Annotated in this window: 68 protein-coding genes, 8 tRNA genes and 2 other annotated features (1 of these 78 only partly in view); of the genes, 72 read left to right on the top strand and 4 right to left on the bottom strand. The window is 45.1% G+C overall.

Features of this window, described 5'->3' with window-relative positions:
- Nucleotides 1–4: 4 nt before the first annotated feature.
- The 72 genes from NOM01_RS11620 (at nt 5) to rpsI (ending at nt 51,546) form a co-directional block, all read left to right on the top strand.
- Nucleotides 5–77: transfer RNA gene (locus NOM01_RS11620), tRNA-Val, on the top strand.
- A gap of 7 nt (nt 78–84) precedes the next feature.
- Nucleotides 85–157, top strand: a tRNA-Thr gene (locus NOM01_RS11615).
- A gap of 9 nt (nt 158–166) precedes the next feature.
- A tRNA-Lys gene (locus tag NOM01_RS11610) sits at nt 167–241 on the top strand.
- A gap of 15 nt (nt 242–256) precedes the next feature.
- A tRNA-Gly gene (locus NOM01_RS11605) sits at nt 257–331 on the top strand.
- Nucleotides 332–341: 10 nt separating this feature from the next.
- A tRNA-Leu gene (locus tag NOM01_RS11600) sits at nt 342–430 on the top strand.
- A gap of 13 nt (nt 431–443) precedes the next feature.
- Nucleotides 444–520, top strand: a tRNA-Arg gene (locus NOM01_RS11595).
- A 4-nt stretch (nt 521–524) separates the two neighbouring features.
- A tRNA-Pro gene (locus NOM01_RS11590) sits at nt 525–598 on the top strand.
- An 85-nt stretch (nt 599–683) separates the two neighbouring features.
- Nucleotides 684–756, top strand: a tRNA-Ala gene (locus NOM01_RS11585).
- Nucleotides 757–1,254: 498 nt separating this feature from the next.
- Nucleotides 1,255–1,713, top strand: a complete 459-nt coding sequence (locus NOM01_RS11580) for a CtsR family transcriptional regulator (RefSeq protein WP_255748645.1) — start codon at nt 1,255–1,257, stop codon at nt 1,711–1,713.
- A gap of 362 nt (nt 1,714–2,075) precedes the next feature.
- The gene (gene clpC, locus NOM01_RS11575) at nt 2,076–4,526 is read left to right on the top strand and encodes an ATP-dependent protease ATP-binding subunit ClpC (RefSeq protein WP_255748644.1); all 2,451 of its coding nucleotides are present in this window, start codon (nt 2,076–2,078) and stop codon (nt 4,524–4,526) included.
- A gap of 117 nt (nt 4,527–4,643) precedes the next feature.
- Nucleotides 4,644–6,053, top strand: coding sequence for a DNA repair protein RadA (radA, locus tag NOM01_RS11570; protein WP_255748643.1), 1,410 nt, complete (start codon nt 4,644–4,646; stop codon nt 6,051–6,053).
- A 114-nt stretch (nt 6,054–6,167) separates the two neighbouring features.
- Entirely contained in the window at nt 6,168–7,268 is a 1,101-nt protein-coding gene (locus NOM01_RS11565; protein WP_255748642.1) for a PIN/TRAM domain-containing protein, read from the top strand.
- 42 nt (nt 7,269–7,310) lie between these two features.
- The gene (gene ispD, locus NOM01_RS11560; protein ID WP_255748641.1) at nt 7,311–8,000 is read left to right on the top strand and encodes a 2-C-methyl-D-erythritol 4-phosphate cytidylyltransferase; all 690 of its coding nucleotides are present in this window, start codon (nt 7,311–7,313) and stop codon (nt 7,998–8,000) included.
- A 3-nt stretch (nt 8,001–8,003) separates the two neighbouring features.
- On the top strand, nt 8,004–8,495 hold the full coding sequence (gene ispF, locus NOM01_RS11555) for a 2-C-methyl-D-erythritol 2,4-cyclodiphosphate synthase (RefSeq protein WP_255748640.1): 492 nt from the start codon (nt 8,004–8,006) through the stop codon (nt 8,493–8,495).
- 103 nt (nt 8,496–8,598) lie between these two features.
- Nucleotides 8,599–10,080: a glutamate--tRNA ligase gene (gene gltX, locus NOM01_RS11550; RefSeq protein WP_255748638.1), complete on the top strand. Its 1,482-nt coding sequence runs from the start codon at nt 8,599–8,601 to the stop codon at nt 10,078–10,080.
- 66 nt (nt 10,081–10,146) lie between these two features.
- Nucleotides 10,147–10,363, top strand: a binding site (T-box leader).
- A gap of 120 nt (nt 10,364–10,483) precedes the next feature.
- On the top strand, nt 10,484–11,140 hold the full coding sequence (epsC, locus tag NOM01_RS11545; RefSeq protein WP_255748637.1) for a serine O-acetyltransferase EpsC: 657 nt from the start codon (nt 10,484–10,486) through the stop codon (nt 11,138–11,140).
- Nucleotides 11,141–11,147: 7 nt separating this feature from the next.
- The gene (gene cysS / locus NOM01_RS11540; protein ID WP_255748636.1) at nt 11,148–12,548 is read left to right on the top strand and encodes a cysteine--tRNA ligase; all 1,401 of its coding nucleotides are present in this window, start codon (nt 11,148–11,150) and stop codon (nt 12,546–12,548) included.
- On the top strand, nt 12,545–12,967 hold the full coding sequence (locus NOM01_RS11535) for a Mini-ribonuclease 3 (RefSeq protein ID WP_255748635.1): 423 nt from the start codon (nt 12,545–12,547) through the stop codon (nt 12,965–12,967). Before cysS ends, NOM01_RS11535 begins: the two co-directional genes overlap by 4 nt.
- Nucleotides 12,967–13,704, top strand: coding sequence for a 23S rRNA (guanosine(2251)-2'-O)-methyltransferase RlmB (rlmB, locus tag NOM01_RS11530; protein WP_255748633.1), 738 nt, complete (start codon nt 12,967–12,969; stop codon nt 13,702–13,704). Before NOM01_RS11535 ends, rlmB begins: the two co-directional genes overlap by 1 nt.
- A gap of 6 nt (nt 13,705–13,710) precedes the next feature.
- Entirely contained in the window at nt 13,711–14,220 is a 510-nt protein-coding gene (locus NOM01_RS11525) for an NYN domain-containing protein (RefSeq protein ID WP_255748632.1), read from the top strand.
- 76 nt (nt 14,221–14,296) lie between these two features.
- Nucleotides 14,297–14,944, top strand: a complete 648-nt coding sequence (gene sigH / locus NOM01_RS11520) for an RNA polymerase sporulation sigma factor SigH (RefSeq protein ID WP_255748631.1) — start codon at nt 14,297–14,299, stop codon at nt 14,942–14,944.
- Nucleotides 14,945–15,269: 325 nt separating this feature from the next.
- Nucleotides 15,270–15,455 carry a preprotein translocase subunit SecE gene (gene secE, locus NOM01_RS11515; protein ID WP_370646078.1) on the top strand — a complete coding sequence of 62 codons (186 nt, stop codon included), beginning with the start codon at nt 15,270–15,272 and terminating at the stop codon, nt 15,453–15,455.
- A 62-nt stretch (nt 15,456–15,517) separates the two neighbouring features.
- Entirely contained in the window at nt 15,518–16,054 is a 537-nt protein-coding gene (gene nusG / locus NOM01_RS11510) for a transcription termination/antitermination protein NusG (protein ID WP_255748630.1), read from the top strand.
- 199 nt (nt 16,055–16,253) lie between these two features.
- The gene (rplK, locus tag NOM01_RS11505) at nt 16,254–16,679 is read left to right on the top strand and encodes a 50S ribosomal protein L11 (protein WP_253063948.1); all 426 of its coding nucleotides are present in this window, start codon (nt 16,254–16,256) and stop codon (nt 16,677–16,679) included.
- Between the two features lie 100 nt (nt 16,680–16,779).
- A complete protein-coding gene (gene rplA / locus NOM01_RS11500) occupies nt 16,780–17,472 on the top strand; it encodes a 50S ribosomal protein L1 (protein ID WP_255748629.1) in 693 nt (230 codons plus the stop codon).
- 63 nt (nt 17,473–17,535) lie between these two features.
- Nucleotides 17,536–17,681 (top strand) — a sequence feature (ribosomal protein L10 leader region).
- 55 nt (nt 17,682–17,736) lie between these two features.
- Nucleotides 17,737–18,240 (top strand): 50S ribosomal protein L10, encoded by a 504-nt coding sequence (gene rplJ / locus NOM01_RS11495; RefSeq protein WP_255748628.1) that lies wholly within the window; start codon nt 17,737–17,739, stop codon nt 18,238–18,240.
- 48 nt (nt 18,241–18,288) lie between these two features.
- Nucleotides 18,289–18,651 carry a 50S ribosomal protein L7/L12 gene (gene rplL, locus NOM01_RS11490; protein ID WP_255748627.1) on the top strand — a complete coding sequence of 121 codons (363 nt, stop codon included), beginning with the start codon at nt 18,289–18,291 and terminating at the stop codon, nt 18,649–18,651.
- A gap of 121 nt (nt 18,652–18,772) precedes the next feature.
- Nucleotides 18,773–19,369, top strand: coding sequence for a class I SAM-dependent methyltransferase (locus NOM01_RS11485; protein WP_255748626.1), 597 nt, complete (start codon nt 18,773–18,775; stop codon nt 19,367–19,369).
- Nucleotides 19,370–19,538: 169 nt separating this feature from the next.
- Nucleotides 19,539–23,060 carry a DNA-directed RNA polymerase subunit beta gene (gene rpoB, locus NOM01_RS11480; protein WP_255748625.1) on the top strand — a complete coding sequence of 1,174 codons (3,522 nt, stop codon included), beginning with the start codon at nt 19,539–19,541 and terminating at the stop codon, nt 23,058–23,060.
- A 163-nt stretch (nt 23,061–23,223) separates the two neighbouring features.
- Nucleotides 23,224–26,850, top strand: a complete 3,627-nt coding sequence (gene rpoC / locus NOM01_RS11475; RefSeq protein ID WP_255748624.1) for a DNA-directed RNA polymerase subunit beta' — start codon at nt 23,224–23,226, stop codon at nt 26,848–26,850.
- 84 nt (nt 26,851–26,934) lie between these two features.
- Nucleotides 26,935–27,186, top strand: a complete 252-nt coding sequence (locus NOM01_RS11470) for a 50S ribosomal protein L7ae-like protein (protein WP_255748650.1) — start codon at nt 26,935–26,937, stop codon at nt 27,184–27,186.
- Nucleotides 27,187–27,283: 97 nt separating this feature from the next.
- Nucleotides 27,284–27,697 carry a 30S ribosomal protein S12 gene (gene rpsL, locus NOM01_RS11465; RefSeq protein ID WP_253063936.1) on the top strand — a complete coding sequence of 138 codons (414 nt, stop codon included), beginning with the start codon at nt 27,284–27,286 and terminating at the stop codon, nt 27,695–27,697.
- Nucleotides 27,698–27,725: 28 nt separating this feature from the next.
- Nucleotides 27,726–28,196, top strand: coding sequence for a 30S ribosomal protein S7 (gene rpsG, locus NOM01_RS11460; RefSeq protein ID WP_023511460.1), 471 nt, complete (start codon nt 27,726–27,728; stop codon nt 28,194–28,196).
- Nucleotides 28,197–28,301: 105 nt separating this feature from the next.
- Entirely contained in the window at nt 28,302–30,380 is a 2,079-nt protein-coding gene (gene fusA / locus NOM01_RS11455) for an elongation factor G (RefSeq protein ID WP_255748623.1), read from the top strand.
- A gap of 146 nt (nt 30,381–30,526) precedes the next feature.
- Nucleotides 30,527–31,714, top strand: coding sequence for an elongation factor Tu (gene tuf / locus NOM01_RS11450; RefSeq protein ID WP_255748622.1), 1,188 nt, complete (start codon nt 30,527–30,529; stop codon nt 31,712–31,714).
- Between the two features lie 324 nt (nt 31,715–32,038).
- The gene (rpsJ, locus tag NOM01_RS11445; RefSeq protein WP_010024543.1) at nt 32,039–32,347 is read left to right on the top strand and encodes a 30S ribosomal protein S10; all 309 of its coding nucleotides are present in this window, start codon (nt 32,039–32,041) and stop codon (nt 32,345–32,347) included.
- A gap of 30 nt (nt 32,348–32,377) precedes the next feature.
- Complete coding sequence (rplC, locus tag NOM01_RS11440; protein WP_255748621.1) at nt 32,378–33,016, top strand: 50S ribosomal protein L3; 639 nt, start codon at nt 32,378–32,380, stop codon at nt 33,014–33,016.
- A gap of 17 nt (nt 33,017–33,033) precedes the next feature.
- Nucleotides 33,034–33,657 carry a 50S ribosomal protein L4 gene (gene rplD, locus NOM01_RS11435; protein ID WP_255748620.1) on the top strand — a complete coding sequence of 208 codons (624 nt, stop codon included), beginning with the start codon at nt 33,034–33,036 and terminating at the stop codon, nt 33,655–33,657.
- On the top strand, nt 33,657–33,947 hold the full coding sequence (gene rplW / locus NOM01_RS11430) for a 50S ribosomal protein L23 (RefSeq protein ID WP_255748619.1): 291 nt from the start codon (nt 33,657–33,659) through the stop codon (nt 33,945–33,947). The genes rplD and rplW overlap by 1 nt, the downstream gene beginning before the upstream one ends.
- Nucleotides 33,948–33,975: 28 nt before the next feature.
- Entirely contained in the window at nt 33,976–34,809 is an 834-nt protein-coding gene (gene rplB, locus NOM01_RS11425) for a 50S ribosomal protein L2 (protein WP_255748618.1), read from the top strand.
- A gap of 37 nt (nt 34,810–34,846) precedes the next feature.
- On the top strand, nt 34,847–35,128 hold the full coding sequence (rpsS, locus tag NOM01_RS11420; RefSeq protein WP_255748617.1) for a 30S ribosomal protein S19: 282 nt from the start codon (nt 34,847–34,849) through the stop codon (nt 35,126–35,128).
- Nucleotides 35,129–35,146: 18 nt separating this feature from the next.
- Nucleotides 35,147–35,488, top strand: a complete 342-nt coding sequence (gene rplV, locus NOM01_RS11415) for a 50S ribosomal protein L22 (protein WP_255748616.1) — start codon at nt 35,147–35,149, stop codon at nt 35,486–35,488.
- A gap of 3 nt (nt 35,489–35,491) precedes the next feature.
- Nucleotides 35,492–36,151, top strand: coding sequence for a 30S ribosomal protein S3 (rpsC, locus tag NOM01_RS11410; protein ID WP_255748615.1), 660 nt, complete (start codon nt 35,492–35,494; stop codon nt 36,149–36,151).
- A 2-nt stretch (nt 36,152–36,153) separates the two neighbouring features.
- A complete protein-coding gene (gene rplP / locus NOM01_RS11405) occupies nt 36,154–36,588 on the top strand; it encodes a 50S ribosomal protein L16 (protein ID WP_255748614.1) in 435 nt (144 codons plus the stop codon).
- Nucleotides 36,578–36,781: a 50S ribosomal protein L29 gene (gene rpmC / locus NOM01_RS11400; RefSeq protein WP_253063912.1), complete on the top strand. Its 204-nt coding sequence runs from the start codon at nt 36,578–36,580 to the stop codon at nt 36,779–36,781. The genes rplP and rpmC overlap by 11 nt, the downstream gene beginning before the upstream one ends.
- A 16-nt stretch (nt 36,782–36,797) precedes the next feature.
- Nucleotides 36,798–37,070 carry a 30S ribosomal protein S17 gene (rpsQ, locus tag NOM01_RS11395; RefSeq protein WP_255748613.1) on the top strand — a complete coding sequence of 91 codons (273 nt, stop codon included), beginning with the start codon at nt 36,798–36,800 and terminating at the stop codon, nt 37,068–37,070.
- Nucleotides 37,071–37,111: 41 nt separating this feature from the next.
- The gene (rplN, locus tag NOM01_RS11390) at nt 37,112–37,480 is read left to right on the top strand and encodes a 50S ribosomal protein L14 (RefSeq protein WP_253063908.1); all 369 of its coding nucleotides are present in this window, start codon (nt 37,112–37,114) and stop codon (nt 37,478–37,480) included.
- A 44-nt stretch (nt 37,481–37,524) separates the two neighbouring features.
- On the top strand, nt 37,525–37,833 hold the full coding sequence (gene rplX, locus NOM01_RS11385) for a 50S ribosomal protein L24 (protein WP_255748649.1): 309 nt from the start codon (nt 37,525–37,527) through the stop codon (nt 37,831–37,833).
- 29 nt (nt 37,834–37,862) lie between these two features.
- The gene (rplE, locus tag NOM01_RS11380) at nt 37,863–38,405 is read left to right on the top strand and encodes a 50S ribosomal protein L5 (RefSeq protein WP_255748612.1); all 543 of its coding nucleotides are present in this window, start codon (nt 37,863–37,865) and stop codon (nt 38,403–38,405) included.
- Between the two features lie 20 nt (nt 38,406–38,425).
- Nucleotides 38,426–38,611 carry a type Z 30S ribosomal protein S14 gene (locus NOM01_RS11375; protein WP_093674131.1) on the top strand — a complete coding sequence of 62 codons (186 nt, stop codon included), beginning with the start codon at nt 38,426–38,428 and terminating at the stop codon, nt 38,609–38,611.
- Between the two features lie 33 nt (nt 38,612–38,644).
- Nucleotides 38,645–39,043 carry a 30S ribosomal protein S8 gene (gene rpsH, locus NOM01_RS11370; protein ID WP_253063904.1) on the top strand — a complete coding sequence of 133 codons (399 nt, stop codon included), beginning with the start codon at nt 38,645–38,647 and terminating at the stop codon, nt 39,041–39,043.
- A gap of 27 nt (nt 39,044–39,070) precedes the next feature.
- Complete coding sequence (gene rplF, locus NOM01_RS11365) at nt 39,071–39,607, top strand: 50S ribosomal protein L6 (RefSeq protein WP_255748611.1); 537 nt, start codon at nt 39,071–39,073, stop codon at nt 39,605–39,607.
- Nucleotides 39,608–39,645: 38 nt separating this feature from the next.
- Nucleotides 39,646–40,008 carry a 50S ribosomal protein L18 gene (gene rplR, locus NOM01_RS11360; RefSeq protein ID WP_255748610.1) on the top strand — a complete coding sequence of 121 codons (363 nt, stop codon included), beginning with the start codon at nt 39,646–39,648 and terminating at the stop codon, nt 40,006–40,008.
- A gap of 18 nt (nt 40,009–40,026) precedes the next feature.
- Complete coding sequence (gene rpsE / locus NOM01_RS11355) at nt 40,027–40,527, top strand: 30S ribosomal protein S5 (protein ID WP_253063898.1); 501 nt, start codon at nt 40,027–40,029, stop codon at nt 40,525–40,527.
- A 13-nt stretch (nt 40,528–40,540) separates the two neighbouring features.
- Nucleotides 40,541–40,729 carry a 50S ribosomal protein L30 gene (gene rpmD, locus NOM01_RS11350; protein ID WP_255748609.1) on the top strand — a complete coding sequence of 63 codons (189 nt, stop codon included), beginning with the start codon at nt 40,541–40,543 and terminating at the stop codon, nt 40,727–40,729.
- Between the two features lie 35 nt (nt 40,730–40,764).
- A complete protein-coding gene (rplO, locus tag NOM01_RS11345) occupies nt 40,765–41,205 on the top strand; it encodes a 50S ribosomal protein L15 (RefSeq protein WP_253063894.1) in 441 nt (146 codons plus the stop codon).
- Entirely contained in the window at nt 41,205–42,494 is a 1,290-nt protein-coding gene (gene secY / locus NOM01_RS11340) for a preprotein translocase subunit SecY (RefSeq protein WP_255748608.1), read from the top strand. Before rplO ends, secY begins: the two co-directional genes overlap by 1 nt.
- Before the next feature lie 33 nt (nt 42,495–42,527).
- Complete coding sequence (locus NOM01_RS11335) at nt 42,528–43,181, top strand: adenylate kinase (protein WP_255748607.1); 654 nt, start codon at nt 42,528–42,530, stop codon at nt 43,179–43,181.
- Nucleotides 43,178–43,927, top strand: coding sequence for a type I methionyl aminopeptidase (gene map / locus NOM01_RS11330; RefSeq protein WP_255748606.1), 750 nt, complete (start codon nt 43,178–43,180; stop codon nt 43,925–43,927). The genes NOM01_RS11335 and map overlap by 4 nt, the downstream gene beginning before the upstream one ends.
- A gap of 16 nt (nt 43,928–43,943) precedes the next feature.
- Nucleotides 43,944–44,252: a KOW domain-containing RNA-binding protein gene (locus tag NOM01_RS11325; protein WP_255748605.1), complete on the top strand. Its 309-nt coding sequence runs from the start codon at nt 43,944–43,946 to the stop codon at nt 44,250–44,252.
- 8 nt (nt 44,253–44,260) lie between these two features.
- Nucleotides 44,261–44,479 carry a translation initiation factor IF-1 gene (infA, locus tag NOM01_RS11320; RefSeq protein ID WP_010024579.1) on the top strand — a complete coding sequence of 73 codons (219 nt, stop codon included), beginning with the start codon at nt 44,261–44,263 and terminating at the stop codon, nt 44,477–44,479.
- Nucleotides 44,480–44,510: 31 nt separating this feature from the next.
- A complete protein-coding gene (gene rpmJ / locus NOM01_RS11315; protein WP_010024581.1) occupies nt 44,511–44,624 on the top strand; it encodes a 50S ribosomal protein L36 in 114 nt (37 codons plus the stop codon).
- Between the two features lie 18 nt (nt 44,625–44,642).
- Nucleotides 44,643–45,008, top strand: a complete 366-nt coding sequence (gene rpsM / locus NOM01_RS11310; protein WP_255748604.1) for a 30S ribosomal protein S13 — start codon at nt 44,643–44,645, stop codon at nt 45,006–45,008.
- 21 nt (nt 45,009–45,029) lie between these two features.
- On the top strand, nt 45,030–45,422 hold the full coding sequence (gene rpsK / locus NOM01_RS11305; RefSeq protein WP_255748603.1) for a 30S ribosomal protein S11: 393 nt from the start codon (nt 45,030–45,032) through the stop codon (nt 45,420–45,422).
- Between the two features lie 157 nt (nt 45,423–45,579).
- Nucleotides 45,580–46,524, top strand: coding sequence for a DNA-directed RNA polymerase subunit alpha (locus NOM01_RS11300; RefSeq protein WP_255748602.1), 945 nt, complete (start codon nt 45,580–45,582; stop codon nt 46,522–46,524).
- An 82-nt stretch (nt 46,525–46,606) separates the two neighbouring features.
- Nucleotides 46,607–46,972, top strand: a complete 366-nt coding sequence (gene rplQ / locus NOM01_RS11295) for a 50S ribosomal protein L17 (protein ID WP_255748601.1) — start codon at nt 46,607–46,609, stop codon at nt 46,970–46,972.
- A 241-nt stretch (nt 46,973–47,213) separates the two neighbouring features.
- The gene (locus NOM01_RS11290; RefSeq protein WP_255748600.1) at nt 47,214–48,053 is read left to right on the top strand and encodes an energy-coupling factor ABC transporter ATP-binding protein; all 840 of its coding nucleotides are present in this window, start codon (nt 47,214–47,216) and stop codon (nt 48,051–48,053) included.
- Complete coding sequence (locus NOM01_RS11285) at nt 48,029–48,901, top strand: energy-coupling factor ABC transporter ATP-binding protein (protein ID WP_255748599.1); 873 nt, start codon at nt 48,029–48,031, stop codon at nt 48,899–48,901. Before NOM01_RS11290 ends, NOM01_RS11285 begins: the two co-directional genes overlap by 25 nt.
- A complete protein-coding gene (locus NOM01_RS11280; protein WP_255748648.1) occupies nt 48,891–49,688 on the top strand; it encodes an energy-coupling factor transporter transmembrane component T family protein in 798 nt (265 codons plus the stop codon). The genes NOM01_RS11285 and NOM01_RS11280 overlap by 11 nt, the downstream gene beginning before the upstream one ends.
- An 18-nt stretch (nt 49,689–49,706) precedes the next feature.
- Nucleotides 49,707–50,447, top strand: coding sequence for a tRNA pseudouridine(38-40) synthase TruA (truA, locus tag NOM01_RS11275; protein ID WP_255748598.1), 741 nt, complete (start codon nt 49,707–49,709; stop codon nt 50,445–50,447).
- 248 nt (nt 50,448–50,695) lie between these two features.
- Nucleotides 50,696–51,133, top strand: coding sequence for a 50S ribosomal protein L13 (gene rplM, locus NOM01_RS11270; protein ID WP_255748597.1), 438 nt, complete (start codon nt 50,696–50,698; stop codon nt 51,131–51,133).
- Between the two features lie 20 nt (nt 51,134–51,153).
- Nucleotides 51,154–51,546: a 30S ribosomal protein S9 gene (gene rpsI / locus NOM01_RS11265; RefSeq protein ID WP_255748596.1), complete on the top strand. Its 393-nt coding sequence runs from the start codon at nt 51,154–51,156 to the stop codon at nt 51,544–51,546.
- Between the two features lie 89 nt (nt 51,547–51,635).
- Here rpsI and NOM01_RS11260 read toward each other — a convergent pair whose 3' ends face one another.
- From NOM01_RS11260 to NOM01_RS11245, 4 genes are all read right to left on the bottom strand, one after another.
- Complete coding sequence (locus tag NOM01_RS11260) at nt 51,636–52,799, bottom strand: site-specific integrase (RefSeq protein WP_255748595.1); 1,164 nt, start codon at nt 52,797–52,799, stop codon at nt 51,636–51,638.
- Between the two features lie 70 nt (nt 52,800–52,869).
- Complete coding sequence (locus tag NOM01_RS11255; RefSeq protein WP_255748594.1) at nt 52,870–53,400, bottom strand: ImmA/IrrE family metallo-endopeptidase; 531 nt, start codon at nt 53,398–53,400, stop codon at nt 52,870–52,872.
- A 93-nt stretch (nt 53,401–53,493) separates the two neighbouring features.
- Complete coding sequence (locus NOM01_RS11250) at nt 53,494–53,805, bottom strand: YjgN family protein (RefSeq protein WP_255748593.1); 312 nt, start codon at nt 53,803–53,805, stop codon at nt 53,494–53,496.
- A gap of 18 nt (nt 53,806–53,823) precedes the next feature.
- On the bottom strand, nt 53,824–54,172 hold the end of the coding sequence (locus NOM01_RS11245) for a type I restriction endonuclease (RefSeq protein ID WP_255748592.1). It continues 722 nt past the right edge of the window; the window shows 349 of its 1,071 coding nt (coding positions 723–1,071); its start codon lies off the right edge, out of view — the gene reads right to left on this strand; the stop codon is at nt 53,824–53,826.

Raw genomic sequence — 54,172 nt, 5'->3', positions numbered from 1 at the left:
TTATGGAGGATTAGCTCAGCTGGGAGAGCGTCTGCCTTACAAGCAGAGGGTCATAGGTTCGAGCCCTATATCCTCCATTTTTATGCCGGTCTAGCTCAATTGGTAGAGCAACTGAATCGTAATCAGTAGGTTGGGGGTTCAAGTCCTCTGACCGGCACTGTAACATGAGCCACTAGCTCAGGGGTAGAGCATCTGACTTTTAATCAGAGGGTCGAAGGTTCAAATCCTTCGTGGCTCACCATTTGTTTATTATTATGCGGAAGTAGTTCAGTGATAGAACATCACCTTGCCATGGTGGGGGTCGCGGGTTTGAATCCCGTCTTCCGCTCCATTTTATGTATGCCGGGATGGCGAAATTGGCAGACGCACAGGACTTAAAATCCTGCGGTAGGTGACTACCGTGCCGGTTCGAGTCCGGCTCTCGGCACCATTTTAGTTTATTTGCGCCCTTAGCTCAATTGGATAGAGCGTCTGACTACGGATCAGAAGGTTGGGGATTCGACTTCTCTAGGGCGCACCATTATCGGGAAGTGGCTCAGCTTGGTAGAGCACCACGTTCGGGACGTGGGGGTCGCAGGTTCAAATCCTGTCTTCCCGATTGTTTCTTACAAAAAGAACGAGATTGTCTCGTGGTTTTTGTATGACTTGGCAACGACTTTCGATAGCGTTGCGCGCATTTAAATGGGGCCTTAGCTCAGCTGGGAGAGCGCCTGCTTTGCACGCAGGAGGTCAGGGGTTCGATCCCCCTAGGCTCCACTTAATCGATATTTTTGAATCGACTGCTAGAGAGTCGGTTGTAATGTAAACAGGATTTTTGATCAGAGATCATTAATCCTGTTTTTTTTGCAAGTAAAGAAAGTATAAGATTTTGCCCCGTATTTAAACGAATAAACCAGTGTCTTGGCCGAAAATCAAAGCAGAGGTGCGACACGCCTGCGGGATCAGGTGCCAGCGAGACCCCGCTAATTTCTGCCTGTCTGAGGAGGCTCGCGGTGCGCCCACGGTAGCGCTCAGTTGATGCGAGCAACCGGAGCGATGATTCAGCACCGTAAAGACACAAACCAATGACACATGACTCACATGACTGGAGATTCAGGACCGGGCGGTTTTTGCCCGGTTTTTCTTACGCAAAGAAAGATTGATAAAGCAAAATGGAAAAGGTTAGCTAACTAATTAAGTTGATTATTTATGTAAAATCGTGCATAATAAATTTATAGTCAAAGTTAGTCAAAGTCAGGGAGAGAGGGTGCCCCGATGAGAAATATCTCTGATATCATTGAGAAATATATAAAAGAAATACTTGATTCGAACGATATCATTAAATTGAAGCGGAGCGAACTGGCGGAAAAATTTCAATGTGTTCCGTCGCAGATTAATTATGTTTTAAAAACGCGTTTTTCTATTGAGCGCGGTTATGTTGTAGAGAGCAAGCGTGGCGGTGGCGGATACATTCGTGTCGTCAAAGTCCGCCCGGTTACAGATGCCGAACTCATTGATGAAATGATCGGATTAATCGGTTATAGATTGACGCAGAGTATGGCAGAGTCGATTATCGTTCATTTGCTTGAGGAAGATGTGATCAGCGACCGAGAGGCACGATTGATGCTTATGGCTGTGAGTCATACGGTTCTTGATATTGATATCCCACTAAGAGATGAACTGCGTGCGAATCTTTTAAGAGCTATGTTGCAATCACTCACATATAGCAGATAGAATTTGTTATGTGGGCGCAGTAAGTTGATTGTTAAGCCTTCGTCTTGGTAAATATCTGATTGATTGGATATAATAAGATATTACATCAAGACACTGAAAGAGATCAGTATTTTGAGTGGGATGTTGCTTACAGAACATCTTAATACTGATTTTTAAAGAGGGTTTCAGTACTTCGGTGCCGAATATAGTTAATTAACGGCTCAGCCCGATTTCTCGTATTGAGAAATTTGGGCAATGAATATGGGTGGTGAACGATCAAAAAAACCGCTGTTTGAATAGTGTACAGGTAAAGGTTTTTTTGATGCCGCATAGATTGTTTTAAGGCCAGTGAAAAGAGATAGCAATTAAAGGAGGCCACCATTATGATGTTTGGACGATTTACAGAACGTGCTCAAAAGGTGCTCGCACTTTCACAAGAAGAAGCGATGCGTCTCGGGCATAATAATATTGGAACAGAACATATTTTGCTCGGCCTCGTGCGTGAAGGTGACGGTATTGCCGCTAAGGCACTGCTTGCTTTGAATCTGGATCCTGAAAAAATTCAGAAAGAGGTAGAGGCCTTGATTGGCCGCGGTACTGAGGAAGTACAGACGCCACATTACACACCGCGTGCGAAGCGTGTTATCGAGCTTTCAATGGATGAAGCAAGAAAAATTGGTCATTCTTACGTTGGAACAGAGCATATTCTTCTTGGATTGATTCGCGAGGGTGAAGGGGTTGCTGCTCGCGTACTTAATAATCTGGGAGTAAGTCTTAATAAAGCACGTCAGCAGGTCCTTCAGCTGCTTGGAAGCCACGAGGCAACCTCCGGGAACGCTCAGAGTCGGAATGCCGCACACGCGAGCACACCGACGCTTGACAGCCTGGCGCGTGATCTGACTGCGATGGCAAGCGAAGGTTCGCTTGACCCTGTCATCGGGCGCAGCAAAGAAATTGAACGTGTGATTGAGGTACTCAGCCGCCGCACAAAGAACAACCCTGTGCTGATCGGTGAACCGGGTGTTGGTAAAACAGCGGTAGCGGAAGGCTTGGCGCAGGAGATTGTAAATAATGAAGTTCCGGAAATTCTCAGAGAGAAACGCGTCATGACCTTGGATATGGGTACGGTCGTAGCCGGGACAAAATATCGTGGCGAGTTTGAAGACCGGTTGAAAAAAGTTATGGATGAAATTCGCCAAGCGGGCAATGTTATTCTTTTTATAGATGAATTACACACGTTGATTGGAGCAGGAGGAGCTGAAGGCGCTATTGATGCGTCGAATATCCTGAAGCCTTCTCTGTCACGCGGAGAATTGCAATGTATTGGTGCGACGACGCTCGATGAGTACCGCAAGTACATTGAAAAGGATGCGGCCTTAGAAAGACGATTCCAGCCGATCAAAGTAAAAGAACCAACTTCAGAACAATCTGTGCAAATATTAAAGGGATTACGTGACCGTTATGAGGCCCATCATCGGGTGAAAATCACGGATGAAGCAATTACTGAAGCAGTGCGGCTGTCGGATCGTTACATTTCGGATCGTTTTCTTCCCGATAAAGCGATTGACTTAATTGATGAAGCAGCTTCTAAAGTTCGGCTCCGTTCGTACACAGCTCCGCCAAATCTCAAAGAGCTTGAGCAGCGTCTGGAAACCATCAAGAAGGAAAAAGATGCGGCTGTACAAAGCCAGGAATTTGAAAAAGCTGCATCACTTCGTGATCATGAGCAAAAATTGAAAGAACAAGTCGATATTTGCAAGAAGGAATGGAAAGAAAAACAAGGCAAGGAAAATACAGAAGTCCTTCCGGACGATGTCGCGCTCGTAGTCGCAAATTGGACCGGCGTTCCGGTTGTCAAGCTCGAGCAAAAAGAGAGCGAACGGCTGCTGAACATGGAGTCTATCCTTCATGAACGCGTCATTGGACAGAATGAAGCAATTGATGCCATTTCACATGCCATTCGACGGGCACGTGCAGGATTAAAGGATCCGAAACGTCCAATTGGTTCATTCATTTTCCTTGGACCGACTGGTGTCGGAAAAACGGAACTCGCTCGTGCCGTTGCAGAGACCTTGTTTGGCGATGAGGAAGCCATTATTCGCATCGACATGTCGGAATACATGGAAAAACATACGACTTCCCGCCTGGTCGGTTCGCCTCCAGGTTATGTGGGCCATGAAGAAGGCGGCCAGCTGACTGAAAAGGTTCGTCAAAAACCGTATTCTGTCATCCTTTTCGATGAAATTGAAAAAGCACATCCTGATGTATTTAATATCTTGCTTCAAGTACTTGATGACGGAAGATTAACTGATTCCAAGGGAAGAACGGTTGATTTCCGCAATGCGGCAATAATTATGACTTCTAATGTCGGCGCCAGCCAATTGAAGAAGAACAAATATGTGGGCTTTTCAGTCGGTGAGGAAGGCCATGAATATAAGGCAATGAAAGAAAAGGTGATGGGTGAGCTGAAACGGGCATTCCGTCCGGAATTCCTGAACCGAATTGATGAAATCATTGTCTTCCATGAATTAAAGAAGGAACAATTGCTGGAAATTGTGACCCTGCTTGCGAACCAGCTGAAGAATCGCTTGTCAAATCAAGGAATTGTTATTGAATTGACCGATGCAGCGAAGGCACAGATCGTTGAGGAAGGCTATGATCCTGAGTACGGTGCCAGACCGCTTCGTCGCGCACTGCAGCGACGGGTAGAAGATAAGTTGTCAGAGGAACTGCTCAAGGGCAACATCAAGAAAGGTACGAATGTTGTCATCGATTACAGTGACGGCGAGTACTTAGTAAACCAGAAAAAAGAAGAAGCCGTTGTGAAGTCTTGATCTTCACACAGTAGAGCAATTGTATTGATGTTTGAAGAAGCCAAAGTTTTAAAGCCTTGGCTTTTTTTCTTATTCAGAAAGGGCTGTACCCGAATTTACAATGGGTAAGGTGATCAAATGGCAAAAGTGAAAACAGTATTTATCTGCCAAGAATGCGGCTATGAAAGTCCGAAATGGATGGGACGCTGTCCAGGGTGTCAAAATTGGAACACATTGGTAGAAGAAACCATCCGCCCTGCGTCGCCCGTTCTCGGTCAAACGGCCGGACCGGCGAGCAAACCTTCTCGGCTTACGGATGTCATTCTGGAAGAGGAACCGCGAATAAAGACGGGAATGGTCGAGCTGAATCGAGTGCTTGGGGGAGGGGTTGTACCCGCTTCGCTTACCCTTGTCGGAGGGGATCCGGGAATTGGTAAATCAACTCTGCTGCTCCAGACCTCTGATCAATTAGCACGTACGGGGCACCGAGTACTTTATATTTCCGGAGAAGAATCCGTTCGACAGACGAAAATGAGGGCGACACGACTAGGCGTGTCATCTGCGGAGCTGTATGTGCTTGCTGAGACAGACATTCGTCAGATTGAAAGCCACATTGAACAAGTGAACCCCGAAATAATGGTCATTGACTCAATTCAAACCATTTACAATTCAGATCTTTCTTCAGCTCCGGGAAGCATCTCTCAAGTTAAGGAATGTACGGCCTACTTGTTGCGTCTAGCGAAACAGCAAGGCATTGCAATTTTTATCGTTGGGCATGTTACAAAAAATGGTGCCTTGGCAGGACCAAGGACACTTGAGCACATGGTAGATACTGTATTATATTTTGAGGGAGAGCGCCATCATACATTTCGTATCCTTAGGGCGGTTAAAAACCGCTTCGGTTCAACGAATGAAATGGGTGTGTTTGAAATGAAGGAAGGGGGACTTGTCGAGGTCGCCAATCCATCGGAAATCTTTCTTCAGGAACGTGCCAAAGGGGCTGCGGGGTCAGCAGTGACCGCATCCATTGAGGGCACTCGGCCGCTTTTGGTCGAGGTGCAGGCACTTGTAACACCGACAAGCTTCGGAAATCCGCGCCGGATGGCAGCAGGGTTGGATAATCACCGTGTATCGCTTCTCATGGCGGTTTTGGAAAAAAGGGTAGGACTGCTGTTGCAGAATCAGGATGCCTATGTCAATGTTGCCGGAGGCGTGAAACTGGATGAACCTGCAGTTGATCTCGCTGCTGCAATCAGCATTGCCTCAAGCTTCAACAATCAACCCACCAAAGTGGGTGACGCGTTTATTGGCGAAATCGGTTTGACCGGAGAAGTGCGGCGTGTGTCCCGAATTGAGCAACGGGTGAACGAGGCTTCTAAGCTTGGCTTTACACGGATCTTCATCCCGGCGAAGAATGTAGAAGGATGGTCGTCTCCGGAAGGCGTATCGTTAGTTGGTGTCGAGTCTCTGACTCAAGCAATTAAAATGGCACTGGGGTCAGGAAAAGAAAAAATGAATGAGCCGGATTTTTTCCCTTCTGATTTTTGAAAACCCCAATATTACTAAGAAAAAACAAGTTCTATAGAAAAAAGGAACATAATGGCAGAAAGGAAGTTTCGATTTTGTCATTTTGTCTATAATGTTTTGAGGAGGTGATTGGAAATGATAAAACGTGTCATTCAGCTATTCTTTATTTTAATCGGCGGTACGCTCGGTTTTGTCTATATACCAAAAATAATGTTTCTCTTAAATTTAGGAAATGGAGTTCCGGGATGGATTAGTTCGCCGTTTGTCGGTATGGTGATCGGTGCTGTAATCATGGCATTTTTATCCTTTTGGTTTGTGGACTCATTGGTAAACGTAATGAAAAGTTTTGAAGATCGAATTATAAAGGCACCGGTGACCGATGTGTTGTTTGGTACGCTTGGCCTAGGACTGGGATTGATGATCGCATTTCTGATTCAGCTGCCGCTTCAAAGACTGCCCTTCACTGGGGTCAGCACTGTATTGGGGATCTTTATTTACATCTTATTAGGCTATTTCTTTTTTCAAATTGGATTTAGAAAGCGGGATGAACTGATTAGTCTGTTTCGTCTTTCATCCAGATCGAAGGATCGGAAAAAAGAAGTGCAAATTTCCCAGGCAACAGATTATATCCCATACAAAATTTTCGATACGAGCGTAATTATAGACGGACGGATTGCTGATATTTGCCAGACTCGATTTCTTGAAGGAACCATGGTCATTCCGCATTTCGTGCTTGAAGAATTGCAGCATATCGCTGATTCATCGGATGTTCTTAAACGTAACCGAGGACGTCGCGGTTTGGATATTTTGAATAAAATTCAGAAAGACCACTCCATTCACGTGGATCTTTATGAAGGCGATTATGACGATATTACCGAGGTGGACAGCAAATTGGTGCGCCTTGCTAAGGAAATCGGTGGTATTGTTGTGACTAATGACTTTAATTTGAATAAAGTTTGCGAGTTTCAAAAGGTGCCTGTTTTAAACATTAATGATTTGGCGAATGCCGTAAAACCCGTGGTTCTTCCGGGTGAAGAACTGCGTGTTCAGGTCATTAAAGATGGTAAAGAGCAAAATCAAGGCGTTGGCTATCTTGACGATGGGACGATGATTGTGGTAGAAGAAGGACATAGGTATATAGGCAAAACGATTGACGTCGTCATAACCAGTGTGTTGCAGACCTCTGCCGGCCGAATGATTTTTGCCAAGCCTAAATTGCTTGAAAAGGCGCTCTGAATTAAAAACCAGGCTGCCTTCTGAGTTCGGAGGCTCTATCAGATGGATTATCAAGTGGTTGTCCTTGCCGCGGGTCAAGGCCGGCGGATGGGCGCCGGAGAAAATAAAGTACTGCTCAAACTGGACGGCTGTCCGGTTATCATCCATACACTGCGTGTTTTTGAAACGGATCCGTCGTGCATTGGCATTGTCCTGGTCACTCGAGAGGATGAGCAGAAAAAATTTAGAATGTTGGTTGAAGATTACCATATTACTAAAGTGCGTGCCTTCGCGGGCGGCGGTAAAGAACGTCAGGAAAGCGTTTATTTGGGGCTGAATATGCTCACTATGGAACCGGATGCGATTGTACTGATTCATGATGGTGCCAGACCGTTTGTTACGCGCAAGTACATTGCAGAAGTAGCGGAAGCCGCTGCGGAGCATGGCGCTTCACTGCTTGCTGTTCCGGTTAAAGATACAATCAAACAAGCAGCAGATTTTCAAGTAGAAAAAACATTAGAGAGAAAAAGCTTGTGGGCAGCCCAAACCCCGCAAGCTTTTCGATTGTCCGTGATCCGTAAAGCACACCAGGAAAGCATGAAGGCACACTTCATGGGTACGGATGATGTATCACTCGTTGAACGGATGGGCTTACCGGTCCGGATTGTTGAAGGCAGCTATCACAACATTAAACTGACAACGCCTGAAGATCTGGATATCGCCCAGCTGTTCATGGAGAGAGAGGAGGAATGACTAATGAGAATCGGTCACGGATTTGACGTCCATCAATTCGCTGAGAATCGCGACTTGATTATCGGTGGTGTGACGATTCCCTATGAGCTCGGGCTCGTCGGACATTCGGATGCAGACGTACTGCTTCATGCGATCAGCGACTCGCTGCTCGGCGCTGTTGCCGAAGGGGATATAGGAAAGCATTTTCCTGATACGGATGAAGCTTATAAAGGAGCGGATTCCAAGAAACTGCTCGAAGAAGTAGCCGCCATCGTCCGCTCAAAAGGTTTTGAAATCAGCAATGTTGACAGTGTTGTTATTGCCCAAAAACCTAAGCTTGCACCGTATATTGGGGAAATGTGCCGTGTGATTGCTGATGTGCTGAACGTAGAGACGGGACAAGTAAACGTGAAAGCAACGACAACGGAAAAGCTTGGGTTTACAGGACGAGGGGAAGGTATTGCTGCAGAAGCTATTTGTCTTGTTGAAAAAGTAGAAGCCGACCAGAGCAATTGATGCAAAAGAAACGATCAATTCTTCATTTTTTCGCGCAATTTGTGACCCTCCCAGGAGGAGAACGTGCTAAAATAAATAAGAATAACAGAAAGTGGTGAATGCGTTGACAGAAGAAGTCAGGGTACGCTATGCGCCGAGTCCGACAGGTTTTCTGCACATCGGGAACGCGCGTACCGCAATTTTTAATTACCTGTTTGCACGCCATGCCGGCGGCAAATTTATTATTCGTATTGAGGACACCGACCAGAAACGTAATGTAGAAGGCGGAGAAGAGAGCCAGTTGAAATACTTGAAATGGCTCGGCCTTGAATGGGACGAGAGTGTCGATGTCGGCGGTGAATACGGTCCATATCGCCAGATGGAGCGTTTGGATATCTACAAGAAGTATTGGCAGGAGTTGCTTGACAAAGGTCTTGCTTATAAATGCTACTGCACGCCTGAAGAATTGAAGGCAGAGCGTGAGGAACAGATGGCAAACGGTCAGACACCTGGATACTCAGGCAAGTGCCGTCATCTGACGTCGGAACAAATTGCGCAATTTGAAGCAGAAGGACGAAAACCAACGATTCGGTTCCGTATCCCTGATGATCAGAAAATTGAATTTGACGACATTGTTAAAGGTCACGTAACCTTTGAATCCAATGACGTCAGTGATTTTGTGATCGTCAAGCAGAATGGGGTTCCGACGTATAACTTTGCCGTTGTCGTCGACGATCATCTGATGAAAATGACTCATGTTCTTCGCGGTGAAGAGCATATTTCAAATACGCCGAAGCAAATTCTTCTGTTCCGTGCATTTGGCTGGCAGCCGCCAACATTCGGTCACATGACCTTGATTGTTAACGAAAACCATAAAAAGCTGAGCAAGCGCGATAACAGTATTGTTCAATTTATTGAGCAATATAAGAATATGGGCTTTTTGCCGGAAGCATTGTTTAACTTTATTACATTGCTTGGCTGGTCGCCAAAAGGAGAAGAGGAGATCTTCTCTCGCGATGAATTTATTAAGCTGTTTGATGCCAGCCGATTAAGCAAATCGCCTGCGATGTTTGATAAATCGAAGCTTGAATGGATGAATGGTCAGTATATTAAGAAGATGCCAAAAGAAGAGTATGTGCAAATGGTATTGCCTTATATGGTTGACGCTGGTCTTATTCCGTCTGAAATGACTGAGGAGCAGCGTGACTGGGCAACACGTGTTGTACTTTTATATCAAGAACAGCTTCATTTTGGTGCAGATATTGTCAATTTGTGCGACATGTTCTTTAATAAAGACATTGCGAAAACGGAATTGACGAAAGATGAAGAGAAAATTCTTGACGGTGAACAAGTAACCGATGTACTTACGGTGTTCGATCGCGAACTGAGGGGACTTACCGAATGGACAGCGGAAGCAATTGCCCCTAAAATAAAGGTAACGCAGAAAGAAACGAAGCAGCGCGGTTGGAAATTGTATATGCCGATCCGCGTGATTGCGACGGGTTCGGCCCACGGCCCTGAACTTCCGGAAGCTTTGGAATTGTTGGGAAGAGATCTTGTGTTGAAAAGATTAGAGCATTACTTGTCGACCGAGCAGAAAGTCTGAACGATTCCTTTAACAATTCTGAATTAGTCAAAGTAGACATTTTAAAAAAACACGCATAATGTGTGATAGAAGACGATGAAGAGGTTGAGTAGGTATTCGCAACTCCCCCCGCAGAGAAAACGGCCTTAGGCTGCAAGCCGTTTGGGAAGCGAATTGCTGAATTGCCCCTCTGAGTTGATCGCTGAACGGAGATTAGTAGGCGAAAACGGAAGCCGCCGTTATCGGCATATGAGTGGAGAATGATCTCAAACAAAGTGGAACCGCGTCTAAAGGCGTCTTTGTGTCAACCGGCACAAAGATGCTTTTTTTCGTACATGGGAATCTAATCTATTTGTTGACCGGATATAGCGAAGAGCGTTTAACTTATGCGATGTAATGATGAAGATGGAGGAGGAAAGTGCACGTGAGCGGCATTATTGCAGAAGATCTGAACAATGTGTTTGACCAGGATCCTGCGGCGAGAAGCAAATGGGAAGTGATTATGACATACTCCGGCTTGCACGCGATCTGGTCGCATCGAATGGCGCACTGGCTGTGGAAGAAGAAACGCTACTTTCTCGCGCGTGCTTTGTCACAGTTTTCACGTTTTTTTACAGGCATTGAAATCCATCCGGGAGCAAGGATCGGCAGGCGTTTCTTTATGGATCACGGTATGGGCATTGTTATTGGAGAAACCTGTGAGATCGGCGATGATGTGACCCTTTTTCAAGGGGTTACCCTTGGCGGTACCGGTAAAGAAAAGGGAAAGAGGCACCCAACGGTAGGAAATGATGTGCTTATATCAGCAGGCGCAAAGGTGCTTGGATCAATTACGATCGGCGATCATTCCAAAATCGGTGCGGGATCAGTTGTTCTGCATGATGTTCCATCCAATTCGACAGTGGTCGGTATTCCGGGACGCGTCGTCAGACAGAATGGATTAAAGGTGCATCATCATGACTTGAACCATGCGGACCTTCCTGATCCGGTGGCCGAAAAAATGCATCAGTTAGAAATGGAAGTCGACAAGCTGAAAGTAGAGCTGCAAGCGTTGAAGCGTGTACAAAAAGAAAAGGAGTGAGATCAAAATGGCTTTAAAAGTTTATAATACGCTGACGAGAAAAAAGGAACTGTTCCATCCAATAGAAAAAAATAAAGTTCGAATGTATGTGTGCGGCCCGACCGTTTATAACTACATTCATATTGGCAATGCGCGTCCGGCGGTCGTTTTCGACACGGTTCGCAGGTATTTTGAGTATCGCGGGTATATAGTGAGGTATGTGTCAAACTTTACCGATGTTGATGATCGGTTGATCAATGCGTCAAAGGAACGTCATCAATCAGTACCTGAAATCGCAGAACAGTTCATTAAGGCATACAAGGAAGATACCGGTGCGTTGAACGTGAAGACAGCAACCGTGCATCCTCGGGCGACAGAAACGATGCCGGAGATCATTGCATTCATCAGCAAGCTGGTGGACGCCGGATATGCGTACGAATCGGAAGGCGATGTGTACTTCAGAACACGAAAATTTAAAGATTACGGCAAGCTCTCCCATCAGTCCATTGATGATCTGAAGTCGGGTGCCCGAATTGAAATTGGCGAGAACAAAGAGGACCCTTTGGATTTTGCATTGTGGAAAGCGGCAAAGCCTGGCGAAATCAAATGGGCGAGTCCGTGGGGCGAAGGTCGACCGGGCTGGCACATCGAGTGCTCGGCTATGGTTGAAAAATATTTGGGTGATACCATCGATATTCATGCGGGCGGCACGGACCTTGCATTCCCGCACCATGAAAATGAAATTGCTCAGTCCGAATCGCTGCATCATGAAACCATGGCTCATTATTGGCTGCACAACGGACATATTCAAATTAATCATGAAAAAATGTCGAAATCGATTGGCAATGTGATTCTTGTTCACGATCTGATAAAAAAATTTGATCCGCAAGTGATCCGCTTTTTCATCTTATCCGTTCAGTATCGCCACCCGATTAATTTTAGTGATGCATTGTTGAATGATGCGGTTCAGGCGTTCGGTCGTTTAAAGACAACGCACTATAATTTGAACCACCGGTTGGGCGGTACGGGTCACTCAGAAAAAATTAATGAAGTACTTGTCGAAAATTATCGAAAACCATTTATTGAAGCCATGGATGACGACTTCAATACAGCCAATGCAATTGCTGTTCTTTTTGATATTGCGCGGGATGCCAATATTGCCCTTCAAAATGAGAGTGCTTCGAAAAATGATCTGGGTGCGTATCTACAAGCGTTGACCGAATTATCTGCGGTGCTGGGTTTGAAACTTGAAGACGAGTCGGGAAGTATATTAGACAATGAAGTTGAAGCCTTGATTCAAAAACGTGAAGATGCCAGAAAACAACGCGATTTTGCCGTTGCCGACAGTATCCGCGACCAACTAAAGGAAGCGGGAATCATCCTGGAAGACACTCCTCAAGGCGTACGCTGGAAAAGAGGACTTGAATGAGACTGAACGGAACAAAAACCGACCCGAATCTGCTCAACAGCCTGGCATTGGCTTATATGGGCGATGCTGTGATTGAAGTCTATGTACGTCAAGAAATTATTGCTAAATCCGGTGTATCTAAACCTCATGCACTTCATGTTTTAGCCGTAGACTATGTCTCCGCAAAATCACAATCCAGATTTCTTCATGAACTGATGGATGAAGGTTTTCTCACGGAGGAAGAATGGGCTGTGGTCAGGCGGGGACGCAATGCAAAATCCCATTCGGTTCCAAGGAACACAGACGTTCAGACGTATAATTTCAGCACTGGTTTTGAGGCATTAATCGGAACGTTGTTTTTCCTTGGAAAAGAAGCACGAATTGATGAAATCATGGAGAAAATGTTTGTGAATCAACCGGTCGAAGGGAGCGGTCAATAATGAATGATGAATGGATCATCGGACGGCATCCTGTTTCAGAAGCCATTCGATCGGGAAGAGAAATAAATAAAGTATGGCTGAACAAAGAGGGAAAGGGTCTGAGCGAGCTGCTTGATTTAATTAAGTCTAACGGCATCGCCTTTCAGTTTGTGCCTAAACAGAAATTAGATCAACTGTCTAAATCAGCCCAGCACCAAGGCGTAGTCGCTTCTATAGCGGCATACCGCTATGCAGAATTGGACGACCTTTTCGCCCTTGCCGAAAGTCGCGGCGAGCAGCCGTTTTTTATGATGCTGGATAATGTCGAAGATCCACATAATTTAGGATCTGTTTTAAGAACGGCAGATGCTGCAGGCTGTCACGGCGTGATTATTCCGAAACGGCATTCGGTCGGATTGACGTCAATTGTCGCAAAAGCATCGACCGGTGCGATTGAATATGTGCCGGTCGTGCGGGTCGCTAATCTTGCCAGTACCATGGAAGTGTTGAAAAAGAGAGGAGTCTGGTTCGCAGGAACGGCAGCCGACGGCAGTGAAGATTATCGATCTGCTGATTTTTCAATTCCGATCTGTCTAGTCATTGGCAATGAAGGAGCTGGCATGTCCCAGCTTGTGCGAAAGAAATGTGATTTTCTGATCAGTTTGCCAATGCGCGGCAAAGTAACCTCTTTAAATGCTTCAGTTGCCGCAAGCTTATTGATGTATGAGGTGCTTCGGCGCCGCGAAGAGCAAGGGTGATGCGTGATGAACGATATTCTGATTGTCGACGGCTACAATGTGATAGGGGCTTGGACCGAATTGAAGGCACTTCAGAAAAATGATTTTGAAAGTGCCCGCGATTTGCTGGTTGATAAATTATCGGAGTATCAGGCAGTCACCGGCTGGCGTGTGATTTTAATTTTCGATGCTTATTTAATCCCTGGAAAAGAGACGAAAACGAAAAAATCGAAGATCGAAATCATTTACACCAAGAAAAGTGAAAAAGCGGATCAAAAGATCGAAGGACTAATCAAAAAATTACAGAATGTAAAGACCCGGATCCATGTCGCAACGTCGGACATGGCTGAGCAATGGGCGGTTTTTTCTCAAGGAGCACTCAGAAAACCGTCGCGGGAGCTGATTGAAGAAATTGGGAAAATAGAAAAAGAGATTAAGAAAAGCACCATGAATGAACGAACTTCTTCGTCAATAACGAAAATTTATCTTGATGAGGCAACTCGAAAGAAACTGGAACAAATGCGCAGAGGGTTTTGAATTTTATTGACAATTTAAAAAATTGTAATGTATAATGTTCTAACAAAAGGCATCCAAGTGCTCGGGGGGATTAAAGATGATTGATAATCCGGTTAAGGCAAATGCAGCTTTTGGTTCACTAGACGATGCAGAACTATTGAAAGCGGTTCACGAAGGAAATAACCAAGCCCTGGAATATCTCATTTTTAAATATAAGAATTTTGTGCGCGGCAAAGCAAAAGCTTATTTTCTGGTCGGTGCTGATCGCGAGGATATCATTCAAGAAGGAATGATTGGACTGTTTAAAGCGATCCGCGACTATCGGGGAGACAAGCTGGCGTCATTTAAAGCATTTGCAGAATTGTGTATCACGCGTCAGATGATTACAGCCGTTAAGACAGCGACGAGGCAAAAACATATTCCGCTGAATTCTTATGTTTCACTTGATAAACCGATCTACGATGAAGAATCCGAACGGACACTGATGGATGTTGTTTGCGAAGCGCAGTCAAGCAACCCTGAACAGATGCTGATCAGCCGTGAAGAATATGATGATATTGAGGAGAAGCTGTCGCGTGTTTTAAGTGATTTAGAGCGCAAAGTACTTAGGCAGTATCTTGACGGAAGAACTTATCAAGAAATTTCGGTTGATTTAAAAAGGCATGTTAAATCGATTGATAATGCATTGCAGCGTGTGAAACGCAAGCTCGAACACTGCATGCAATATCAGGAATTCAGTATTTGAAACAGCACAGCCTGACGGATCATTGACAGGCTGTGTTTTTTTATGGTAAAGTACAAAGAGTATATGACAAACAACAAGAAAGGCGAATCAGCGCCTTTCTTTCTTTTACTTGCAGAAAATGCAGGCTTCTTTCCCCTGACGGCATGGGCATCGTCACGGAGTGAGACGGCCTGTCCCAGACCCGCAGCCTATATTCAGAACATGATTCGGGTACGCGAAATGCAGGTTAAATCATCTATAAATCATGCAGAAATTGCAAGACATATACGAAAGAACAGACACCGAAATAATCTGACTAGCGGAGGTAGTACCTATGGCGGGCATTATCAAGGGGACCGGTAAATTTTTTCAAAACATTGTCACTGAATCGAAAAAAATCACTTGGCCGACAAGAAAAGAACTGTTGAGATACACGGTTACCGTTATTGTAACTGTGGTCTTTCTTGCACTCTTTTTCGTTGTCATTGATCTGGGAATTTCCCAGCTTCTGCACGTGATCACAAATCAATGATTCTTTATCAAGGCTGATTGTAATCGGCGAAAAGCGAATGGATCATTTGGAGGAAGAACGATATGGAGAAGAACTGGTATGTTGTTCACACATACTCGGGTTATGAGAACAAAGTAAAGACCAACCTGGAGAAAAGGGTTGAGACCATGGGTATGGCGGATAAAATTTTCCGTGTTCTTGTACCCATGGAAGAAGAAACAGAAATTAAGAACGGTCAAAAGAAAACAGCAATGAAAAAAGTATTTCCCGGCTACGTTCTTACGGAAATGGTGATGACCGACGATTCTTGGTATGTTGTGCGTAATACACCGGGAGTTACAGGCTTCGTCGGATCGACAGGCGCCGGTTCAAAACCGATCCCGCTTTTGCCGGACGAAGTAGATGCCATTCTGAAACAGATGGGATTGAAAGAAAAGGTAAGCGACGCCAATTTTGAAATAAAAGAGCAAGTTAAAGTAAAAGAAGGCCCATTTGCCGACTTTATTGGAAGTGTTGAAAGCATTGATGAAGAGAAGAGCAAATTGAAAGTGCATGTGAATATGTTCGGACGTGAAACACCGTTGGAACTCGACTTTAATCAAGTGAAAAAACTCGATTAAATCTTTTTTTGCGGGCAGAAAAGCAATAGCCGCACGATCAAACCTTGCAATTTGTGCTTGCCGATTGTATAATCTTGATGTTTGTATGATTTTATCCGATCTCACCATCGCAAGTCACATGAAGTGCAAGAAGCCATAGAGGTAATTTAGGAGTGGAAGGGGCAACCCGTACCACAAATTGTTGTAGGGAGGTGCTCTCATGGCAAAGAAAGTAATCAAGCTAGTTAAGCTGCAAATTCCAGCAGGTAAAGCAAATCCGGCTCCGCCAGTTGGTCCGGCATTGGGTCAGGCGGGCGTTAACATTATGGGCTTTTGTAAAGAATTCAACGCTCGGACATCCGATCAGGCAGGTCTGATCATTCCGGTCGTAATTACTGTTTATGAAGACCGTTCGTTTACGTTCATCACAAAGACGCCGCCGGCTGCCGTTCTGCTTAAGAAAGAAACAGGCATTCAATCCGGCTCAGGTACACCGAATACGAAAAAAGTTGCAACGATCAAACGCGACAAGGTACGCGCGATCGCCGAACTGAAAATGCCTGATCTGAACGCGGCAAATGTTGAATCCGCTATGCGTATGGTCGAAGGAACTGCGCGCAGCATGGGCATCGTTGTCGAAGACTGATCGGGAAGCGCGCAAATAAACAAAGCTTTGTTTCGCGCATTTGTTTATGGTTGGTGGGAGGTCATATGCAAACCGTTAATACCACGAAGGAGGATTTCAAATGGCTAAAAGAGGTAAAAAGTATCAAGAACAAGCTAAAGCGGTCGATCGTTCAAAAACGTATGACGTTGAAGAAGCCGTCAGCTTGGTAAAGAAAATCGCTTCTGCCGGATTCGATGAATCCGTTGATGTTGCTGTCCGTTTGGGCGTCGACACACGGAAGAACGACCAGCAGGTTCGCGGTGCCGTTGTATTGCCAAACGGTACAGGTAAAACGCAGCGTGTGCTCGTTTTTGCAAAAGGTGACAAAGCTAAGGAAGCGGAAGCTGCCGGAGCAGATTACGTTGGCGAAGCAGAGTATGTTGAAAAGATCAGCGGCGGCTGGTTTGACTTTGACGTGGTTGTTGCTACGCCGGACATGATGGCACAAGTTGGCCGTCTTGGACGTGTTCTCGGACCGAAAGGCTTAATGCCGAACCCGAAAACGGGCACTGTAACTTTTGACGTTGAAAAAGCCGTTAAAGAAATTAAAGCCGGTAAAGTTGAATACCGTGCTCAGAAAGACGGAAATGTTCATGTGCCGATCGGTAAAGTTTCCTTTGACGAGGAAAAGCTGGTTGAAAACTTCAAGGTGCTTGTTGAAACGCTGATCAAGGTTAAACCTGCAGCAGCTAAGGGCACATACATGAAGAACATCGCAGTTTCGTCAACAATGGGACCTGGCGTAAAAGTTGCCGTTGCATCTGTAAAATAATTGACTGACACGGAATAATTAGGTTGACATGCTTTGGCAAACTCAATATAATAGTTCATGTTGTGTTAATTGAATGATTAGCCGTAGACAGCAGGGGCATGATTCATGCTTAATAAATCCCAGCCGAGGTTTAGCGAGTTCTTGATAACTTTTTGTTTGATAGATTACGCCCTCGAGCCGTTTGGATCGAGGGCTTTTTGATAGGCCTAAAAGTGGGGGAAATACTGATACGGATAGATTCTGAAAGAGGAGGTGCCATTTATCATGAGTAACGAGAAAGTCTTAGAAGGCAAAAAGAAAGTTGTTGACGAAATTGCCGGCAAATTAAAAGACAGCGTCGCAACAATCGTTGTTAACTATCGCGGCCTTACTGTAGCGGAAGTTACAGAACTTCGCCAACAATTGCGAGAAGCAAACGTTGATTACAAAGTATATAAGAACTCGTTTGCACGCCGTGCGACTGGAATTGTTGGTCTTTCCGACCTTGACGATTCCTTGAAGGGACCTACAGCAGTTTCTTTCAGCAAAGAAGATGTCATTGCTCCGGCAAAAGTACTCTATAACTTTGCAAAGGAACACGAAGCTCTTGAAATCAAAGCGGGCGTTATCGAAGGCAAACTGGCTTCGGTTGATGAAATTAGAGCTCTTGCAGAACTGCCATCCAGAGAAGGATTGCTTTCTATGTTGGCAAATGTTCTGCAAGCCCCAATTCAAAAGCTCGCTTTGGGCGTCAAAGCTGTTGCCGAAAAGAAAGAACAAGAAGCTTAATTGTAAAAAAATCATTTAAAATAGAACGAAAAATGAGGAGGATTATCAATGACTAAGGAAGAAATCATCAGCGCGGTTAAAGAAATGTCCGTGCTTGAATTGAACGATCTCGTTAAAGCAATTGAAGAAGAATTCGGTGTAACTGCAGCAGCTCAGGTTGCTGTTCAAGCTGGTGCAGGTGCTGGTGCAGCTGAAGAACAAACAGAATTCGATGTAATTCTTGCAGAAGCTGGCGCACAAAAGATCAAGGTTATCAAGGTTGTCCGCGAAATCACTGGTCTTGGCCTGAAAGATGCAAAAGCATTGGTTGACGGTGCTCCAAGTCCTGTAAAAGAAGGCGCTGCTAAAGAAGAAGCCGAAGAAATCAAAGGCAAACTTGAAGAAGTTGGCGCAAAAGTAGAACTGAAATAAGTTCTAGAAAAAGCCCGCGCTTGCGCGGGCTTTTTCTTTTTCCTCCGAGAAGTACATTGGTCAAGACGCCGCTGGACAATCAACAGAACATGATTCTGATTTTTAAAGGGGGCTGATGCATATGGCAGAACACTATTATTCGGAGCATCCCCATGCGGAAAGCAAGCCGCATGCCTTGAACGCCACATTGCGGCAGCATGACCTGATTTTTACGACGGATGCAGGTGTTTTTTCAAAAAATGCAATTGATTTTGGATCCTCGCTTTTAATTGAAAGTTTTCGCGAACCTGCAGTATTAGGAGATTTTTTAGATATGGGATGCGGGTATGGTCCGATTGGAATTGCGCTTGCAAAGGCTTTTTCTAAGCGAAAGGTGACAATGGTTGATATCAATGAGCGAGCCGTGGCACTGGCGAAGAAAAATGCTGCGGAAAATCAAGTTGCGCCTGTGGTGCTGCAAGGCTCTTTATTTGAACATGTATCCGGAGAATTTGCCGCGATTCTCACTAATCCGCCGATCAGGGCAGGTAAACAAGTTGTCCACCAGATTTTTAAAGATGCTCATCGTTTTTTAAAAGAAAATGGTGAACTTTGGACGGTTATCCAAAAGAAACAAGGTGCGCCGTCCGCTTTGAAAATGCTCCAAACGTTATACAAACGAGTCGATGTAGTCGCAAAGAAAAAAGGATACTTTATTTTTTGTGCGAGAAAAGGTTGACATTAAATTTTGTCTATGATATTATGTCTTAATGCTAACATGGATATTTTTGTAGGTATAGGGATCCCTAATTTTGGGAAAACTAATCAAATAATTTTTGGACTGCGGTAAGCTTAAGAAGTATGGTTTGCCGATTTTTTCAATATGCTTGATTTGAGGGGTGAAATAGTTGACAGGTCAACTCGTACAATACGGACGCCACCGCCAACGCAGGAGCTACGCTCGGATTAAAGAAGTGCTGGAACTCCCTAATCTTATTGAAATTCAGACCGCCTCCTATCAGTGGTTCCTTGACGAAGGAATCCGAGAAATGTTTCAGGATATTTCTCCGGTGGAAGATTTTACGGGAAATCTAATTTTGGAGTTTGTCGACTATAGTTTGGGAGAACCAAAGTATTCAGTTGATGAATCAAAATCGCGGGATGTGACGTATGCCGCGCCGCTTCGCGTAAAAGTTCGGCTAATTAATAAAGAAACAGGCGAAGTGAAGGAGCAAGAAGTATTCATGGGTGATTTCCCATTGATGACGGAAGCAGGTACCTTCATTATCAACGGAGCGGAACGAGTGATCGTTTCCCAGTTGGTGCGTTCGCCAAGCGTTTACTTTAATGATAAAGTCGACAAGAATGGCAAAAAAGGCTTTGGTGCAACGGTTATTCCTAACCGTGGTGCATGGCTTGAATATGAGACGGATGCAAAAGATGTCGTCTATGTAAGAATCGACCGTACAAGGAAAGTGCCCGTAACGGTTCTTTTGCGTTCCCTTGGATTCAGTACGGATCAAGAGATTATCGATCTTCTTGGAGAAGACGAATATCTGAGAAATACACTGGAAAAAGACAATACCGACAGCACGGATAAAGCGCTTGTAGAAATTTATGAACGTCTTCGTCCTGGCGAACCGCCGACTGTTGAAAACGCGAAAAGCTTGCTCGAAGCAAGATTCTTTGATCCAAAGCGTTATGATTTGGCGAATGTCGGCCGCTATAAAATGAACAAAAAGCTTCATATTAAGAACAGATTATTTAATCAGAGATTGGCTGAGAAACTGGTAGATCCGGAAACAGGGGAAATTGTTGCTGATGAAGGTACTCTGCTTGACCGCCGTACTCTCGATCGACTTTTGCCGACTATTGAGAAAAAACTCGGCTTTGTAGAATATACGCCAACCGATGGTGTGATCGCAGGACAAACGATCCGAGTTCAAAAAATCAATGTGTACTCGCCTCTCGATGAAGACAAGGGTAAAGTGGTCAGCGTAATGGGCAATTGTGTGATTGACCGATCAATCAAGCATATTACACCGGCCGATATTCTTTCTTCAATTAACTATTTCTTTGATCTGCTTCATGGAATTGGCGATACCGATGATATCGATCATTTGGGCAACCGTCGTCTCCGTTCTGTCGGCGAACTGCTGCAGAACCAGTTCCGTATCGGCTTGTCACGAATGGAACGTGTCATTCGCGAACGTATGTCCATCCAAGATACAAACAGCATTACACCGCAGGCACTGATCAACATTCGTCCTGTCATTGCGTCAATAAAAGAATTCTTCGGAAGTTCACAGCTTTCGCAGTTCATGGACCAGACAAATCCTCTGGCCGAATTGACCCATAAGCGAAGACTGTCTGCTCTCGGACCTGGCGGTTTGACTCGTGAACGTGCCGGCATGGAAGTGCGTGACGTACACTACTCTCACTATGGACGTATGTGTCCGATTGAAACACCTGAAGGTCCGAACATCGGCTTGATCAACTCACTGTCCAGTTATGCGCGCGTTAATAAATATGGCTTCATTGAGACGCCATATCGTCGCGTAGATCCGGATACCGGCAGAGTAACCGAACACATAGATTACTTGACTGCCGATGAGGAAGATAACTACGTTGTAGCTCAGGCAAACGCCGAGTTGAGCGACGACGGCGAATTCATGGATGATCATATTCTTGCCCGTTTCCGTAGTGAGAACTTGGTTGTTCATAAAGAACGTGTCGATTATATGGACGTATCGCCTAAGCAGGTTGTGTCTGTTGCATCAGCTTGTATCCCGTTCCTTGCGAACGACGATTCCAACCGTGCACTGATGGGTGCCAACATGCAGCGTCAGGCCGTGCCGTTACTTCGTCCAGAAGCGCCGCTTGTCGGAACAGGAATGGAATATGTATCTGCCCGCGATTCAGGGGCAGCAATCCGTTCAAAATTCCGCGGCCGTGTTGAATATGTTTCGGCACGTGTGATTAAAATACGTACTTTGGAAACCATTGACGGCCGAGAAACTGAAGGCGATGTTGTTTCATACAAACTTTCAAAATTCGTACGCTCCAACCAAGGTATGTGCTACAATCAAAAACCGATTGTTGAGACAGGTATGGTTGTTGACAAGGGCGAAATCATCGCTGACGGACCTTCCATGGATAAGGGCGAATTGGCACTTGGCCGAAACGTGCTTGTCGGATTCATGACATGGAACGGTTACAACTATGAAGATGCTGTCATCATGAGCGAAAAACTCGTGAAAGACGACGTATATACTTCTATTCATATAGAGGAATATGAATCTGATGCACGTGATACGAAGCTTGGACCTGAAGATATTACCCGCGATATTCCGAATGTCGGCGAAGATGCATTGAAGAATCTCGATGATCGCGGCATTATTCGTGTCGGTGCGGAAGTACGCGACGGTGATATTCTTGTAGGTAAAGTAACGCCTAAAGGGGTTACAGAGCTTACGGCGGAAGAACGGCTGCTCCATGCTATTTTTGGTGAAAAAGCGCGTGAAGTGCGTGACACATCACTGAAAGTACCACATGGCGGCGGCGGAATTGTACACGATGTCAAGATCTTTACACGTGAAGCGGGAGACGAACTGCCACCGGGTGTTAATGAACTTGTCCGTGTTTACATCGTTCAGAAGAGAAAGATTCATGAAGGAGATAAAATGGCAGGACGCCACGGAAACAAAGGTGTCATTTCCAGAATTCTTCCTGAAGAAGATATGCCATTTTTGCCAAGCGGACGTCCGCTGGACATCATGCTTAATCCACTTGGTGTGCCTTCCCGTATGAATATTGGTCAGGTGCTTGAACTTCACCTTGGGATGGCTGCTCGAGAAATGGGTATCCACATTGCAACACCTGTTTTTGACGGTGCACGCGAAGAGGATGTTTGGAGCACACTTGAAGAAGCCGGACTTTCCCGAGACGGAAAGACAGTCCTTTATGATGGACGTACTGGTGAACCTTTCGATAACCGTGTTTCAGTCGGAGTTATGTATATGATTAAACTGGCACACATGGTTGACGATAAACTCCATGCACGTTCGACCGGCCCATATTCGTTGGTTACACAACAGCCGCTCGGTGGTAAAGCCCAGTTCGGTGGTCAGCGATTCGGTGAAATGGAAGTGTGGGCACTTGAAGCTTACGGTGCCGCACATACACTTCAAGAAATCCTGACTGTGAAGTCTGATGACGTTGTTGGACGTGTGAAAACGTATGAGTCCATTGTCAAAGGTGAGAATGTCCCTGAACCAGGCGTTCCTGAATCATTCAAGGTACTCATTAAAGAACTTCAGAGTCTTGGCATGGATGTCAAGGTTTTGGACGGCGACCACTCGGAAATCGTCATTAAAGAACTTGAGGACGAAGAAGAGACACTCGATGACAGTTTGAACGTCCAAGTCTGAGTTCTATGAATCAACCTCTTATAGAATATGTTTTGCGCCTGGAAAACGATTCAACTGCTCTTTTTCCTAAGCAGCAAAATAGTTTTCTAACATACAACAACTCGGTGAACTAAAGCGATGGCACTTTATGCCAGACACTGAAAATATAAGGGAGGTTGCCCCCTTGCTGGATGTCAATAAATTTGAATTTATGAAGATTGGTTTAGCTTCACCTGACAAAATCAGGTCATGGTCTCACGGTGAAGTAAAAAAACCTGAGACAATCAATTACCGAACACTGAAACCGGAAAAGGACGGCTTGTTCTGCGAACGCATCTTCGGGCCTACCAAGGACTGGGAGTGTCATTGCGGTAAATATAAACGCGTCCGGTACAAGGGCGTTGTTTGTGATCGTTGCGGTGTTGAAGTTACTCGGGCAAAGGTCCGCAGAGAGCGCATGGGTCATATTGAGCTGGCTGCTCCTGTATCCCATATTTGGTATTTCAAAGGCATTCCGAGCCGGATGGGACTTTTGCTGGATATGTCTCCAAGAGCACTGGAAGAAGTTATCTACTTTGCCTCTTATGTAGTGACCGAACCAGGTGATACTCCGCTTGAGAAAAAACAGCTGCTGTCCGAAAAAGAATATCGTGCTTACCGTGAAAAATACGGTAACACATTCAAAGCCGGAATGGGTGCCGAATCGATTAAAAAGCTCTTGCAAGATGTTGATTTGGACAAAGAATCAGATACATTGCAGGAAGAACTAAAGAGTGTTCAAGGACAAAGAAGAACGCGTGCAGTGAAAAGACTCGAAGTTATTGAAGCGTTCCGTGAGTCCGGTAACGAACCTTCTTGGATGATCCTGGATGTACTTCCGGTCATTCCGCCGGAACTTCGCCCAATGGTTCAACTAGACGGCGGACGTTTCGCAACGTCCGATTTGAACGATCTTTACCGGAGAGTTATTAACCGTAACAACCGTTTGAAACGTCTGCTCGAATTAGGGGCACCAAGCATTATTGTTCAAAATGAAAAACGTATGCTGCAGGAAGCGGTCGATTCACTTATCGATAACGGCCGTCGCGGCCGTCCGGTTACCGGACCCGGTAACAGACCGCTGAAATCACTTTCCCATATGTTAAAGGGAAAGCAAGGCCGCTTCCGCCAGAACCTGCTCGGGAAACGTGTCGATTATTCCGGCCGTTCCGTTATTGCTGTAGGTCCGACGTTGCAAATGTATCAATGCGGGCTGCCAAAAGAAATGGCTTTGGAACTGTTCAAGCCGTTTGTTATGAAAGAGCTTGTAAGTCGCGGCATTGCCAACAATATTAAAAGCGCAAAACGCAAAGTTGAGAAAATCCATGCGGATGTGTGGGGTGTTCTTGAAGATGTTATTAAGGAACATCCGGTTCTCTTGAACCGTGCCCCTACGCTGCACCGTCTCGGTATCCAGGCTTTTGAACCAAGAATAGTAGAAGGACGTGCGATCCGTCTTCACCCACTCGTATGTACCGCATACAACGCGGACTTTGACGGTGACCAGATGGCCGTTCACGTGCCACTGTCTGCCGAAGCGCAGGCGGAAGCTCGTCTGTTGATGCTTGGTGCACAAAATATCCTGAACCCGAAAGACGGCAAGCCAATTGTTACGCCTTCTCAGGACATGGTGCTGGGTAACTATTACCTGACACTCGAACGCAAAGGCGCTATTGGCGAAGGTAAGATTTTCAAGGATGCGGATGAAGTTATGCTCGCTTACTACAACGGCTACCTGCATCTGCATTCGCGGATTGCAATTCCCGCATCGTCGACGCATAATCCGACGTTTACGGAAGAACAAAATAAACAATACTTGCTGACAACGGCAGGGAAATTAATTTTCAACCATGTCCTGCCGCCGACGTTCCCATACATTAATGAGCCAACGGATAAAAATCTTCAGGTTGCGACTCCGAATAAATATTTTGTACCAATGGGTTCGGATATTCCAAAGGAAATCGCCGCTCGTGAAGAGATCCCGCCATTTAAGAAAGGGTATCTCGGACACATTATTGCAGAAGTATTTAAAAAGTATAAAGTTACCGAGACTTCTAAATTCCTTGACCGCTTAAAGGCGCTTGGATTCCAATATTCGACGAAAGCCGGAATAACCGTTGGTGTATCCGATGTTATCGTGCTTCCGGAAAAGAAAGAAATCCTTGATAATGCGGAAGAAAATGTGCAGAAAGTAACGAAGCAGTTCCGCCGAGGCTTAATCACTGAGGATGAACGTTATGAACGCATTGTCGGCATTTGGAGCGATGCAAAAGATACGATTCAATCCAAGCTGATGGATTCGTTGGCAAAGACCAACCCGATTTTCATGATGAGTGATTCCGGTGCCCGTGGTAATGCATCGAACTTTACTCAGCTTGCCGGTATGCGTGGTTTGATGGCCGATCCTTCTGGTCGAATTATCGAACTTCCTATTATTTCAAGTTTCCGTGAAGGTCTGACCGTGTTGGAATACTTTATTTCAACTCACGGTGCACGTAAGGGACTTGCCGATACCGCACTAAAGACGGCAAACTCTGGTTACTTGACTCGACGTCTTGTCGATGTTGCTCAAGATGTCATTGTCAGAGAAGACGATTGCGGTACGGATCGCGGTATTCTTGTGCATGCGATTCGCGAAGGCAACGAAGAAATTGAAAGTTTGTATGACCGTCTAGTCGGTCGTACGGCAAATCAAACGGTTTATCATCCAGACACTGACGAAGTACTCGTTAAGAAGAACCAGCTGATTAACGAAGACAGAGCAACCAAGATTGTGGAAGCCGGTATTACCGAAGTTGAAATTCGTACGGTATTTACCTGTGAAACAAGACATGGTGTCTGCAAAAAATGCTATGGCCGTAACTTGGCTACCGGTTCAGAGGTTGAAGTGGGCGAATCCGTTGGCATTATCGCCGCGCAATCAATTGGCGAACCTGGTACTCAGCTGACCATGCGTACGTTCCATACCGGCGGTGTTGCCGGAGACGACATTACACAAGGTCTTCCGCGTATTCAAGAATTGTTTGAAGCCCGGAATCCTAAAGGCCAGGCAACCATCACTGAAATTGACGGAACCGTTACATCGGTAACCGAGTTGAAGGATAAACGCGAAATTGTTGTCAAAGGCGCATTGGAAACCCGAACCTATACAGTACCGGTGAGTGCACGAATGAAAGTTGCTGAGGGCAATGAAGTCAAAGCCGGACAGCCGCTGATCAGTGGCTCGATCGATCCTAAAGAACTGCTTCATGTTGTCGGACTGCAAGGTGTGCAAAATTATTTGCTGCGTGAAGTTCAAAAGGTTTACCGTATGCAGGGTGTAGAAATCGGCGATAAACACGTCGAAGTCATGGTACGCCAAATGATGCGTAAAGTTCGTGTTATTGACAGCGGAGATACGACCGTATTACCGGGAGCACTTGTTGATATTCATCGCTTTAAGGATGACAACCGCGATGTGCTGCTTAATCGCAAATTACCGGCGACTGCGCATCCTGTATTGCTTGGTATCACCAAGGCAGCACTTGAAACAGATTCCTTCCTGTCCGCTGCTTCGTTCCAGGAAACGACACGTGTCCTGACTGATGCCGCAATTAAGGGCAAAGTTGATGAACTGCTCGGCTTGAAGGAAAATGTTATTATCGGCAAACTCATTCCTGCCGGAACCGGAATGCCGAAATATCGTAATGTTGTTGTTGAAACTGAGGGCGACGCACAAGGTTCGGATACGAAAGCGGAACCGGTTGAAGCACTGTTGAATCAAGAAAGTTGATTCAGCCATTGACAATGGTCAAGGGCGGGTGCTATTATATCTGAGTGTTCTTTTACACTTGTTACTTTGGAGGATTCTTTCGTGATTTCTTATGAAAAAGTGACACAATCGAAGAACGATGTGATTATTGGCACGAAGCAAGCAATCAAGGCGTTGAAAGAAAACCGTGTTAAAGAGGTTGTCATTGCCGAAGATGCAGATGTGCGTGTAACCAATAAAGTACTGATACTTGCGGAAGAATTGAAAGTGCCTGTAAGTAAAGTGGCCTCAATGAAGAAGCTAGGCCAGGCTTGCGGCATTGAAGTCGGAGCATCGGCTGTTGCGATAAAAAAATGATGTTTTTGCAAGGCGATCCTTGCAAAAACACTTTTTTGCGCGAGAAATGAACCGCCTGGATCAGTGGGTTTAGAAATTTGAAAGGAGGAACAGGTAAATGCCTACAATTAATCAATTAATTCGTCAAGGACGTAAGTCAAAAATCAAAAAGTCTACGGCGCCTGCATTAAACAGAGGCTACAACAGTTTCAAAAAATCGTTGACTGATGATTTTGCTCCACAAAAGAGGGGCGTGTGCACTCGTGTCGGAACGATGACACCTAAGAAGCCAAACTCTGCGCTTCGTAAATACGCTCGTGTTCGTTTGTCAAACAATATCGAAGTCAACGCCTATATCCCGGGAATCGGCCACAACCTTCAGGAACACAGTGTTGTTCTGATTCGCGGCGGACGTGTGAAGGACCTCCCTGGTGTGCGTTATCATGTTATCCGCGGCGCTCTGGATACGGCTAGTGTTGTTGACCGTAAGCAAGGCCGCTCGAAATACGGCGCAAAGAAGCCTAAGGCTTAATCACTATTAACTGGGAGGAGGAATTAACATGCCTAGAAAAGGCCCTGTCGAAAGACGCGATGTATTACCTGATCCGCTTTATAATTCCAAACTGGTCACTCGTTTGATCAACCGGATTATGGAAGACGGCAAAAAGGGAAAGGCGCAAACCATTCTCTATCAGGCATTTGATCTGATTAAGGAACGTACAAATCAGGAACCTATGGAAGTATTTGAACAGGCACTGAAGAATGTTATGCCTGTACTTGAAGTTAAAGCACGCCGTGTCGGCGGATCTAACTATCAGGTGCCAGTTGAAGTTCGCCCTGAACGCCGGACGACTTTAGGACTTCGCTACTTGGTTAACTATTCAAGACTTCGTGGAGAAAAAACGATGGTTGAACGGTTAGCAAACGAAATTATCGATGCTTCAAACAATACCGGCGCATCGGTTAAGAAACGCGAAGACATGCACAAAATGGCTGAAGCCAACAAAGCTTTTGCTCATTATCGCTGGTAATAAAAAAATCGATGTTCAAAATGGAAGTTGGAAAGAGTCAAGAAAATGCTTATACTCTTTTTTCCTAACACTTTGAGCATCCACTATTAGGAAGGAGAGAAAACCATGGCAAGGGAATTCTCCTTGGAAAAGACGCGCAATATCGGTATCATGGCTCACATTGATGCCGGCAAGACGACAACAACCGAGCGTATTCTCTTCTATTCAGGCCGTATCCATAAAATCGGTGAAACCCATGAAGGGGCTTCACAAATGGACTGGATGGATCAGGAAAAGGAACGCGGAATTACGATCACATCTGCGGCGACAACCGCTCAATGGAAGAACCATCGAATCAACATTATCGACACCCCGGGACACGTGGACTTTACTGTTGAAGTAGAACGTTCACTTCGTGTTCTTGACGGAGCCGTAACGGTTCTTGATGCACAATCCGGTGTTGAACCACAAACAGAAACTGTTTGGCGTCAGGCAACGACATACGGTGTGCCTAGAATTGTATTTGTTAACAAGATGGATAAGATCGGCGCTGATTTCCTTTATTCTTGCAAAACATTGCATGAACGTCTTCAAGCGAACGCTCACCCGATTCAATTACCAATGGGCGCTGAAGATAATTATCAAGGCGAAATCGACTTGGTAAACATGCAGGCATATGTTTATGAAGACGATCAGGGTTCCATTGTAGATGCCGAAGAGATTCCGGCTGAATACAAGGAACAAGCTGAAGAATACCATGAAAAACTCGTTGAAGCCGTTGCTGACGTTGATGACGACATCATGGAAAAATATCTGAATGGCGAAGAAATCTCTGTAGAAGAATTAAAAGCGGCAATTCGTAAGGCAACGTGTGCCGTTAAATTCTATCCTGTATTGTGCGGTACGGCCTTTAAGAATAAAGGTGTTCAACACGTACTGGATGCATGCATTGATTATCTCCCTTCACCGCTTGATGTTCCTGCAATCAAGGGTACATTGCCAGATACGGGCGAAGAAGCATTACGTCCGGCTGACGACAATGCACCATTTGCGGCATTGGCCTTTAAAGTAATGACCGACCCGTTCGTTGGTAAGCTGACTTTCTTCCGTGTCTATTCAGGAACAATCGAAGCAGGTTCTTATGTACAGAACTCAACGAAAGACAATCGTGAACGTATGGGACGTATTCTTCAAATGCACGCCAACCACCGCAGCGAAATCAAAAAAGTTTATTCTGGAGATATCGCAGCAGCAGTCGGCTTGAAAAATACGACAACCGGAGATACACTGTGCGATGAGGATCATCTCATTGTTCTTGAATCGATGGAATTCCCTGATCCTGTTATCCATGTTGCCATCGAACCGAAATCGAAGGCAGATCAGGATAAGATGGGCATTGCCCTTGCAAAACTTGCTGAAGAAGATCCAACCTTCAAAACGCATACAGATGAAGAAACCGGCCAGACCATTATCGGTGGTATGGGTGAGCTTCACCTCGATATCATCGTTGACCGTATGCGTCGCGAATTCAAGGTTGATGCGAATGTCGGTAACCCGCAAGTTGCTTATCGTGAAACGCTGACCAAGGCAGGCAGAGCAGAAGGTAAATTTATTCGCCAATCTGGCGGTCGTGGTCAATACGGTCACGTTTGGATTGAATTCGAACCTCAAAAAGAAGGCGAAGGATTCATATTCGAAAACAAAATCGTCGGTGGTGTTGTTCCTCGTGAATACATCCCTGCGGTTGAGGCAGGCTTAAAAGATTCGTTGCAAAACGGATTGCTTGCCGGTTATCCATTGATCGACGTGAAAGCAAGTCTTGTTGACGGATCCTATCACGATGTCGATTCCAGTGAAATGGCGTTCAAGATTGCAGCTTCAATGGCATTGAAAGCCGCTAAATCTGTGTGTGCACCGGTTATTCTTGAACCGATCATGAAAGTGGAAGTCAGCATGCCTGAAGAGTATTTAGGAGATATTATGGGTGATATCACAAGCCGCCGCGGACGCGTTGATGGCATGGAAGCACGCCAAGGTGTTCAGGTTGTCAGTGCTCACGTTCCTCTCGCGGAAATGTTTGGCTATGCGACAAACCTTCGTTCTGCAACTCAGGGACGCGGAACCTTCACGATGCAATTCGATCACTACGAACAAGTGCCGAAGAGCGTCAGTGAAGAAATTATTAAGAAGGCAACCGGTGAATAATTACTTTAACCGCGCATGCTTATTAAATTAATTGTCACACCATTTATTTTATTGTAAGCTAGGAAAGATGGCACTAAGCTTGCCAACTTTCTTACTGCATATAAATTTTAAACTTTCTATTGAATTAAAGGAGGATAATACAATCCATGGCTAAAGAACATTATGAACGTACAAAACCGCATGTTAACATCGGTACAATTGGTCACGTTGACCACGGTAAAACTACTCTGACTGCTGCTATTACAACTGTATTGGCTAAATCAGGTAAAGCACAGGCTCGCGCTTACGATTCTATCGATGGTGCTCCTGAAGAACGTGAACGCGGAATTACAATTTCGACTGCACACGTTGAATATGAAACAGACACACGTCACTATGCACACGTTGACTGCCCAGGGCACGCCGACTATGTAAAGAACATGATCACTGGTGCTGCTCAAATGGACGGAGCAATCCTCGTTGTTTCCGCAGTTGACGGCCCGATGCCACAGACTCGTGAACACATCCTTCTTGCTAACCAAGTAGGTGTTCCTGCGATCGTTGTCTTCTTGAACAAGACGGACCAGGTTGATGATCCTGAACTTCTTGAACTCGTTGAAATGGAAGTTCGTGATCTTCTTAGCGAATATGACTATCCTGGTGACGATGTTCCTGTAATCAGCGGTTCTGCTTTGAAAGCATTGCAAGGCGATCCTGTTGAAGAACAACATATTCTCGACTTGATGCAGGCTGTTGATGAATACATCCCTACTCCTGTTCGTGAAAATGACAAGCCATTCATGATGCCTGTCGAAGACGTATTCTCGATCACAGGTCGTGGTACCGTTGCAACCGGACGTGTTGAACGTGGTACGGTTAAAATCGGCGATGAAGTTGAAATTCTTGGTTTGACAGATGCTCCTAAGAAGTCAACTGTAACGGGCGTTGAAATGTTCCGTAAAACTCTTGACTTCGCTGAAGCCGGCGACAACATCGGCGCTTTGCTCCGTGGTGTTGACCGCGAAGGCGTTGAACGTGGCCAGGTTTTGATTAAACCAGGTACCGTAACTGCCCACAAGAAATTCAAGGCTCAAGTTTACGTTCTGAAAAAAGAAGAAGGTGGACGTCATACTCCATTCTTCACAAACTATCGTCCACAATTCTATTTCAGAACAACTGACGTTACAGGAACCATTACTCTTCCTGAAGGAACTGAAATGGTAATGCCTGGCGACAACGTTGAAATGGATGTTGATCTGCTTGCTCCGATCGCTATCGAACAGGGAACAAAATTCTCTATTCGTGAAGGCGGCCGTACGGTAGGCGCCGGCTCTGTATCCGAAATCGTTGAATAATGGTCGACTGAAAAAGGACTCTCTTCGGAGGGCTCTTTTTTTTTGCCTTTTTAACTTATTGAATGTAAACCAAAGTCGTTCTATAAATTATATTTTTTATTTGATCTTTTATGAGAAAGTCATTATAATGTATAAGTCACTGAAAAAGTGATGGTTCGCCTTGCTTTGTGCCTACTATTTAGGTATAATAGTGAAGTTGGTTTTTTGGCAATGATGCGGAAGGTTGCAGATACACCCGGCTCCTTTGCCAAGGCGGGCTATCTGGAAATTTTCGTGGAGCAAGTCTATTTTTGAAAAATGGACGAAAAAAGGAGGGAATACAACATGGCAAAGCAAAAGATTCGCATTCGTTTAAAGGCATATGATCACCGTATTTTGGATCAATCCGCTGAAAAAATTGTGGAAACGGCAAAACGTTCAGGTGCTAAAGTATCTGGTCCGATTCCGCTTCCTACTGAAAAATCGATTTATACGATTTTGCGTGCGGTACACAAATACAAAGATTCACGTGAACAATTCGAAATGCGCACTCACAAACGCTTAGTTGATATTGTTGAGCCTACACCCCAAACGGTAGATTCACTGATGAGACTGGATCTGCCTTCAGGTGTCGACATTGAAATCAAATTATAATTTATTTAGAACAAACAGGAGGTGTTACGGATGAGCAAGGGAATCTTAGGCAAGAAAATCGGTATGACTCAGATTTTTGCTGAAAATGGCGATGCGATCCCTGTTACGGTTGTCGATGTATCCGACAATATCGTTCTTCAAAAGAAGACGGTTGAAACGGATGGCTACGAAGCTGTACAGATCGGTTTTGATAATGCAAAAGCATCAAAAATTACCAAACCGGCAAAGGGACACGCTGAAAAGGCAAAGGCTGAACCTAAGCGCTTCATTAAAGAAATCCGTAATGTAAATTTAGATGATTACGAATTGGGCAAAGAAGTAACTGCCGACACTTTTAAAGCCGGAGAAGTCGTAGACGTAACCGGAACTTCGAAAGGTAAAGGTTATCAAGGCCCAATTAAGAGAAACAACCAGTCCCGCGGACCAATGACACACGGTTCTCGTTATCACCGTCGTCCCGGTTCCATGGGTGTTATCGATCCGGCTCACGTCTTCAAGGGCAAGAAATTGGCCGGACGTATGGGCGGCGAAACGGTTACTGTTGAAAACTTGGTCATTGCCAAAGTTGATTTGGAACGCAAATTGATTCTCATCAGCGGTAATGTGCCGGGTGCCAAGAAGAGCTATGTTGTTATAAAATCCGCACTCAAAGCAAAAGAAGCTAAATAAGAAGGGAGGACGCTTCCATGCCAGAAGTAACTGTATTTGATCAAAAAGGCGCTGAAGTAGGAACTGTTGAATTGGCAGACGCTGTATTCGGCATCACACCTAATGAACATGTTGTTTACCAAGCAGTTGTCATGCAACAGGCTTCTCAACGCCAAGGAACACATGCTGTAAAAAATCGTTCTGCTGTACGCGGCGGTGGCCGCAAGCCTTGGAAACAAAAAGGAACCGGTCGCGCGCGTCAGGGCTCTATTCGCTCGCCACAATGGGTTGGCGGTGGTACGGTATTCGGACCTACACCGCGCAGCTATTCCTACAAATTGCCTAAGAAGGTACGCAGACTTGCTATTAAGTCGGTACTATCCGGCAAGGCAGGGGAAAATGATCTGATCGTACTGGATACGCTGAAGATCGAAGCTCCGAAAACAAAGGAAATTGTTACTCTATTGAACAATTTGTCTGTTTCAGACAAGGCACTGATTGTCACAAACGACGTTGACGAAACAGCAGTTTTGTCATCTCGCAACATTCCTGGAGTGAAGGTACTTGCTGCAAACGAAGTCAATGTTCTTGATGTCGTTGCACACAACAAACTGATCGTCACCAAGGAAGCTGCGGCAAAGCTTGGGGAGGTGCTTGGATAATGAAGGATCCTCGCGATATTATAAAGCGCCCCGTACTGACTGAACGTACAACTGATCAGATGGCTGACAAGAAATACACATTTGACGTTGATACAAAGGCAAATAAGTCTGAAATCAAACGCGCTGTGGAAGCCATTTTCGATGTTAAAGTTGTTAAAGTCAATACGTTGAACGTAAAAGGTAAACCGAAACGTTACGGCCGCTATTCAGGCTATACAAATAACCGTAAGAAAGCTGTTGTCACTTTGACGCCGGAAAGCAAAGAACTCAACTTTTACGAAGGCGAATAAGGAATATTAAAGAAGGAGGTTACTGATCATGCCACTTAAAAAGTACAAACCGACAACCAACGGTCGTAGAAATATGACTTCACTTGATTTCGCAGAAATTACAACGGATACGCCGGAAAAAACATTGCTGAAGTCGTTGCCAAAGAAGGCCGGCCGAAACAATCAAGGCAGACTGACGGTTCGTCACCAAGGCGGCGGCCACAAACGTCAATACCGTGTTATTGACTTCAAACGCAATAAGGACGGCGTACCAGGTAAGATCGCAACGATCGAATATGATCCGAATCGTACGGCTAACATTGCTCTTGTTCACTATGTAGACGGCGAAAAACGCTACATTCTTGCTCCAAAGGGCATTAAAGTCGGAACTCAGATCGTATCTGGTGTCGATGCCGACATTAAAGTTGGAAATGCACTTCCATTGAAGAACATTCCAGTAGGTACTACGATTCATAATATTGAATTAAAACCAGGAAAAGGCGGACAACTCGTGCGTTCTGCAGGAACTTCCGCTCAGATTCTTGGTAAAGAAGGAAAATATGTGCTTATTCGTCTTGTTTCCGGCGAAGTACGTATGGTTCTTGAAACATGCCGCGCGACGATCGGTCAAGTCGGCAACCTGGAACATGAACTTGTTTCTGTTGGTAAAGCAGGACGTTCACGTTGGAAGGGTATTCGCCCAACGGTCCGTGGTTCTGTAATGAACCCTAACGATCACCCGCATGGTGGTGGTGAAGGTAAAGCACCAGTCGGACGCAAGTCGCCAATGTCACCATGGGGCAAGCCAACGATGGGTTACAAGACACGCAGCAAGAAAAATGCTTCTGAACAATTTATCATCAGACACCGTAAAAAGAAGTAAGTGCTTATAAATAGTTTATTTGGAAGGAGGCCTACTCATGAGCCGAAGCCTGAAAAAAGGACCTTTTGTCGATGGTCATTTGATGACAAAAGTTGTTGCGCTGAATGAAAAAGACGAGAAAAGAGTCATTAAAACATGGTCACGCAGATCGACCATTTTCCCGGAATTCATCGGACATACTATTGCTGTTTATGACGGACGCAAGCATGTACCGGTGTATGTTACGGAAGACATGGTAGGACATAAACTTGGAGAATTTGCTCCGACTAGAACTTATCGCGGACATATCTCCTCTGATAAGAAAACAAGTGCACGCTAACGAAAGGAGGAACTTTTGATGCAAGCAAAAGCTGTCGCTAAACAAATTCGTATTGCTCCTCGTAAGGCACGTCTTGTTATCGATCTTATCAGGGGCAAGGATGTCGGCTATGCCATTGCTGTGCTGAAAAACACACAGCGATCAGCATCTCCGATTATTGAAAAAGTATTAAAATCCGCCATTGCTAACGCGGAACACAACTATGATATGGATACAGATACCTTGTATGTAGAACAGGCATTTGTTGATGAAGGGGCTACGCTGAAACGCTTCCGCCCACGCGCCCAGGGACGTGCGAGCAAGATCAACAAACGTACCAGCCACATTACAATTATTGTATCGGAAAAGAAGGAGGGATAACGCGTGGGTCAAAAAATTAATCCTACTGGATTCAGAATCGGAGTCATTCGTGACTGGGAATCCAAATGGTATGCTGATAAAGAATATGCGACATATCTTCATGAAGATATTAAAATTCGTCAATATATCGAAAAGAAGCTCAAAGACGCCGCTGTTTCCGGTATTGAACTGGAACGCGCAGCGAACCGGATTAATGTAACCATTAAGACGGCAAAACCGGGCATGGTCATCGGCAAAGGCGGATCTGAAGTTGAAAACCTTCGGAAGGCTTTGAATGATCTTACAGGCAAACGCGTCCATGTAAATATTTTTGAAATTAAGCAAGCTGATCTTGATGCTAAGCTTGTTGCTGAAAATATTGCTCGGCAGCTTGAAGGCCGTGTTTCATGGAGACGTGCGCAAAAACAAACACTGCAAAGAGCAATGCGAGCAGGCGCAAAGGGTATTAAAACGCAATGTGCCGGCCGTCTTGGCGGTGCAGATATGGCTCGTACTGAGGATTACAGTGAAGGAACCGTTCCGCTTCATACGTTGCGTGCCGACATTGATTACGGTACAGCTGAAGCAGCGACTACTTATGGTAGAATCGGTGTAAAAGTTTGGATTTATCGCGGAGAAGTCCTTCCGACGAAAGGAACGACAAATAAGAAAGGAGGCAAATAATTATGTTAATGCCTAAACGTACAAAGTATCGCAGACAGCACCGCGGAAGAATGCGCGGCCAGACTAAAGGCGGCGCTTCGGTAACGTTCGGTGAATACGGTCTGCAGGCGCTGGAATCCGCATGGATCAGCAGTCGTCAGATTGAAGCGGCTCGTATCGCTATGACACGTTTTATGAAACGTGGCGGAAAAGTATGGATCAAAATTTTCCCGCAAAAATCATATACAAAGAAACCTCTTGATGTCCGAATGGGTTCTGGTAAAGGTGCTCCTGAAGGATGGGTAGCTGTTGTGAAGCCCGGCCGTGTTTTATTTGAAGTCGGCGGCATTAGTGAAGAAGTGGCAAGCGAAGCCTTAAGACTTGCGAGCCACAAATTGCCTATTAAAACGAAAATCGTGAAACGTGAAGAAGTGGGTGGTGACGCAAATGAAGGCTGAGGAAATTCGTAATTTGACCACTGCTGAAGTTGAGGAAAACGTCAAGTCTTTGAAAGAAGAATTATTTAATCTGCGTTTCCAGCTCGCTACCGGACAATTGGAAAATCCGGCTCGCATTCGCGCAGTCCGCAAATCCATTGCTCGCGCAAAGACAATTTTGCATGAACGTGAATTAAATGTTCAAAACGGCTGAGAAGGAGGTTATTTGAATGGCAGAAGAAACACGCACGAACGCCCGTAAAGTCCTGGTTGGTCGCGTTGTCTCAGACAAAATGGATAAGACCATTACTGTACTCGTTGAGACTTACAAGAACCACCGTCTCTATGGAAAGCATGTGAAGTTTTCCAAGAGATTCAAAGCACATGATGAAAATAATCAAGCAAAAGTCGGCGATATTGTTGAAATTATTGAAACTCGTCCGCTTTCTAAAGATAAACGTTTTCGTCTTGTAAAAATCGTTGAGGAATCCGTTATTATCTGATCTGTCGAACGTGTTCGAAGATCGAAAGGAGGTTGCACTTTATGATTCAGCAGGAAAGCCGTTTGAAAGTTGCCGATAACTCAGGCGCTCGTGAAGTCCTTACCATCAAAGTTTTGGGAGGATCCGGTCGCAAGACTGCTAATATCGGTGATCTCATCGTTGCTACGGTTAAACAAGCAACACCAGGTGGCGTTGTTAAGAAAGGCGAAGTTGTAAAAGCAGTTGTTGTTCGCACAAAGCACGGTGTACGACGCACGGACGGCTCTTACATTCGCTTTGACGAAAATGCCGTTGTACTGATTAAAGAAGATAAGAGTCCTCGCGGCACGCGTATCTTTGGGCCAGTTGCCCGTGAACTGCGTGACGGACAATTTATGAAAATCGTCTCTCTCGCACCGGAAGTATTGTAATTCTGAATGGTTAGGAAAAGGAGGTGGCATTTAACATGGCAAAACTGCATGTGAAAAAAGGCGATAAGGTTCAAGTCATTTCCGGCAAGGATAAAGGCAAACAAGGTGTGATCCTTGCAGCTTATCCGGCAAAGGAACGCGTGCTTGTTGAAGGTGTCAACATCGTCAAGAAGCATTCAAAGCCGAGCCAGGCAGCTCCGCAAGGCGGCATTCTCGAAAAAGAGGCGCCAATTCACGTATCAAATGTTATGCTGCTTGATCCAAAGACAAGTGAACCTACACGCGTAGGTCATAAAATAGTAGACGGAAAAAAAGTTCGAGTTTCTAAAAAATCAGGCGAAGTCATCGATTGAGCTGATTGTCTGTGAAAGGAGGTAAACACATGAGCCGTTTCAAAGAAAAGTATGAAAAGGAAGTTGTTCCGGCTTTAGTTGAAAAGTTTAACTATACTTCGGTAATGCAGGTGCCGGCAATTCAAAAAGTAGTCATTAATATGGGTGTCGGTGAGGCTGTTCACAACTCGAAGGCATTGGACAGTGCTGTAGAAGATCTGACGGCGTTGTCCGGCCAGAAGCCAGTTATTACACGGGCGAAAAAATCAATTGCTGCATTCAAGCTTCGCGAAGGTGTAGCAATCGGCACAAAAGTAACCCTTAGAAAAGATCGTATGTATGATTTTCTCGACAAGCTGGTTACTGTTGCACTTCCTCGTGTACGTGACTTCCGTGGTGTTTCAAAGAAAGCATTTGACGGCCGCGGAAACTACACGCTGGGTATCCGTGAACAATTGATCTTCCCTGAAATTGACTATGATAAAGTTGATAAAGTACGCGGTATGGACATCGTTATCGTAACATCTGCTAACACAGATGAAGAAGCAGCAGAATTACTTACAATGCTGGGCATGCCGTTCGTAAAAAAATAATCGCAAGGAGGATATGAATTTTGGCAAAAAAATCAATGCTTGTTTCATCACATCGCCCAAAAAAATTCAAAGTGCAGGAATACACACGCTGTGAACGCTGCGGACGTCCTCATTCGGTTCTTAGAAAATTCAAATTATGCAGAATTTGTTTTCGCGAACTTGCCCATAAAGGACAAATCCCAGGTGTTAGAAAAGCTAGTTGGTAAAATTTTAAGTGATAGGGAAGGAGGTCGATTTGCATGGTCATGACAGATCCGATTGCAGATATGCTGACCCGCATTCGCAACGCCAATATTGTTCGCCATGAACAGATTGAGCTGCCAGGTTCCAGAATCAAGAAAGAAATTGCTGAAATCCTGAAACGTGAGGGATTCATCAAGGACGTTGAATACATTGAAGATAATAAACAAGGTGTGCTTCGACTGATTCTGAAATACGGCGGCAGCAAAGAACGAGTTATTTCTGGTTTGAAGAGAATCAGCAAGCCGGGTCTTCGCGTTTATGCGAAGGCAGACGAGGTGCCGAAGGTTCTTGGCGGTCTCGGTATTGCGCTTGTATCAACATCAAAAGGTGTTATTACGGATAAAGAAGCACGTCAGCAAAAAGTTGGCGGAGAAGTGCTTGCATATATTTGGTAATGAGCAAACAAGAATGGAGGTGTCCTAATGTCTCGTATAGGATTAAGACCGACTGCCGTTCCTGATGGCGTAACGGTTACGATTGACGGCCAGACTGTAACAGTCAAAGGGCCAAAAGGTGAATTATCCCGGAAGTTTCATCCGGATATGATCATCAAACAGGAAGAAAACGAAGTAAAAGTTGAAAGACCTGATGATTCGAATCAACACCGCGCTTTGCACGGTACGACGAGCAGCTTGATCAGCAACATGGTTGAAGGTGTGACAAAGGGTTTCGTTAAGAATTTGGAACTTGTCGGCGTTGGTTATCGTGCCAACAAGCAAGGCAAGAATTTGGTTCTGAACGTTGGCTACTCTCACCCTGTAGAAATCGTTCCTGAAGAAGGAATCGAACTCGCTGTTGAAGGAAACAACAAGATTTCTGTTACAGGAATCGACAAGCAGCGTGTCGGTGAAGTTGCCGCTAACATTCGTTCCGTTCGTGCTCCTGAGCCTTACAAGGGCAAAGGTATTCGCTATGAAGGCGAAAAGGTACGCCGTAAGGAAGGTAAAACAGGTAAGTAATTGAGTTCAATTTCTACGAGAAAGGAGCGACAGACTGTATGATTACCAAAAAAGACAAAAACGCGCTGCGTCAGAAAAGACATCTTCATGTACGCCACCGTATCGTGGGTACTGCAGAACGTCCGCGTTTAAACGTTTTTCGTTCTTCAAAGAATATATATGCGCAATTGATTGATGATGCAAAGGGTGTAACACTTGTTTCTTCTTCATCAATCGACAAAGCATTTGATCTTGAAAAAGGCAGCGACGTTGCTGCAGCAAAAAAAGTCGGCCAACTGATCGGCGAACGTGCTTTGGAAAAAGGAATCGACGCGGTTGTTTTCGATCGCAGCGGTTACATCTATCACGGACGTGTTAAGGCCGTAGCCGAAGGCGCCCGGGAAGCAGGACTTAAATTTTAACATTAAGGAGGGGAATCCATGGCTAATAATGATCGCAATAAATCAGAATTTGAAGAACGCGTCGTAACAATCAACCGAGTAGCGAAAGTAGTTAAAGGCGGACGCAGGTTCCGTTTTTCAGCGCTGGTTGTCGTTGGCGACAAAAAAGGCAATGTAGGTTATGGCCAGGGAAAGGCTCACGAAGTTCCTGAAGCCATTCGCAAAGCAATTGAAGATGCGAAGAAGAACGTATTTAATGTTCCGATCGTAAATACAACCATTCCTCATCAAGTAACAGGCCATTCAGGAGCCGGTAGCGTGCTGTTGAAACCAGCTTCCGAAGGTACCGGAATTATCGCCGGCGGCCCTGTCCGTGCCGTACTCGAATTGTCCGGACTGGGGGACATTCTTTCGAAGTCTCTCGGATCAAACAATCCGATTAACATGGTTCGCGCGACAGTTGAGGGCTTGCAGAGCTTGAAACGCGTAGAACAAGTGGCAAAGCTGCGCGGCAAATCAGTAGAAGAACTGCTCGGATAAGGAGGGAACAAAATTGGCTAACAAATTGGAAATTACCCTCAAACATAGTGTGATCGGACGTCCAGAATCACAACGCGTGACGGTAAGAACACTTGGTCTTAAGAAGACCTACCAAACCGTTGTTCAGGATGATAATCCGGCAATTCGCGGCATGATCAACAAGGTCTCCCATCTTTTGGCGGTTCGCGAACTGAATGATTGATTTGAAAGTGAAATTGAGAATAAGGAGGTGCCAAGATGAAACTCCATGAATTGAAACCAGCTGAAGGCTCCCGTTTCGCTCGCAAAAGAGTAGGGCGCGGCTACGGTTCAGGACTTGGCAAAACATCTGGTCGAGGACAAAAAGGACAGAAAGCTCGTTCGGGCGGCAGAGTACGCCTCGGATTTGAAGGCGGACAGAATCCATTGCTTCAAAGACTGCCAAAGAAGGGCTTTAAGAACCCGACACGCAAAATCTACGCTATTGTTAATGTTGAAACACTGAACCGTTTTGAGAACGGAACAGCAATCACACCGGAATTACTTCTTGAAAAACGAGTAATTCGCAAATTAAACGACGGCGTTAAGATTTTGGGCGAAGGCAAGCTTGAAGCTAAATTGACAGTTAAGGCGCATAAATTCTCTGCTTCTGCTAAAGAAGCGATTGAAGCTGCCGGCGGAAACATTGAGGTGATTTGATGTTTCAAGTACTTTCCAGTATGTGGCGAGAAGCCGAAATTCGCCGTAAAATAGTATTCACACTGCTTATGCTCATTATATTTCGGATCGGGACATTCATTCCTGTTCCGGATATTAATACAGAGATGATCAATTTCAGCGATTCAAGTGCCTTTGGCTTGTTCAACACTTTTGGTGGTGGCGCGCTGGAGAACTTCTCCATCTTCTCTATGGGCATTATGCCTTACATTACAGCATCCATTATTGTGCAGCTGCTGCAGATGGATGTTGTACCGAAATTGACTGAATGGTCGAAGCAGGGAGAAATGGGAAGACGCAAACTGAATCAGCTGACAAGGTATGGAACGATCGTTCTCGGCTTTGTTGAAGCACTTGGACTTTCCTACACGTTCAGTAACAGTTATCAAGGATTGGTAAGCAATCCAACTATTTGGACCTTTCTAATCATTGCTTTGGTACTGACAACCGGTACGGCTTTTCTCGTATGGCTGGGTGATCAGATTACTGCTTATGGAGTAGGAAACGGCATATCCATTATTATCTTTGCCGGAATTGTTGCCCGCATTCCTACGGCCATCAGCCAGATTTATGCTCAGCGGTTTGCAGCATCAACCAACACATTTATGGAAGTACTTGGATTGCTCGCCATTGTTGTTATTGTTCTTCTGATTGTTGTCGGAACCATTTTCGTGCAGCAAGGGATGCGGAAAATTCCGATCCAATATGCAAAAAGAACAATTGGCACGAAGACATACAGTGTGGAGCCAACGCATTTGCCGATCAAGGTCAATGCGGCCGGCGTTATCCCAGTTATCTTCGCAATCTCACTGATGATCACACCGCCGACGATTGCCCGTTTCTTTCCACAGAATAATGTGACTGCGTGGATTATCCGCGTTTTCGATTATTCAACGGTTTATGGGATGATCATTTACGCGGTACTGATTATTGCTTTTACCTATTTCTATACGTTTGTTCAGGTCAACCCTGAAAAAATGGCAAAAAACCTTGGCGAACAAGGCGGCTATATTCCGGGTATTCGTCCGGGGAAAAGCACAGAGAAGTTTATTACAACGATTCTCTACCGTCTGACCTTTCTAGGTGCCATTTTTCTCGCAGTGATCTCACTTCTTCCGATTGTATTCGGCGAAATGGGCAGCCTGCCGGCAAGCGCAAGGATCGGCGGAACAAGCTTGCTGATCGTTGTGGGTGTTGCACTTGATACAATGAAACGTATTGAGAGCCAGTTGATCAAAAAGAACTATCAAGGCTTTATCAGAAAAAGGTAAGGCAATGACGGTGAATGAGTCAGGAGGAGTACAATGAATCTTATTTTAATGGGACTTCCTGGTGCCGGTAAAGGCACTCAGGCTGAGCGAATTGTTGATAAGTTCAGTTATCCTCATATCTCAACCGGCGACATGTTTCGCGCGGCGATTAAGGGTGGCACGCCACTAGGGAAACAAGCAAAGTCGTTTATTGATCAAGGGGCGCTTGTTCCTGATGAAGTGACAATCGGCATTGTCAATGAACGCTTGTCTGAGAGCGATACGAATAAAGGTTTTCTTCTTGATGGTTTTCCTCGGACGGTTGAGCAGGCTGAAGCGCTTGATCATATGATGTCGGAAAAAGGAAAGAAGATTGATGCAGTTCTCTATATTCGTGTTGATCCTGAGAAGCTGCTCGCTCGTCTTACAGGCCGTAGAATCTGTTCCGAGTGTGGAGCAACGTATCACTTGACGTTCAATCCCCCCGCAAAAGATGGGGTTTGCGACAAGTGCGGCGGCGCTTTGAAACAACGCGCAGATGATAATGAAGCGACTGTTCATGAAAGGCTGCAGGTGAATATCCGTCAGCAGCAGCCGCTGCTCGACTTTTATGAAGCAAAGGGATCTTTGAAAACAATCAATGGAGATCAGAATATCGATGATGTTTTCCATGAAGTTTCAAAGATCTTGGGCGACCTCGCCAAGTGATTACGCGGAAAACGATTGAAGAAATCAATAAAATTCACATTGCGGGAAAAATAGTCGCACGAACGTTGGAAACCTTGCGCCAGGCTATTCGTCCCGGCATATCGACCATTGAACTCGATACGCTGGCAGAGCGCTTGATAAGAGATGCGGGAGCAGAGCCATCATTTAAAGGATATGACGGTTTCACGCGCAGCATCTGTACATCCGTCAATGATCAGTTAGCCCATGGCATTCCTGGTTCCTATGTTCTGCGGGACGGAGACATTATCAGTATCGATATTGGTGCCAAGTATGAAGACTTTCATGCAGACTCCGCCTGGACTTTCCCCGTGGGCACGATTTCTGAGACGACCCGAAGACTTCTGGAAACGACGGAAGAATCGCTGTATAAGGGAATTGCCGAAGCAAAGCCGGAAGCACGGCTGTCGAACATTTCCCATGCGATTCAAAGATGTGCCGAGTCAAGTGGATTTTCCGTCGTACGTGAATTAACGGGTCACGGCGTTGGGCGCGAGCTTCACGAAGAGCCGGATGTACCGAATTACGGAAGATCCGGCCGAGGCCCTGTTTTGAAAACCGGAATGGTGCTGGCGATTGAGCCTTTAGTTAATGAAGGCAGCCGTGATATCTGGATGGTTGAAGATGATGACTGGACTTTGATGACCCAGGACGGACAACCGTGTGCTCATTTTGAACACACCATTGTTATAACGGAAAATGGAAATGAAATCTTGACAAAGCAATAAGTGAAGGTGATGATTGATGGGTAGTGATCAAGCCCCTTTACCTGTTCCCGGTCAGCTCGCACGTGTGCTGAAGGGAAAAGAATCGGGTTCTTATTTTGTCATTGTGCGGCTTATCGATCATCGTTTTGTTGAAATAGCAGATGGCGACAAGAGAAAGTTTGACAATGCAAAAAAGAAGAACATCAGCCATCTTGAACTTCAAAAATATATATCTGTCGAAGTACAGAAAAGTCTGCGCGAGATCGGACGCGTGACAAACGGAAAACTGCGTTTTGCCATCGCTCATTTTTTGGATGGAAAAATCAGCAACAAGAGGGAAGGGTGAGTCAGCCGATGGCTAAGGAAGATGTCATTGAAGTTGAAGGCACCGTAATCGAACCACTGCCTAATGCAATGTTTCGTGTGGAATTGGAGAATGGCCATAAGATTTTAGCTCATGTATCCGGCAAGATCCGTATGCATTTCATTCGCATTTTGCCGGGAGATAAAGTAACGGTCGAGTTGTCGCCATATGATGTGTCGCGCGGCCGCATTACGTTCAGGCATAAATAATTGCTCTGCGGTGTATAAGGAGGTTTCAATAATGAAGGTAAGACCATCAGTTAAAAAGATGTGTGAAAAATGTAAGATTGTCCGCCGTAAAGGTGTTGTCATGGTGATTTGTGAAAATCCAAAACATAAACAAAGACAAGGTTAAAAGGAGGTGCTCTGACGTATGGCTCGTATTGCAGGTATCGATATTCCAAGAGAAAAACGTGTAGTTATCTCACTAACCTACATCTTCGGCATCGGCCCGACTACGGCTAAGAAAATTTTGGCCGAAGCCAACGTTTCTGAAGATACACGTGTGCGCGATCTGACTGAAGAAGAACAGACACGTATCCGTGAAGTGGTTGACCACTACCGCGTTGAAGGTGATCTTCGCCGCGAAGTTTCTCTGAACATCAAGAGACTTATTGAAATTGGTTCATATAGAGGCATCCGCCACCGCAGAGGTCTGCCGGTTCGCGGACAAAACACGAAAAACAACTCACGTACGCGTAAAGGTCCTAAGCGCACGATGGCTGGTAAAAAGAAATAAGTAAAGGAGGGTTAAACATTTATGGCAAAAGCACAACAACGTACGCGTAAGCGCCGGGTTAAGAGAAATGTGGAGAACGGGGTGGCACACATCCGTTCAACATTTAACAATACGATCGTTACCATTACGGATCCGCACGGTAATGCTATTGCATGGGCTAGTGCAGGCGGCTTGGGTTTCAAAGGTTCCAGGAAATCCACTCCTTTCGCAGCACAGACTGCAGCGGAAGCAGCAGGCAAAAGCGCAATGGACAGCGGTATGAAATCGGTTGAAGTATCTGTTAAAGGACCGGGTGCCGGCCGTGAAGCAGCAATTCGTGCACTTCAGGCTGTAGGACTTGAAGTGACAACAATCCGCGACGTCACTCCGGTTCCGCACAACGGCTGCCGTCCTCCGAAACGTCGCCGCGTTTGATTGTATAGCTCGCTATTAATCTGTTAATAATGCAACTATGAATAAACGTGTACACCAAAAAAACTGAGAAGCACGCCGTAAGCCCATATGAAATGGTAACATTTTGGCCAACGCGCGCTGACGAAGTATCGACGTTTTGAAGGAGGGTTCATATTTGATGATTGAGATCGAAAAGCCAAAGATCGATACGGTTGAAATAGCAGACGACGGAAGCTATGGAAAGTTTGTTGTTGAACCGCTCGAACGTGGATACGGCACGACTCTGGGTAATTCTTTACGTCGAATTTTACTTTCATCCCTTCCAGGCGCGGCTGTAACAACGGTACAGTTTGATACTGTGCTTCATGAATTTTCTACCATTGAAGGCGTTGTGGAAGATGTAACAGCGATCATCTTGAATGTTAAAAAGCTTTGCTTGAAGCTTTATTCGGATGAAGAAAAGACATTGGAAATTGACGTTCAGAGACCGGGAAAAGTGACAGCTGCCGATATTATCCACGACAGTGACGTGGAAATATTGAATCCTGATTTGGAAATTGCGACACTCGACGAAGGAGCTCACTTCCACGTGAGAATGATCGCTAAGAAGGGCCGCGGCTATGTTCCTGCAGAAGGAAACAAAAGCGACGACCTCCCGATTGCTGTGATTCCAATCGATTCAATTTACACACCGATCACACGCGTGAACTATCAAGTGGAAAAAACTAGAGTTGGTCAGGTAGCAAATTATGATAAACTGACGCTTGACGTCTGGACCGATGGAAGCATCCGTCCTGAAGAAGCAATTGCTTTGGGCGCCAAAATTCTGACGGAACACTTGAATATCTTCGTTGGTTTGACTGATCAGGCGCAAAAAGCTGAGATCATGATCGAAAAAGAAGAAGATAAGAAAGAAAAAGTGCTTGAAATGACGATTGAAGAACTTGATCTGTCCGTAAGGTCTTATAATTGTCTGAAACGCGCCGGAATTAATACTGTCCAAGAACTGACCCAGAAGAGTGAAGAAGACATGATGAAGGTTCGGAATCTTGGACGGAAGTCTCTTGAAGAAGTTGAAGAAAAGCTGCACGACCTCGGCCTTGGGCTGAGAGTGGAAGAGTAACCAGTTGACCAGACAAGGGATTATTTTTCTTTTTTGCGCAAAAAAGAAAGATTTAAGGCAGGAATAAAGGAGGTACAAGTAAATGGCATATGCAAAATTAGGCCGGGATTCAGCTGCGAGGAAGGCGCTGTTCCGCGATCTAGCGACCGACTTGATTATTAACGAACGGATTCAGACAACGCATTCCAAAGCAAAAGCACTTCGCCCGATCGTTGAAAAAATGATTACGCTGGGTAAACGCGGCGATCTGCACGCACGTCGTCAGGCTGCGGCTTTTATCCGCAATGAAGTTGCTGATCAGGAAGCAAATCAGAATGCGGTTCAGAAACTGTTTGATGATATTGCTAAGCGCTACGCAGAGCGCCAGGGTGGTTATACACGCATCTTGAAAGTAGGTCCTCGTCAAGGCGATGGTGCCGAAATGGCAATTATTGAACTGGTTAAATAATCAGTGATTTACGAGAGGCAGAATTCGGGTTCGCATGAGCTTGGATTTCTGCCTTTTTTCGCACAATCAGAAGACATTCTGAAAATTTGATGAGTGTTCATTTGTACTTAATTTCAAGACCAGTCTATAATTCATTACATGAGAGCAGCATGAGTTGAGATGAGTGCGAATGGCTTGTCTATTCGCGATACATAGAAAAGCAGACGCATTTATGCGCCCCTGAGAGGAGTGGAGGCACTAGATGGAGAAGATCATTGAAGTGAGCGATCTGTCCTATCGCTATTCTGAAGAACAGCCCTATGTGTTAAAAAATATCAATTTTACGGTAAATAAAGGTGAGTGGCTTTCCATTGTTGGTCACAATGGTTCAGGAAAATCAACCTTGGCGAAATGTCTTAATGGGCTGATCCTTCCTCAAAAAGGAACGGTGAATGTCGGTGGTTACGTGACCTCGGATGAGGAGAAGATTTGGGAGATTCGCCGTTTAGTCGGCATGGTCTTTCAAAATCCGGACAACCAGTTTGTCGGTGCGACGGTTCAGGATGATGTCGCATTCGGTATGGAAAACCACGGCTTGTCACGCGAGGTCATGATCGAACGTCTGACAGAAGCACTGCGCCTTGTAAGGATGGATCAATTTGCAAAGAGTGAACCGCATCGCCTTTCCGGCGGACAGAAACAGCGTGTTGCCATCGCAGGCATTGTCGCACTTCGCCCGCTCATTATAATTATGGATGAGTCAACCTCAATGCTTGATCCGGAAGGAAGGAAAGAAATTATCCAAACCGTACGCGCATTGAACAGAGACCGTCATCTAACCGTCATTTCGATTACCCACGACCTTGAAGAAGCCATTCATTCTGATCGCTTGCTTGTTATGAACGACGGACAATTGATTCGAGAAGGAAAGCCGCGTGATATTTTCAAGTCGACCGAACTACTTCGGAAGGTTGGCCTAGATTTGCCTTTTGCAATAAAAATGCGCAATGCATTGCGAGCTAAAGGTGTGCCTCTGTCGGACACAGCATTATTTCAGGAAGAGTTGGTGGATGAGCTATGGACATTACATTCGAGCATGTGACTCATGTGTACGGCCGAAAGACCCCATTTGAGAAGCGAGCCCTTGATGATGTTTCGATTCGTATTCCATCCGGCTCCTTTACATCCATTATTGGTCATACGGGGTCGGGAAAATCGACCTTGGTGCAGCATATAAATGGACTTCTGAAACCGTCTGAAGGGAAAATAACCGTCGGCGATTTTGTGATTCATGCGCATGAAAAGAAGAAAGATTTTAAGGAACTGCGGAAAAGGGTCGGCTTTGTCTTTCAATATCCGGAACATCAGCTTTTTGAAGAGACAATTATCAAAGATGTATGCTTCGGCCCGATGAATTTCGGCGTTTCCGATGCGGAAGCGACCAAGCGTGCAGAGGAAAGCTTGCAGCTGGTCGGACTCCCGTCATCATTTTGGCATCGTTCGCCCTTCGATCTCAGCGGAGGACAGATGCGTCGGGTCGCGATTGCCGGCGTTCTCGCGGTTCGTCCGCAGGTGATCATATTAGACGAACCAACGGCAGGACTTGATCCAAAGGGCCGTGAGGAAATACTCAGCTTATTCGATGATCTGCATTCTCGACTGAATCTGACGGTTATCATGGTCACGCATAACATGAGCGATGCGGCTAATTACTCAGATCAAGTTATTGTTATGGGCGAGGGCAAGCCATTACTGGCAGGTTCGCCGAAGCACGTATTTTTGCAGGAAGATCTGCTTCGAAAAGTCGGTCTTGATATCCCGGAGACAATGTTATTTCTGAATAAAGTGCTTGATAAAGCAGGGAGTAAGGATAAGATACCCGCATTCACAATCGATGAAGCGGCTGATTCAGTGATCAGTATATTAAATGGGGTGAAGGATCATGTTTAATCTTGTTATCGGTCAATATGTGCCGCTTGATTCGTATGTACATCGCCTTGACCCTCGTTCGAAGCTGATCAGCGTCTTTCTCTTTGTGATCATTGTTTTCCTCGCTAATAATTGGCTGACAAATATACTGATGGTGTTATTTTGCTTTGCTGGCATTTTGCTCTCGAAAATGCAGTTCTCTTACATTTACAGAGGGTTGCGCTCTGTTCTGATCATTGTATTGCTCACCTTTGTCCTTAATCTTTTTATCGCGTCAGGCGGAACAACTTTGTTCAGCCTGGGCTGGCTTCACGTGACAACGGGCGGTCTCACTCAGTCTTTTTTTATTGCAATTCGAATCATGGTCATTATTGTGGTGACAACGCTGCTCACGTTAACCACGTCGCCAATTGAGATTACCGATGGCATGGAGAGTCTGCTCAATCCGTTTAAAAAGCTTAAAATGCCAGTTCATGAGTTTGCACTGATGATGTCGATTTCGCTTCGTTTTATCCCGACATTACTCGAGGAAACGGAAAAAATTATCAAGGCTCAGGCTGCGCGTGGTTCAGATTTTACGACCGGCTCGCTGAAAAGTCGAATCAAGGCAATTGTTCCGCTGCTCGTCCCGCTGTTTGTCGGTGCATTTAAGCGAGCGGAAGACTTGGCGATGGCGATGGAAGCAAGAGGATATCATGGTGACGCGGGCCGGACCAAGCTTCATCAACTGAAATGGAGCTGGCGCGATTCATTGCTAATTTTTGCAATGGTTCTTCTCGCGCTGCTGCTGATCTTTACGAGAAATTAAGCGATTTTAGGTGAAGTCATGACAAAAATTAAATGCACGGTTGCCTATGACGGCACGCTGTTTCATGGTTATCAAGTACAGCCCGGAAAACGGACAGTGCAACGTGACATAGAGGCTGCGCTCTCGCGTATGCATCACGGTCAGCTAATCAAAATTACTGCGTCGGGTCGGACGGATGCCGGGGTTCATGCATTCGGCCAAGTGTTCCATTTTGAAACGCCGCTGCGCATTCCTGAAGATCGCTGGCCGCTTGCACTGAACAGTCTGCTTCCGAATGACATTTATGTGCGGCAGGCGGAGGAAGTTCCTGAGCAGTTTCATGCGCGTTACGATGTGAAAAAGAAGGAGTATCGTTACAGGCTGCTGACACGGCCCGAGCCGGACTTGTTCCGCAGAGCGTACACGTCACACATCAAGCAGCCGCTTGACGTAGACGCTATGAACCTGGCTGCAGCGGAGATTCTTGGAACACACGACTTTTCATGCTTTTGTGCGGCAAATACGGATGTCAAGGACAAGGTGCGGACCATCTATCATTTGTCCGTTCAGCAGGAGAAAGATGATGAGATGGTAATTCGGGTTGTCGGCAGCGGATTTCTGTACCAAATGGTTCGTATTATAACCGGAACCCTTCTGGATGTTGGAACCCATAAAATCGCATCGGACAAGGTGGCGGAAATCATAGCCGGACGCGACAGACAAGCCGCTTCGGCAACGGCACCGCCGCAAGGGTTGACTCTGTGGCAAGTTACTTATTAAAGCGGCGTTTTGACAGCAAGGAAGCAAAGAACGAATTGTTCGAATGCCTTGACATTAGTGCCAAGATATTATAAGATATACTTCGGCATTTCTAATTTGACCACTATTAGCCCCAAAGATATTGGCTCAATTAGATGACTGAAACGGTGAGAGAGCAATGACCTTATTGGCTCTCAACTCAGACGCGGTTGTGGGTCGCGCATGAGACAAGAATATGAATGTTTGATTTGCTTAGAGGAGGAAATAACGTGCGTACAACTTTTATGGCCAACGCGGCTAATGTTGAGCGCAAATGGCTCGTTGTCGATGCCGAAGGCCAAACGCTTGGTCGCTTGGCAAGTGAAGTGGCAGCCATTCTGCGCGGTAAAACAAAACCGACTTTTACACCACATGTTGATTGTGGCGACAATGTCATCATCATCAATGCAAACAAAATCGAATTAACCGGCAAGAAATTGCTGACGAAAAAATACATTCACCACTCAGGTTTTCCAGGTGGTATCAAAGCGCGTTCTGCACAAGATATGCGTGCAACACGCGCGCGCGACATGCTTGAAAGAACAATCAAAGGCATGCTGCCGCACAACAGTCTCGGAAAAAAATGTTTCTTGAAACTTCATGTCTATGAAGGCGCGGAACATCCGCATGCCGCACAACAACCAGAAGCTTATACGCTTCGCGGTTGATCAGGGAGGGAAAATAGATAATGGCACAAGTTCAATACTACGGCACCGGACGCCGTAAAAGCTCTGTCGCTCGCGTAAGGCTCGTACCTGGCGAAGGCAAAGTTGTCATCAACGGCCGCAGCGCCGATGAATTCTTTAATCTTGAAACACTGCGCACGATTCTGAAGCAACCACTCGTTGCAACAGAAACCGAAGGCAGATATGATGTTCTTGTTAACGTAGAAGGCGGCGGCTTCACAGGCCAAGCCGGTGCAATCCGTCACGGCGTTGCCCGCGCACTGCTCGAAGCTGATCCTGAATACCGCGCTGTTTTGAAGAAAGCCGGATTCCTGACGCGTGACCCAAGAATGAAAGAACGTAAGAAATACGGACTCAAAGGCGCACGTCGCGCTCCACAGTTCTCAAAACGCTGATTTATCAACGTTTCAAAGCCCTTTCCGAGAGATCGGAAGGGGCTTTTTTGATGCTTTAAAATTGGTTCGTGACCATATTTTGACCATATTTATTTTGATTTTGCATTTTTCATGTAGTCTTCGTACTTTCCGGCTTCCTCAATTTTCACCTTTTTGGCTACGTGAGTGTAAATGTTCATCGTCGTTTCCATTCGTCGGTGACCAAGAAATTTTTGTGCAGTTTTCACATCAACTTTGGCAGCGTATAGATTTGATGCAAAGGTATGGCGGAGTCCATGAACTTTAATTTTTGGAAGTTCGGGATGGTTGACGAGAAACTTATTTAAAATTTCGTTGGGATCAGCAAGACGAAGCGGCTTTAAGTTTTCACGGCAAACAACATACTCGATGTCTTTAATTCCTCTTTCCAAGAAATGTTCTTTCTGCATGACCTTCCATTTTTTTAGAAATTGAATTTCTTTGTCTGTCAAAGGGGTCTCACGTTTTGATGAGCCAGTCTTTGTTGATTGAATGATCTCGCGCTTGTTTTTAAAAAATAAGGTTCTGCGTACACGAATGACTTTATTTTTAAAATCCAGGTCGGACCATCGAAGCGTAAGCATTTCTCCTTTTCTTAATCCGGAATACCCCATGACTATGAACATAATAAAGTCTTGATAGTCAAATTCTTTAATTGCAAGAGTCTGAAACTGTTCGAATTGGTTTAAATCCCAAAAATTCTCGGTTTCATCATCTTCCATATCGGCTAGTGAATGCTCGTCCTGTTTTTCAATTATGACGAATTGGATTGGATTTTTATAAATCCATTCGTGTTGCATTGCATATTTAAATACTTGCTGGGTATGCCCTCTATAGTCTTTTGTGGTTGAAATCGATAAAGTTTCACGCCATTTATCAATAACTTTTTGGCAGTAGTCTTGGTTGATTTGTTTTAAACGAATCTTTCCAAAGCAAGGCAAGATATGTTTATTGAATATTGTTTCGGATTTATATCTTGTGCTAGGCTTAAGTGTTCTTTTGTGGGTATCCCACCAATCTCTATATGCTTCAACAAAAGTAATTTTGTCATCTGCTAATATTCCCTTATCTATTTTATCTTGAACGATTCTAGCGGCTTTCTGAGCCTCCTTTTTAGTGTTGTATCCTCTGAAAGTAGTCATCTTCTTTTTCCCAGTTTGAGGATCGTAGGTTGTGTACATTTTAAAAAGCCACTTTATGCCTTGTTTGGTTTCATATTTTTGAAAGCTGGCCATAGTCATACCTCCTCATTGTCACACTAGCCAAGTTGTTTAATCATTTGAACAGGAACGTTGCAACGAACACTCAACATTTATCAATTTGGAAGGGAATAGCAGGTTCTGCGACAGAAGCTGCATAATCATCGATCTGGTTTTGAAGAATGCGATTTCGATATTGTTCCAGCCGTTTTGATGCAAAAGGGAGGGTTACTCGGAATTTTTCAGCAATAAATGGTGCTGCATCTCTTTCTGGCCAATGTAGATGCTCAAGCCTAAATGTCGGGATACAGAAATGCAGTGCAAAGTTCTGTGCTTTTTGTTCGCGCAGCTGTCTGAGCGGGAAGGGAAAGAGTGCTTGATTGCCCACATCAATGAGAGCATGATGCAGTTCGTGGCCGAAGGTTTCCCACTGATCTGCGTACATTTCAAGGTTGATGTTCAAATTAATGCGCACACGACCACCAATGCGTAATGCTTGGCTGTGAAAAGGGGAATGGATTATTTCGATATTCAGTCGCTCTGCCACTTCATTCAATAGTGGGCCATCATGCCAAGTAAGCCCAAGACTTTTGTAAAGAGACAAAACATAATCTTCAAGTTCTGTTTTGCAATACATGTCAACACCTCAATACACGGAAACATATGTTCTGTATTATGGTCTAAAGAAAAGCCCTTTAAGGGCCAGACTATTGTAGATTATTAAAGATGTTTAAAGTGCATAATGTGTATGTTTTATTTTCCACTTTTCAAGTTTAATAAATACCCAGAATCCATAGATTCCTAGCGTGATGATAGTAAGAATCCACCATTTAATCCAATTGCCGAATAGTTGAATAGCAGTTCCGTCAAAAGCTAAGCGTTGACCATTTATGACCGTATGTTTAGCTTTCCAGCTGAAGATCATGGTGTAAGACCAAGGATAGCAAATACCCGCGGTAATGATTGTTACAATAAACCCAAGTATACGATAGCCAATATATTGTGCCAGTCCTCCGTCAAAATATGACTCTGATTTGCTCATAGTGCTTCCCCCAGTATATTAATCTATATATTTATTAACCACATCAATAATCTCTTTTTTATATTTTTGCAGATCATCAAATGTGTCAATTTTATAGGTGTTTTGCTCATCATCATGCAGCTGAATCCACTTGTTGGTTCCATTCAGTCCTAAACGGCATACCCATTTTCTGATACTGTTGTCGACAATAATGTTGAAATAACTTAAATTGTCCCGGTAGAATAACCGATCTGCACTAACTACTTCACTGAGTAGTAGTTTAATACGCACATATCCTTCTATCTCTTCTGGTGTGGTCTCAATTTTTGGTACATCTTCTTCAACTGCAGATTCCGCTTCCTTTTCTTCGATAGCCGTGTTCTGTTGA

Source organism: Sporolactobacillus sp. STSJ-5, from assembly GCF_024385605.1.
Taxonomy (GTDB): Bacteria; Bacillota; Bacilli; order Bacillales; family Sporolactobacillaceae; genus Sporolactobacillus.
This window is presented reverse-complemented; position numbering and strand designations above follow the sequence as displayed.

Coding starts and splice junctions, on each gene's coding strand:
- rplQ (WP_255748601.1), top strand. CDS start 46,607: ATGGCATATGCAAAATTAGGCCGGGATTCAGCTGCGAGGAAGGCGCTG.
- rpsG (WP_023511460.1), top strand. CDS start 27,726: ATGCCTAGAAAAGGCCCTGTCGAAAGACGCGATGTATTACCTGATCCG.
- rplR (WP_255748610.1), top strand. CDS start 39,646: ATGATTACCAAAAAAGACAAAAACGCGCTGCGTCAGAAAAGACATCTT.
- fusA (WP_255748623.1), top strand. CDS start 28,302: ATGGCAAGGGAATTCTCCTTGGAAAAGACGCGCAATATCGGTATCATG.
- rplV (WP_255748616.1), top strand. CDS start 35,147: ATGCAAGCAAAAGCTGTCGCTAAACAAATTCGTATTGCTCCTCGTAAG.
- secY (WP_255748608.1), top strand. CDS start 41,205: ATGTTTCAAGTACTTTCCAGTATGTGGCGAGAAGCCGAAATTCGCCGT.
- rplP (WP_255748614.1), top strand. CDS start 36,154: ATGTTAATGCCTAAACGTACAAAGTATCGCAGACAGCACCGCGGAAGA.
- rpsI (WP_255748596.1), top strand. CDS start 51,154: ATGGCACAAGTTCAATACTACGGCACCGGACGCCGTAAAAGCTCTGTC.
- NOM01_RS11580 (WP_255748645.1), top strand. CDS start 1,255: ATGAGAAATATCTCTGATATCATTGAGAAATATATAAAAGAAATACTT.
- rpmJ (WP_010024581.1), top strand. CDS start 44,511: ATGAAGGTAAGACCATCAGTTAAAAAGATGTGTGAAAAATGTAAGATT.
- rplF (WP_255748611.1), top strand. CDS start 39,071: ATGTCTCGTATAGGATTAAGACCGACTGCCGTTCCTGATGGCGTAACG.
- NOM01_RS11535 (WP_255748635.1), top strand. CDS start 12,545: ATGAGACTGAACGGAACAAAAACCGACCCGAATCTGCTCAACAGCCTG.
- rplW (WP_255748619.1), top strand. CDS start 33,657: ATGAAGGATCCTCGCGATATTATAAAGCGCCCCGTACTGACTGAACGT.
- NOM01_RS11565 (WP_255748642.1), top strand. CDS start 6,168: ATGATAAAACGTGTCATTCAGCTATTCTTTATTTTAATCGGCGGTACG.
- truA (WP_255748598.1), top strand. CDS start 49,707: ATGACAAAAATTAAATGCACGGTTGCCTATGACGGCACGCTGTTTCAT.
- rplN (WP_253063908.1), top strand. CDS start 37,112: ATGATTCAGCAGGAAAGCCGTTTGAAAGTTGCCGATAACTCAGGCGCT.
- rpsS (WP_255748617.1), top strand. CDS start 34,847: ATGAGCCGAAGCCTGAAAAAAGGACCTTTTGTCGATGGTCATTTGATG.
- rpmC (WP_253063912.1), top strand. CDS start 36,578: ATGAAGGCTGAGGAAATTCGTAATTTGACCACTGCTGAAGTTGAGGAA.
- NOM01_RS11335 (WP_255748607.1), top strand. CDS start 42,528: ATGAATCTTATTTTAATGGGACTTCCTGGTGCCGGTAAAGGCACTCAG.
- rpsL (WP_253063936.1), top strand. CDS start 27,284: ATGCCTACAATTAATCAATTAATTCGTCAAGGACGTAAGTCAAAAATC.
- rlmB (WP_255748633.1), top strand. CDS start 12,967: ATGAATGATGAATGGATCATCGGACGGCATCCTGTTTCAGAAGCCATT.
- rplK (WP_253063948.1), top strand. CDS start 16,254: ATGGCAAAGAAAGTAATCAAGCTAGTTAAGCTGCAAATTCCAGCAGGT.
- NOM01_RS11525 (WP_255748632.1), top strand. CDS start 13,711: ATGAACGATATTCTGATTGTCGACGGCTACAATGTGATAGGGGCTTGG.
- rpsK (WP_255748603.1), top strand. CDS start 45,030: ATGGCAAAAGCACAACAACGTACGCGTAAGCGCCGGGTTAAGAGAAAT.
- NOM01_RS11485 (WP_255748626.1), top strand. CDS start 18,773: ATGGCAGAACACTATTATTCGGAGCATCCCCATGCGGAAAGCAAGCCG.
- rpsM (WP_255748604.1), top strand. CDS start 44,643: ATGGCTCGTATTGCAGGTATCGATATTCCAAGAGAAAAACGTGTAGTT.
- NOM01_RS11260 (WP_255748595.1), bottom strand. CDS start 52,799: ATGGCCAGCTTTCAAAAATATGAAACCAAACAAGGCATAAAGTGGCTT.
- rplL (WP_255748627.1), top strand. CDS start 18,289: ATGACTAAGGAAGAAATCATCAGCGCGGTTAAAGAAATGTCCGTGCTT.
- ispF (WP_255748640.1), top strand. CDS start 8,004: ATGAGAATCGGTCACGGATTTGACGTCCATCAATTCGCTGAGAATCGC.
- NOM01_RS11285 (WP_255748599.1), top strand. CDS start 48,029: ATGGACATTACATTCGAGCATGTGACTCATGTGTACGGCCGAAAGACC.
- NOM01_RS11255 (WP_255748594.1), bottom strand. CDS start 53,400: ATGTATTGCAAAACAGAACTTGAAGATTATGTTTTGTCTCTTTACAAA.
- nusG (WP_255748630.1), top strand. CDS start 15,518: ATGGAGAAGAACTGGTATGTTGTTCACACATACTCGGGTTATGAGAAC.
- tuf (WP_255748622.1), top strand. CDS start 30,527: ATGGCTAAAGAACATTATGAACGTACAAAACCGCATGTTAACATCGGT.
- cysS (WP_255748636.1), top strand. CDS start 11,148: ATGGCTTTAAAAGTTTATAATACGCTGACGAGAAAAAAGGAACTGTTC.
- rplC (WP_255748621.1), top strand. CDS start 32,378: ATGAGCAAGGGAATCTTAGGCAAGAAAATCGGTATGACTCAGATTTTT.
- sigH (WP_255748631.1), top strand. CDS start 14,297: ATGATTGATAATCCGGTTAAGGCAAATGCAGCTTTTGGTTCACTAGAC.
- ispD (WP_255748641.1), top strand. CDS start 7,311: ATGGATTATCAAGTGGTTGTCCTTGCCGCGGGTCAAGGCCGGCGGATG.
- NOM01_RS11300 (WP_255748602.1), top strand. CDS start 45,580: ATGATTGAGATCGAAAAGCCAAAGATCGATACGGTTGAAATAGCAGAC.
- rplO (WP_253063894.1), top strand. CDS start 40,765: ATGAAACTCCATGAATTGAAACCAGCTGAAGGCTCCCGTTTCGCTCGC.
- NOM01_RS11290 (WP_255748600.1), top strand. CDS start 47,214: ATGGAGAAGATCATTGAAGTGAGCGATCTGTCCTATCGCTATTCTGAA.
- rpsJ (WP_010024543.1), top strand. CDS start 32,039: ATGGCAAAGCAAAAGATTCGCATTCGTTTAAAGGCATATGATCACCGT.
- rplA (WP_255748629.1), top strand. CDS start 16,780: ATGGCTAAAAGAGGTAAAAAGTATCAAGAACAAGCTAAAGCGGTCGAT.
- rpsH (WP_253063904.1), top strand. CDS start 38,645: ATGGTCATGACAGATCCGATTGCAGATATGCTGACCCGCATTCGCAAC.
- rpsQ (WP_255748613.1), top strand. CDS start 36,798: ATGGCAGAAGAAACACGCACGAACGCCCGTAAAGTCCTGGTTGGTCGC.
- clpC (WP_255748644.1), top strand. CDS start 2,076: ATGATGTTTGGACGATTTACAGAACGTGCTCAAAAGGTGCTCGCACTT.
- rplJ (WP_255748628.1), top strand. CDS start 17,737: ATGAGTAACGAGAAAGTCTTAGAAGGCAAAAAGAAAGTTGTTGACGAA.
- NOM01_RS11250 (WP_255748593.1), bottom strand. CDS start 53,805: ATGAGCAAATCAGAGTCATATTTTGACGGAGGACTGGCACAATATATT.
- radA (WP_255748643.1), top strand. CDS start 4,644: ATGGCAAAAGTGAAAACAGTATTTATCTGCCAAGAATGCGGCTATGAA.
- infA (WP_010024579.1), top strand. CDS start 44,261: ATGGCTAAGGAAGATGTCATTGAAGTTGAAGGCACCGTAATCGAACCA.
- rplB (WP_255748618.1), top strand. CDS start 33,976: ATGCCACTTAAAAAGTACAAACCGACAACCAACGGTCGTAGAAATATG.
- rplE (WP_255748612.1), top strand. CDS start 37,863: ATGAGCCGTTTCAAAGAAAAGTATGAAAAGGAAGTTGTTCCGGCTTTA.
- NOM01_RS11325 (WP_255748605.1), top strand. CDS start 43,944: ATGGGTAGTGATCAAGCCCCTTTACCTGTTCCCGGTCAGCTCGCACGT.
- rpsE (WP_253063898.1), top strand. CDS start 40,027: ATGGCTAATAATGATCGCAATAAATCAGAATTTGAAGAACGCGTCGTA.
- rplD (WP_255748620.1), top strand. CDS start 33,034: ATGCCAGAAGTAACTGTATTTGATCAAAAAGGCGCTGAAGTAGGAACT.